45 protein-coding genes and 2 tRNA genes (2 of these 47 cut by a window edge) are annotated in these 57,671 nt (G+C 38.1%); 23 read left to right on the forward strand and 24 right to left on the reverse strand.

What is annotated here, in order from left to right:
• The 3 genes from ACHWSC_RS10910 to ACHWSC_RS10920 all read left to right on the forward strand — a co-directional run.
• Nucleotides 1-1,313, forward strand: partial view of a TonB-dependent receptor gene (locus tag ACHWSC_RS10910; protein WP_394676793.1) — the final stretch only. It extends 2,113 nt beyond the left edge of the window; the window shows 1,313 of its 3,426 coding nt (coding positions 2,114-3,426); its start codon lies beyond the left edge, outside the window; the stop codon is at nt 1,311-1,313.
• Between the two features lie 17 nt (nt 1,314-1,330).
• Complete coding sequence (locus ACHWSC_RS10915) at nt 1,331-3,124, forward strand: RagB/SusD family nutrient uptake outer membrane protein (protein ID WP_394676794.1); 1,794 nt, start codon at nt 1,331-1,333, stop codon at nt 3,122-3,124.
• A 75-nt stretch (nt 3,125-3,199) separates the two neighbouring features.
• Nucleotides 3,200-5,581: a PQQ-binding-like beta-propeller repeat protein gene (locus ACHWSC_RS10920; RefSeq protein WP_394676795.1), complete on the forward strand. Its 2,382-nt coding sequence runs from the start codon at nt 3,200-3,202 to the stop codon at nt 5,579-5,581.
• A gap of 199 nt (nt 5,582-5,780) precedes the next feature.
• On the opposite strand, the gene ACHWSC_RS10925 is transcribed toward ACHWSC_RS10920, so the two are convergent.
• From ACHWSC_RS10925 to ACHWSC_RS10950, 6 genes are all read right to left on the reverse strand, one after another.
• The gene (locus tag ACHWSC_RS10925) at nt 5,781-6,416 is read right to left on the reverse strand and encodes a carbonic anhydrase family protein (RefSeq protein ID WP_120335688.1); all 636 of its coding nucleotides are present in this window, start codon (nt 6,414-6,416) and stop codon (nt 5,781-5,783) included.
• Between the two features lie 82 nt (nt 6,417-6,498).
• Nucleotides 6,499-7,485: a phosphotransferase gene (locus ACHWSC_RS10930; RefSeq protein WP_394676796.1), complete on the reverse strand. Its 987-nt coding sequence runs from the start codon at nt 7,483-7,485 to the stop codon at nt 6,499-6,501.
• A gap of 400 nt (nt 7,486-7,885) precedes the next feature.
• Nucleotides 7,886-9,757: an aminotransferase class I/II-fold pyridoxal phosphate-dependent enzyme gene (locus tag ACHWSC_RS10935; protein WP_394676797.1), complete on the reverse strand. Its 1,872-nt coding sequence runs from the start codon at nt 9,755-9,757 to the stop codon at nt 7,886-7,888.
• A gap of 5 nt (nt 9,758-9,762) precedes the next feature.
• Complete coding sequence (locus ACHWSC_RS10940) at nt 9,763-10,446, reverse strand: phosphorylcholine transferase LicD (RefSeq protein ID WP_394676798.1); 684 nt, start codon at nt 10,444-10,446, stop codon at nt 9,763-9,765.
• 105 nt (nt 10,447-10,551) lie between these two features.
• Entirely contained in the window at nt 10,552-11,526 is a 975-nt protein-coding gene (locus ACHWSC_RS10945; protein ID WP_394676799.1) for a glycosyltransferase, read from the reverse strand.
• Between the two features lie 311 nt (nt 11,527-11,837).
• A complete protein-coding gene (locus ACHWSC_RS10950) occupies nt 11,838-14,039 on the reverse strand; it encodes a peptidase domain-containing ABC transporter (RefSeq protein WP_394676800.1) in 2,202 nt (733 codons plus the stop codon).
• A 208-nt stretch (nt 14,040-14,247) separates the two neighbouring features.
• Between ACHWSC_RS10950 and gwsG the strand changes: the two genes are divergently transcribed.
• The 10 genes from gwsG to ACHWSC_RS11000 all read left to right on the forward strand — a co-directional run bounded on the left by gwsG (nt 14,248) and on the right by ACHWSC_RS11000 (nt 23,449).
• Nucleotides 14,248-15,231, forward strand: a complete 984-nt coding sequence (gene gwsG / locus ACHWSC_RS10955) for a grasp-with-spasm system ATP-grasp peptide maturase (RefSeq protein WP_394676801.1) — start codon at nt 14,248-14,250, stop codon at nt 15,229-15,231.
• 219 nt (nt 15,232-15,450) lie between these two features.
• Nucleotides 15,451-16,524, forward strand: a complete 1,074-nt coding sequence (gene gwsS / locus ACHWSC_RS10960) for a grasp-with-spasm system SPASM domain peptide maturase (protein ID WP_394676802.1) — start codon at nt 15,451-15,453, stop codon at nt 16,522-16,524.
• A 52-nt stretch (nt 16,525-16,576) separates the two neighbouring features.
• Nucleotides 16,577-16,768, forward strand: coding sequence for a TIGR04149 family rSAM-modified RiPP (locus ACHWSC_RS10965; protein WP_394676803.1), 192 nt, complete (start codon nt 16,577-16,579; stop codon nt 16,766-16,768).
• Between the two features lie 164 nt (nt 16,769-16,932).
• Nucleotides 16,933-17,133, forward strand: coding sequence for a TIGR04149 family rSAM-modified RiPP (locus ACHWSC_RS10970; RefSeq protein ID WP_394676804.1), 201 nt, complete (start codon nt 16,933-16,935; stop codon nt 17,131-17,133).
• A 26-nt stretch (nt 17,134-17,159) separates the two neighbouring features.
• On the forward strand, nt 17,160-19,598 hold the full coding sequence (locus ACHWSC_RS10975) for a TonB-dependent receptor domain-containing protein (RefSeq protein ID WP_394676805.1): 2,439 nt from the start codon (nt 17,160-17,162) through the stop codon (nt 19,596-19,598).
• Between the two features lie 12 nt (nt 19,599-19,610).
• Nucleotides 19,611-21,188, forward strand: coding sequence for a hypothetical protein (locus tag ACHWSC_RS10980; protein ID WP_394676806.1), 1,578 nt, complete (start codon nt 19,611-19,613; stop codon nt 21,186-21,188).
• A 2-nt stretch (nt 21,189-21,190) separates the two neighbouring features.
• Nucleotides 21,191-22,225, forward strand: coding sequence for a lanthionine synthetase LanC family protein (locus tag ACHWSC_RS10985; RefSeq protein WP_394676807.1), 1,035 nt, complete (start codon nt 21,191-21,193; stop codon nt 22,223-22,225).
• Nucleotides 22,226-22,566: 341 nt separating this feature from the next.
• Nucleotides 22,567-22,977, forward strand: a complete 411-nt coding sequence (locus tag ACHWSC_RS10990) for a response regulator transcription factor (RefSeq protein WP_394676808.1) — start codon at nt 22,567-22,569, stop codon at nt 22,975-22,977.
• 60 nt (nt 22,978-23,037) lie between these two features.
• The gene (locus tag ACHWSC_RS10995; protein WP_394676809.1) at nt 23,038-23,223 is read left to right on the forward strand and encodes a hypothetical protein; all 186 of its coding nucleotides are present in this window, start codon (nt 23,038-23,040) and stop codon (nt 23,221-23,223) included.
• Complete coding sequence (locus ACHWSC_RS11000) at nt 23,201-23,449, forward strand: hypothetical protein (protein WP_394676810.1); 249 nt, start codon at nt 23,201-23,203, stop codon at nt 23,447-23,449. The genes ACHWSC_RS10995 and ACHWSC_RS11000 overlap by 23 nt, the downstream gene beginning before the upstream one ends.
• Nucleotides 23,450-23,797: 348 nt before the next feature.
• Here the strand turns inward: ACHWSC_RS11000 and ACHWSC_RS11005 are convergent, their stop codons facing one another.
• The 3 genes from ACHWSC_RS11005 to ACHWSC_RS11015 form a co-directional block, all read right to left on the reverse strand.
• Nucleotides 23,798-24,409, reverse strand: a complete 612-nt coding sequence (locus tag ACHWSC_RS11005; protein ID WP_394676811.1) for a tyrosine-type recombinase/integrase — start codon at nt 24,407-24,409, stop codon at nt 23,798-23,800.
• Between the two features lie 108 nt (nt 24,410-24,517).
• Nucleotides 24,518-24,655, reverse strand: coding sequence for a hypothetical protein (locus tag ACHWSC_RS11010; protein ID WP_394676812.1), 138 nt, complete (start codon nt 24,653-24,655; stop codon nt 24,518-24,520).
• 247 nt (nt 24,656-24,902) lie between these two features.
• Nucleotides 24,903-24,974 (reverse strand) — tRNA-Glu (locus tag ACHWSC_RS11015).
• A 140-nt stretch (nt 24,975-25,114) separates the two neighbouring features.
• On the opposite strand from ACHWSC_RS11015, the gene ACHWSC_RS11020 reads away from it, so the two are divergent.
• Nucleotides 25,115-27,631: a family 20 glycosylhydrolase gene (locus ACHWSC_RS11020; protein ID WP_394676813.1), complete on the forward strand. Its 2,517-nt coding sequence runs from the start codon at nt 25,115-25,117 to the stop codon at nt 27,629-27,631.
• A 246-nt stretch (nt 27,632-27,877) separates the two neighbouring features.
• Here the strand turns inward: ACHWSC_RS11020 and nagB are convergent, their stop codons facing one another.
• Complete coding sequence (nagB, locus tag ACHWSC_RS11025; RefSeq protein ID WP_201666900.1) at nt 27,878-29,806, reverse strand: glucosamine-6-phosphate deaminase; 1,929 nt, start codon at nt 29,804-29,806, stop codon at nt 27,878-27,880.
• 141 nt (nt 29,807-29,947) lie between these two features.
• Complete coding sequence (locus tag ACHWSC_RS11030; protein WP_394676814.1) at nt 29,948-31,096, reverse strand: methionine aminotransferase; 1,149 nt, start codon at nt 31,094-31,096, stop codon at nt 29,948-29,950.
• A 72-nt stretch (nt 31,097-31,168) separates the two neighbouring features.
• On the opposite strand from ACHWSC_RS11030, the gene ACHWSC_RS11035 reads away from it, so the two are divergent.
• Nucleotides 31,169-31,852 (forward strand): peroxiredoxin, encoded by a 684-nt coding sequence (locus ACHWSC_RS11035; protein ID WP_159332607.1) that lies wholly within the window; start codon nt 31,169-31,171, stop codon nt 31,850-31,852.
• A 153-nt stretch (nt 31,853-32,005) separates the two neighbouring features.
• On the opposite strand, the gene radA is transcribed toward ACHWSC_RS11035, so the two are convergent.
• The 3 genes from radA to ACHWSC_RS11050 form a co-directional block, all read right to left on the reverse strand.
• A complete protein-coding gene (radA, locus tag ACHWSC_RS11040; RefSeq protein ID WP_075990497.1) occupies nt 32,006-33,391 on the reverse strand; it encodes a DNA repair protein RadA in 1,386 nt (461 codons plus the stop codon).
• 240 nt (nt 33,392-33,631) lie between these two features.
• The gene (locus ACHWSC_RS11045) at nt 33,632-34,792 is read right to left on the reverse strand and encodes a dipeptidase (protein ID WP_394676815.1); all 1,161 of its coding nucleotides are present in this window, start codon (nt 34,790-34,792) and stop codon (nt 33,632-33,634) included.
• Entirely contained in the window at nt 34,789-36,513 is a 1,725-nt protein-coding gene (locus tag ACHWSC_RS11050) for a serine hydrolase domain-containing protein (RefSeq protein WP_394676816.1), read from the reverse strand. The genes ACHWSC_RS11045 and ACHWSC_RS11050 overlap by 4 nt, the downstream gene beginning before the upstream one ends.
• Nucleotides 36,514-36,709: 196 nt before the next feature.
• On the opposite strand from ACHWSC_RS11050, the gene xseA reads away from it, so the two are divergent.
• Nucleotides 36,710-37,996, forward strand: a complete 1,287-nt coding sequence (xseA, locus tag ACHWSC_RS11055; protein ID WP_394676817.1) for an exodeoxyribonuclease VII large subunit — start codon at nt 36,710-36,712, stop codon at nt 37,994-37,996.
• 42 nt (nt 37,997-38,038) lie between these two features.
• Nucleotides 38,039-38,260, forward strand: coding sequence for an exodeoxyribonuclease VII small subunit (gene xseB, locus ACHWSC_RS11060; RefSeq protein WP_075990493.1), 222 nt, complete (start codon nt 38,039-38,041; stop codon nt 38,258-38,260).
• On the opposite strand, the gene ACHWSC_RS11065 is transcribed toward xseB, so the two are convergent.
• The 10 genes from ACHWSC_RS11065 to purD form a co-directional block, all read right to left on the reverse strand.
• On the reverse strand, nt 38,261-38,638 hold the full coding sequence (locus tag ACHWSC_RS11065; RefSeq protein WP_394676818.1) for a hypothetical protein: 378 nt from the start codon (nt 38,636-38,638) through the stop codon (nt 38,261-38,263).
• A 47-nt stretch (nt 38,639-38,685) separates the two neighbouring features.
• Nucleotides 38,686-39,330, reverse strand: a complete 645-nt coding sequence (locus tag ACHWSC_RS11070; protein WP_201666907.1) for an MgtC/SapB family protein — start codon at nt 39,328-39,330, stop codon at nt 38,686-38,688.
• 85 nt (nt 39,331-39,415) lie between these two features.
• On the reverse strand, nt 39,416-40,129 hold the full coding sequence (locus ACHWSC_RS11075; RefSeq protein ID WP_394676819.1) for a pirin family protein: 714 nt from the start codon (nt 40,127-40,129) through the stop codon (nt 39,416-39,418).
• Between the two features lie 98 nt (nt 40,130-40,227).
• Nucleotides 40,228-40,974, reverse strand: a complete 747-nt coding sequence (locus ACHWSC_RS11080) for an aspartate/glutamate racemase family protein (protein WP_394676820.1) — start codon at nt 40,972-40,974, stop codon at nt 40,228-40,230.
• Between the two features lie 56 nt (nt 40,975-41,030).
• On the reverse strand, nt 41,031-42,014 hold the full coding sequence (locus tag ACHWSC_RS11085) for a DUF4973 domain-containing protein (RefSeq protein WP_394676821.1): 984 nt from the start codon (nt 42,012-42,014) through the stop codon (nt 41,031-41,033).
• Between the two features lie 15 nt (nt 42,015-42,029).
• A complete protein-coding gene (locus ACHWSC_RS11090) occupies nt 42,030-44,087 on the reverse strand; it encodes a RagB/SusD family nutrient uptake outer membrane protein (protein ID WP_394676822.1) in 2,058 nt (685 codons plus the stop codon).
• An 11-nt stretch (nt 44,088-44,098) separates the two neighbouring features.
• Nucleotides 44,099-47,182: a SusC/RagA family TonB-linked outer membrane protein gene (locus ACHWSC_RS11095; protein ID WP_394676823.1), complete on the reverse strand. Its 3,084-nt coding sequence runs from the start codon at nt 47,180-47,182 to the stop codon at nt 44,099-44,101.
• 11 nt (nt 47,183-47,193) lie between these two features.
• Nucleotides 47,194-48,645, reverse strand: a complete 1,452-nt coding sequence (locus ACHWSC_RS11100) for an IPT/TIG domain-containing protein (RefSeq protein WP_394676824.1) — start codon at nt 48,643-48,645, stop codon at nt 47,194-47,196.
• A 741-nt stretch (nt 48,646-49,386) separates the two neighbouring features.
• Nucleotides 49,387-49,458, reverse strand: a tRNA-Glu gene (locus tag ACHWSC_RS11105).
• An 88-nt stretch (nt 49,459-49,546) separates the two neighbouring features.
• The gene (gene purD / locus ACHWSC_RS11110) at nt 49,547-50,821 is read right to left on the reverse strand and encodes a phosphoribosylamine--glycine ligase (RefSeq protein ID WP_394676825.1); all 1,275 of its coding nucleotides are present in this window, start codon (nt 50,819-50,821) and stop codon (nt 49,547-49,549) included.
• 123 nt (nt 50,822-50,944) lie between these two features.
• Here purD and ACHWSC_RS11115 point away from each other — a divergent pair, with 123 nt between their 5' ends.
• From ACHWSC_RS11115 to ACHWSC_RS11140, 6 genes are all read left to right on the forward strand, one after another.
• On the forward strand, nt 50,945-53,629 hold the full coding sequence (locus ACHWSC_RS11115) for a TonB-dependent receptor plug domain-containing protein (RefSeq protein ID WP_394676826.1): 2,685 nt from the start codon (nt 50,945-50,947) through the stop codon (nt 53,627-53,629).
• Nucleotides 53,630-53,665: 36 nt separating this feature from the next.
• Nucleotides 53,666-54,430 (forward strand): enoyl-CoA hydratase/isomerase family protein, encoded by a 765-nt coding sequence (locus tag ACHWSC_RS11120; RefSeq protein WP_394676827.1) that lies wholly within the window; start codon nt 53,666-53,668, stop codon nt 54,428-54,430.
• Between the two features lie 17 nt (nt 54,431-54,447).
• On the forward strand, nt 54,448-55,131 hold the full coding sequence (locus ACHWSC_RS11125) for a hypothetical protein (protein WP_394676828.1): 684 nt from the start codon (nt 54,448-54,450) through the stop codon (nt 55,129-55,131).
• Nucleotides 55,132-55,163: 32 nt separating this feature from the next.
• Complete coding sequence (locus ACHWSC_RS11130) at nt 55,164-56,900, forward strand: phospho-sugar mutase (RefSeq protein WP_394676829.1); 1,737 nt, start codon at nt 55,164-55,166, stop codon at nt 56,898-56,900.
• Nucleotides 56,900-57,442: an NUDIX hydrolase gene (locus tag ACHWSC_RS11135; RefSeq protein WP_088159778.1), complete on the forward strand. Its 543-nt coding sequence runs from the start codon at nt 56,900-56,902 to the stop codon at nt 57,440-57,442. The genes ACHWSC_RS11130 and ACHWSC_RS11135 overlap by 1 nt, the downstream gene beginning before the upstream one ends.
• A 79-nt stretch (nt 57,443-57,521) precedes the next feature.
• A protein-coding gene (locus ACHWSC_RS11140) for a nicotinamide mononucleotide adenylyltransferase (protein ID WP_075990474.1) crosses the window boundary here: on the forward strand, nt 57,522-57,671 show its 5' end (the start). It continues 1,164 nt past the right edge of the window; 150 of the gene's 1,314 nt are visible here — the first part of the coding sequence; it begins with the start codon at nt 57,522-57,524; its stop codon lies off the right edge, out of view.

Genomic DNA, 57,671 nt, shown 5'->3' on the forward strand with positions numbered 1-57,671 from the left:
GTTTCTTCGAACCTGTTAAACAGGCACTATCCATGGATTTCTTAAAGATCAGAGGATCTTATGGTTCCCTTGGGAACCAACTATTCTCATATGATAGCGGCAGACCTTACTACGACACGTATCCGTATATCCCAATTATGAATAACAAACAGACGGATTATATTCTGGGAACTGGAAAACCTCAGGCGGTATATAGTCCAAATGCAGTCTCAGACACCTTTACCTGGGAAACTATTCAAACGGTTAATGCTGGGATTGACATGAATTTTTTCAACAGCAAATTAGGCGTAAATTTTGACAAATATACGCGTTATACCAAAGATATGCTGGTACCCGGAAAAGAGCTTCCAGGGCCATTCGGCACGGTGATTCCCGTAGAGAATGCAGGTGACCTGAAAACAAAAGGCTGGGAATTACGTCTAACCTGGCGTGATAGTAAAGAAGTTGGCGGCTCACCATTCTGGTACAACATTGCAGTAACTTTGGCTGATAACCGGTCTTGGATAACACGCTTTGACAACCCGAGCAGATCTTTGGGCGACAATTGGATAAGAAACTATGTGGGTCAAGAAATCGGAGAGATTTGGGGAGGAGATATCGTTGGCTTTTTCAAAAGCGACGCCGATGTTACACAGCATCCAAATCAAACTGCCATGGGAACGGACGATCAATCGTACAAGTTCTATGCAGGCGATCCGATCTTTGCCGACCGTAATGGAGATGGCAAAGTCGACATGGGCAAAAAGACAGTAGACGATCCAGGCGATATGCATATTATTGGCAACAACAGTTCTCGTCTACCTTACAGTGTTGACCTATCAACAGGATGGAAAGGTTTCGACTTCCGGGTATTTCTACAGGGCATCGGAAAACGTGATTGGTATCCAGGTGCTTCTAATATCTATTTCTGGGGGGTGAATGCGCAGCCATGGACAAATCCAACAGTTCAAAATGCTGATCATTGGACACCCGATAATCAAAATGCTTACTTCCCGGCAATACGCGCTTATTCGGCAGAAGACAATTACCAACAACTTGGTATACCAAACAAACGTTATATGCAAAATGGAGCCTATATGCGTGTGAAAAACCTAACTGTGGGCTATACGTTGCCTCAATCGGTATTAAACAGCCTTAAACTACATAAAGTACGTTTCTTCTTTAGTGCAGAAAACGTGTTCGAAATTTCACACCTCAAAGTTAAGTTAGATCCAGAATCTCTGGGCGGTATATATCCATCGTCAGCAAACAGGGTACAGGCAGCGTATCCTTTTCAACGGACATTTACTTTCGGCCTAAACGTGAATCTTTAATTTCTAAAACTAAAAAAATGAAACGTATCAATTATATCGCTTTAGCATCCCTTGTTCTGCTGGGTGCTTCTTGCAAAAAAGACTATCTGGACCGAACATCGGGTTCAGCTATTACCAAGGAGGTCTTTTTTAATACACCTGAAGATCTCGCAACGTATACGAATGGTCTTTATAAACAAATGCGTGCGGAATACACCGACCTTTATTCGGACAATATTGCATTGAGCAACAACGATCAAAATGCTGAAGTGAGGACATTGCTGGCAGGCACATTGTCTCCCGCAACGGTTAAAGGCTGGGATAAAGATGTATGGGCTCCTTTACGCGATGTGAATTATATGCTGGACAATGCCGGAAAAGTTGCTGGCGATCCGGCTGTAATAAATCACTATATCGGAATAGCCCGACTACTTCGTGCAAACTTCTATTATAAGATGGTCAAAAAATATGGTGATGTGCCTTGGTACTCCCATGCATTAGGAACAACCTCCGAAGAACTGTACAAAGCAAAAGATCCGCGGACAGCTGTTGTGGACTCGGTCATGAAAGACCTTGAATTTGCTGTCGCAAATGTGCTACCAGCGCGTACAGATAATTCTTACTTAACAAAATGGAGTGCCTTGACTTTATTGTCGCGAATTTCCCTCCATGAAGGAACATTCCGTAAATATCATACAGAATTGAATCTCCAGAGCACTGCGCAAACATTTTTGGAAAGAGCAGTTTCTGCTTCTCAAGAAATCATGAGCAATGGTGGTTTTTCAATCGCGGGAAGCAGCGTTACAGATTACAGGGCACTTTTTGCTAGCAATAACCTTTCGACCAATAAAGAGATTATTTTTTTACAAAAGAACAGTCGTGATCTAGGGGTTGCAAATAATACTCATACAGTGTTAGATTGGCAATGGGCGTTGAGCGCAAGCTTAGCCAATGAGTTCCTAATGAAAGATGGTACTCCATTTACCTCCAAAACTAATTACGACAAGAAAAATTTTACGGAGATTTTCCAAGATCGCGATCCTCGTCTAGCCGAAACAGTGATGCCTCCAGGATTTAGCAACAACGCTGCGGGAACGCCCTATATAACGCGTCCGGACTTCGGTGGATTACTTCAAATTAAATTTTACCCACGTGATCCCGCACTCCGCGGCGGATGGGAGCTGAATTATACCGATCTCCCAATCATGCGTTATGCCGAAGTATTATTGATTAATGCCGAGGCAAAAGCTGAATTAGGAACTTTAACACAGGCCGATATTGATGCAACAATAAATAAGATCCGTAATCGGGTTGGTATGCCAGCGCTGAATCTTGCGACGGCCAATGCCACGCCAGATAGTTATCTTGCCAAACAATATCCGACTGTAAGCGGAAACAATAAAGGTGTTTTACTAGAAATTCGTCGCGAACGCCGTGTGGAACTCGCCTGTGAAGGATTCCGTTTTGACGATCTTTACCGATGGAAAGCTGGATCACTGCTAGCTCAAGCCCCTTCAGGAATATACATTCCTGCTTTGGGCGGTGTAGACGTTACTGGAGATGGGGTCGCAGATATTGCCATTCTCAAAAAAGGCGATGACTCTCCTATCGCAAATCTCCCTACAGCGGTAAAAGAAAAGATCGCCAAGTTTTATATCAATGAAGGAACTTTTTATCTCTCTAATGAAACTTCCGGAAAGATCATGTTCTTAGATGATAAAGCACCACAGCGTCCACGAAGTTTTGATGAAGCTAAATACTATTATTTCCCGATACCAATTGAACAAATTGTATTAAATCCCAAATTGGAGCAACCAACAGGCTGGAAATAATAATTACAATTTGATCTAGACAATAAAGAGCCAGCTCTCCCCTTGGTACAGCTGGCTCGATTTTATTTAAACAACATGAAATTACTCAAATTACTTGCCTGCTGCCTCCTTCCGATTCCCTCCCTTTTTGCACAACAACGCGTTGGTCGGGTTTTTGAAGATCAGAATGCGAATAACCTGTTCGAAAAGAACGAAAACCTCCTCGGTGGAATCACTGTATCCGATGGTTATGATGTGGTAAAAACCAACAGAGACGGAACATATACTCTGCCCTATAACCCCAATGCCCGCTTTTTGTCTGTCACTGTACCCAGTGGTTACAAGGCTACCAAAACACATTACATTCCATTGCGTGCGGATGCCAAAAATCTAGACTTCGCTTTAGTCAAACATGCGGTCCAACAAAACGATTTTCTACGGTTTATCCAAATCACGGATACAGAAACACCGCTATACGGACCTTGGATTGATAATGTCAGAAACTACGCCAAGCAACAGCGTGCAAGTCTGATCATGCATACCGGAGATATCTGCTATGAACCGGGCATGCTTTTTCATGCCAAGCAAGTTAACAGCGAACTCATGGGCAGACCGACTTACTATACCGTCGGCAATCATGATCTTGTCAAAGGTGAATATGGCGAGAAGCTATTTGAAGATCTTTTTGGACCGACTTATTACTCATTCGACGCCGGGCCGGCTCACTTCGTCGTTACACCAATGCCAAATGGCGATTATAAACCCAGCTACACGGCTGATCAGATCATAGCTTGGCTCAAAAAAGATCTAGCTGCCATGGATAAATCCAAGCCGTTGATCTTTATTAACCATGACTTCTTTGTAGGGCCTGATTTTGTACTTAAAGGAGAAAAAGAACAGATCGATTTAAAGCAATATAACCTTAAGGCCTGGTTCTATGGACACTGGCACAACAATTTCGTCTTCAAACAAAATGGTGTCTATGTCGTTTGTTCCAATGCCCCTAACAAAGGTGGTATTGATAATTCTGCCGCACAATTTGTTGTCGTCGATATTGACAAACAAGGTATCAAGAATATCAAGCCGATCTACACAAACTTACGTGATCACGTCCAGTTGGTACGGCCCGTAGGAAATCAGTCCTTAAATGCTGACCAAACGCTGCCTATACTGGTCAACGCCTACGATAGTGAGCGACAAATACAGGGCGTAGACCTCACAATATCCGCACATGAGACCGGAAATCGCATAAGCTCGATTTCGCTGAAAGCCTCCGGAGATTGGACATGGCAAGCAAATGTTCCTTTCCAAAAACAAAATCACAAAGGACAATACGATGCACTTATCACGATTCGTTACGGGAATGGCAAACAGACCTTAAAGAAAGAAACGTTTAACCTCGCGCCAGCAGAAAATGATAAGATCAAACTACAGTGGTCCACTTCAGTCAATGGAAATATTTGGAAAACAAGCCCTTTGGTTGTTGGCGATAAACTTTTTATAGCCACAATGGATGATGGCATAGGAACCAATCATGCAATCAAAGCCCTGGATAGACGGAGTGGAAAAGTATTATGGTCTCTGCCAACGATAAATTCCATTAAGCATAAATTACGTTTCAGTGATGGTATATTGTTGGCCACCGATGTTGAAACCAATGTCTATGCCATAGATGCAAATACAGGTAAAATCCTGTGGACAAAGAAACCTTCGACTCCAAGTCTCCCGACCTTTGTTTCTGGCGCTGCGCTTGACAACGGGATCTATTATACTGGATTAGGAAAACGAATGTCTGCGATTGATATTCATACAGGCAAACCGTTATGGGAAGGTGTAGAACCATCAGGCGGAGAGGCTACTCCTGCGGAACTATCGGTTGTCGGTCAAGTTCTTTTAGCTGGATACAACTGGAATGCGCTCTGTGCTTATGATATCCATACCGGAAAACTGCTCTGGAAACGTCAGGAAGATGGCTTACGTTTTAGAAGTGGCGGGATAACAGCTCAAAATGATTACATCTATACGACCGGCCTCAATGGCATCTTTAAGATCGATCTAAAAACGGGAGAAATCTCACAGAAGAGCATTAAAACCGACGATTTTAAGGTGATGACTGCACCAAAGGTCAGTGAAAACCTTTTGGTTATGCCAACTTCCACCAACGGAATAAAAGCCTATGATCTACAGACTCTGGAAGAGAAGTGGCATTTTCCCACTGGAGAAGCTCTTGTCTATTCTTCTGCATACAGTAGTCCTGATAACCATAAACTGGTCGGCACAGTTGAATCTGCTGTTATTGAAGTCAAAGACAAGTTAGTTTTTGGTGCTTCAGACGGCTATGTCTACGTCCTTAATAAAGCGGGTAAACTCCTATCAAAATTCAACCTAGGTTCGCCTATATTTTCAGACATCACAGTGGATGGCGATATGATTTATGTGGCTGATTTCGCAGGAAATGTTTCGTGCTTTAAACTCTAGTATTTATACATATAACAAAAAAGGGAGGTGCTAACTCATTTTAGAGTTAGTACCTCCCTTTTTCTTTTATTCTTAAAAAGTGTACACTCCCATTCGACTTATGATCAAAGCGAATCTTGGGATACCTAATCTTACCTAAAGTCAGATACGGTTGTTCATCTTTTATAACCGACAAAAACTATGCGTCAGTTTCTACAACTTACAACCAACTTACGCTACCGGTCTCAACATCATAGTTTGCGCCAACAATCTTAATTTTACCCTCTTCTTCAAGTTTACGGAGCGTTGAACTTTGTCTGCGAATGTCACGGATCGCATGTTTAATGTTCTGTTGATTTAGTTTTTCAAGCAACACGCTATTTTTAGAAGAACGTTCTTCCCCCTGATCGATCACCTCATTAATGATCGGGTCGAAATGATTAATCAAATGATTTAGGTTATCCATTCCCATACCCTCAATCTGTGCCGCATCCAATCCTCCTTTTAATGCTCCACATTTGGTATGCCCTAGAACGACAACAAGTTTAGAACCTGCCACATTGCAACCAAACTCCATCGAACCTAAAATATCCTGGTTGACAAAATTTCCGGCGATCCGGATACTGAAGATATCGCCCAATCCCTGATCAAATATAAGTTCTGCCGAGGTACGGCTATCGATGCAGCTTAGCACCACTGCAAATGGCCATTGTCCCTCACGCGTAGCGTTCACCTGTTCGAGTAGATCGCGGTTAGCTTTCAGATTATTAACAAAGCGCTGGTTTCCCTCCTTCAGGAAATCTAATGCTTTTTCAGGTGTAATCGTCGATTGTGTTTCGTACGTATGTGCCTTCATAAAATTTTATTATTTGGAATATTAAAGGTAAAATTAATACGTTACATTTTAATTACCAATAGGACAAAATACCCGTAATTTCTTATATAGCCCCATTGACTTCGTTCTTTGTGTAATAATCCATCCAAGCTTTAATTCTTCCGACAAACATTTTAAGATAGTTTTCTGTCAAAAATATGTTGGACCAATCAAATCTTTGTGCCTGTACGCCCAGATAAAAAATAAAAATAGAAGCGCCAGCTTTTGGTATTAAGCTGAGCTCTTTTTCAGATAAAAATCTATTGCTCTGGTATCCCCGTAAGAAGCTTTGCATTTTTAATTCATACTGCTCTTTATCTGATTCTATGAAAAACAGTTGTTTGCAGAAATATCCAACATCTAAAATTTGCCATCCATTTCCACAAAAGTCAAAGTCAAAAATCGTAATCTCCTTTTCAGCTGTAACGGCCATATTATCATACCATATATCCATATGTATAATTCCGGTTTTCGTATTATCGAAATCTGAATTTTGAAAATTTCCTCCAAACTCCCTAATGAATTCCATTTCTGGTAACTTGTCCGAAAAGAATTGTTTTAAATACGCATAAGGTAGCTCTATAAGAGACTCCTTATGATAAGATACTCGGTTAATGTTCTTGTTTTCGGTATGGTTGTGAATATTTGCCATTAGAGAACCTATTCGAAAACAAGTTTCGTTGTCCATAAATCGAATTTTCTCACCTTGAGCAAAGGAAAAAAGTACAACATATCTGGTTCCTTCAGGAGCATTTATTTCTTGAATGAATGCTCCGTCTTTATCTTCAATTGAAAAAGAAACACTTAAATTTTCATTCTTCAATGATTTCAGAAGGTCAAGCTCTTCAATAATTTCGGTTTTTGACCTCCAGTTATGACTATAAACTCGCAAAACGTATTTCGTTTCGGTGTTGGAAAGAAAATACGTATGATTCATTCCTGTTCTGAATAGGGTACAATTGTATTTGTCATCTAGACCATATCTATCTTTCACAAAATCTCCTAATTGTTTGGCAGAAAGAGTAGAGGCTATAACAGGAAATGTTGTCATTTTTTTAGTTGCTAAATTTATAGTTTCGTTAATGAAGGATGTTTTTCCATTCAGGGTTATGATCAATATCAGATTATTTTTTATCCCCCTACAACTTTTGTTTATGGCTCACTTTGTTCCCGGAAGTTCATATTGGTTTTGTAGATACTAATAGCAAAAAAAGCTTGCAATATGATTTGCAAGCTTTTTTAAGTTTTACTCTTTCGATCTGTAGCCCGTAGGGGAACCGAACCTTTACTAGATTAATCTATTTATCAACAACTTAAAAACCTTCCATTTCTCTACTCACCGAATAACTCACTGGTTTGACATACGTTTTAGCTGCAAGTGCTAAATAAACTAATATACGAAAAAACATTCATAGATGCCATGTCTCAAAAAATAGAATATTACCCTAGATTTATCTAAGAAGATCAGGTATCTTAATTAACATCAACGACTCTTCCTGCTCATTCTTGTATTTTACTAATATTTCTCTTAGAGCAGTAATTAATTTATCATTAAAATCAGGGCTTTTTAGTCCTATTCTAATAAAATTTAAATGCCATATTCCCTGCTTTGTACCACAATCTTTGATGAGTATATTAAATTCTTTCAAAAGCTGCTCTGCGAGGCCTGTCGATGAAAATGGAGGAAGTACCTCACAAAGAAAAAAGTTTGCTTGCGATGGCAAGACCCTAAGAAATTCAATAGATCGTAATTCATTAAAAAACCTGGATCTTTCTATACGAAGTAGTTGACAAGCTGTAGTATAATCGGATTCAAACCTCCCAATAATCTGCATGAAATACTGTGCATAAGAATTAATATTCCATATAGGAAGTTTCTTTCTGACTATTTCAATGATCTTCCTATTTCCGCTCGCTAATATTCCTAATCGTATTCCAGGGACACCAAAACTTTTAGAAATACTCTTTATAATGATGAGATTTTGGAATTCATTTAGATATCGGTTTTTCAATAATGTGTTTTGAGGATAATAATCCGAAAAATCTATAAACGATTCATCTATAATAACAAAAATATTGTTTTTTTCAGCCCATTTGATAATTTCACGGATTTCTGATTTCTCAATTAGTCTACCTGTTGGAATATCCGGATTTATTAGTAATAGTACTGATAGCTGTTTTCCGTCGAAGTAATCTATTATATCTTTATTAGAAAGTGATGAATCAAGAGGATATGAAAATGAAATGATCCGTTCTGTAGGAAATGTGTTAGGGTATTCCTCAAACGTTGGAAAAATTATCCCAATATTACCCTCGGTAAATAGTGAGGGGATCTCTCTTATGATCTCGGAGGCTCCATTTGCGATACATATATATTCTCTATCAATAGAAAATAGATTGGCCGCCAATTTGTCATTAATCAGCCTGCCAGATGGGTAAGAAACAAGCAGTTCTTCACTGATTACATTAAATTCACGCTTAAATGCACTTGTAGGAAAATATGGGTTAACAAGATAATAAAAATCTAACAATTTGGGAAACCGCCAATACCCTCCATATTCTTGGCTGTAATTTTGCAGTAAGTTTTCTTCTGAGAATAAAATATTCGCGACATGCAAATCCTGCCCATCGTCGATTTCATACCACTTCTCTTCTTTTAGAACATGACAACGTAATACATCTCTATCAATTATTGAGATGATATTCAGTACTTCTTCATAAAATTGATTTTTGCCAAACGCCTCAATGTAAGCTTTCAAGAAAGGTAAATAGCGATTTTTAAGAAATTCCTTACTAAACTTATGGACATTGACTGTTTTGTAGGATTCAAAAATATTATTGTTGTCGACAAAATCTTTTTTAATTATCCTCTTTATATTTTTTTTGTCATCTATTTCCACCATCGTTCCTGACATCCAAGACTCATATTTTGCAACTACTGATAAATTGGGAAAAGGATCTCTCAATAACTTAGACAAAACTCCCTTTTCTAGAATTATATCGGATTCTAATAACAATACATCATTATTCTCTAAATAATCTTTAACTAATGACAGAGAATATATGTTATTGGTAGTTTCGTAAAAGGAATTAATAATAAATTTAATTTTTTCATTTTCATAGCGTGTATTCACATGTGAAATAAGATTCTCCGCTTTGTATCCAGCAACGATAATGATATTTTCAAATTTCAATAAAATTAATTCATCAAGCATATGCTCAATGAGTCGCTTGTTGCCAACTTTGACCATACATTTTGTATGGTTTGAAGTATGATTTTTCAATCTTCTTCCCATACCTGCAGCTAAGATAATTGCTATCATATTTTCTATTTTCTTCTTTCTGTCCAATTTCTTGACTCTGAATGATTAGATGGCAAAAATGGATCTACATTCGGAAATATTTGTTCGGTTGCTTCAGGTAAAATCATGTAATTACCGTAAGCTCTCCTAAGATATTCGTGATAGCCAATGGGGACAGGGAGCTGTATCCCCTCAAATTCATGATCAATTACCTGTTCTATTTCGTTAAATTTAAGATGAATACTTCCTTTAGAGTAAATTAATTCAAAGCCGTTTACAATACAATTATCCCAATTTTCATACAAGTCATATACAAAAATGTCAATTTGAATACCATTTTGCCAACCAAATTCTTCAAATCCTGGGTAATGACTATATCTGTCTCTAATTTTTGCGTCAATTATATCTCCCGATTTATAAAAAGGATCAGTTTCGGACGTTTGGAAGAAAAGATCGTCCGGAAGTATATCTTGTATTATTTGTTTAAACCTTATATAGTCGACTCTCAACATGCCGATATCTGCTTCATGATCCCAAGGAATAAATCCTTTATGTCTGATTGCCCCCAATAGCGTGCCATATTCTAGCCAATAATCAATTTGATGTTTTTTGCAAACCTGATCTATAATTTTTAACATTCTCAAAATAATAAAGTGAACTTGCTTTACTACAGTTGGCTGATTTTCTCTTTCATCAATAGGAAATATCATTTGTATAGGTATTTGGTTAATATTAGATTTGGTGTATATATTATTTATTAAATGCATACTTTGGAGGAAACAAAAAATATTGATTATTCTTAATTCCTAATTTTATTATGTCTTAATATTACTGGGAATTTTCACACTATTTAATTTGCTTTCTTCCAACGCGCAATGTAAAAAACTCAGCTTGTTTTCTATAAAAAGTGTAAACTTATCTTTGTTAAAGCATCCATTTTTTTTATTTTCTGAAATTAGTCCTTCTGCTAGTTTCCTGTACTTGGAAACATCTTTATCCTCCAAAATGGTATTTTTACTAATTAACATTAGAGCTAGATAGTCCATGGTGTTATCGATAATTAATTGTCCAAAGGTTTTAATCGCATAACCTAGCATGATCTGACACGCTGAAGAAGACTGAATTTTTCTTTTCGTCGTACTCACTTGCTCACCATGATGTCGATACTTAATTAGCGGTATGGGAATGCTACCTAGTTTCAACCCAGAAAGTATTGAATCAATCCAAAGTTTATAATCTTCAGCGCAATATGCCCAACGATCGTAATAAAGTTTCTTTGAATTAAGATCATTTTTTCTCATAGTAACGGTAGGATGACATATCACGTTTCGATATAAAAATTCAACTAAAAGGTCTTCATGCTCAACAGAAATGTTTACTCTATTCAACAAAATAGTGTCATCCAAAGCATTCTCATAGAGTATCTCATAATCCGAACCTACTATACTTACATTAGGATTTTCTTCCAAATACGCGAGCTGTAATTCAAATCTATCCCTACGAGAGATATCATCACAATCCATTCTTCCAATATATTGACCCCTCGAAAAGTATAATCCCTTATTTAATGAGCGTGTAATTCCTTCATTTCTATTATTGGATATTAATACAATTCTTTGATCTTGAAAGGACTTTATAATGTCTTCTGTTTTATCTGAAGAACCGTCATCTATAATTATAAATTCAAAATCATGATGTGTTTGATCCAATATACTACGGACCGATGTCTCAAGATATTTTTCGCCATTGTAAACTGGCATTATTATGGACAATATGGGTTGATTTTTCATTATTTATTTGAGATCGTTATTTAAGTATAATACACTTATCATATTCCTAATTATATATAGAACGTTGTATGAATGATTATCTCACTGCACTGGATATGTAACCATACTCCCATAATTTATCTATTTAGTGAGTAACTCGAACCTGTTAAAGTTCAATACAAGAAAATATATTAGTACAAGCGTGCACACAAAAAGAATGACAAAATACCAATAACTTAACTTTTTCGTTATAAAATCGTTAGTCGATTTTGACCTCAATGCTTCCTGCTTATTACTTGAGTTGGGTATGTTGTTTCTTTTATTGCACATGATTATCCTCCTAATTCAAGTTGATTTTTGACTAATTCATAATATAATCCTTTATTCTTTGATAACGAATTGTGTGTTCCAATTTCATGCACGGTTCCCTCATGAAGAACTATTATTTGATCAGCATTTTTCACAGTACTAAGGCGATGGGCGACAATAATTACTGTCTTTCCAACGAAAAATTTCTCTAGATTTTCCACAATTTGTTTTTCATTATTTGCATCTAGGGCATTTGTAGCCTCGTCAAGAAATAAGAATAATGGATTTTTATAGATTGCTCTTGCCATCAGAATACGCTGCTTCTGCCCTTGACTAAGACTCATACCCTCTGATCCCAGTGTTGTATGGAAACCATTAGGTAAGGATTCTATATAAGAAAGAATATTCGCTATTCTACAACTGTCGGTTAGCCGATCGATATCGAATTCGTTGCCAACGGTAATATTTCCAGCAATAGAATCGTTGAATATATACCCATCTTGTAATACTACTCCACATTTACTTCTCCAATAGGAATGGCTAAATTCTTTAAAATCAACACCTCCTACACTAACTTTCCCAAGATACCCATCATAGAACTTTAATAGAAGCCGAAGCAATGTAGTCTTTCCACTTCCACTGACACCTACAATTGCCGTTATTTTACCTTCGGGAATGGAAACGTTGATCTGGGAGAGTACTGGACGATTAATTGAACCAGGATAGTTAAACGAGAGGTTATCAATCCTTAGATCGAGATTTTCAGGAACCTTTTTTAATGAATTCTCGGGTTGTTCTTCATTATCTTTGTCATGTATTTCATTTAGTCTTTCCATACTCAGTTTAGCATCTTGAGCATTTTGAATAAAATTAACGAGTTGTTCGATAGGGCTATTCAATTGGCCGATTATATATTGGATGGCGAGCATTGATCCTAAAGTTAAATCCCCTTTGACTACGAGGTTTGCAACTAAAAAGGTAATAATCGCATCTTTTATTTGATTGATAAACATAGCGCCAGATTCCTGCAATTGACTGTAATTCAATCCTTTAAATTGAAGTTTAAATATCTTTACTTGAATATCCTCCCACTGCCATCTTTTGGAATCTTCCGCATTATTAATTCTAATCTCGCTCATACCTTGTATTAGTTGCAAGGTCGCATTATTTTCTTGTGACGATACATCAAAAACTTGATAATTTATTTTCCTTCTAATTCCAAGAAAAAAATTGATCCAAATAAAATAAAGCACACTTCCAGTAAAGAAAATAAAGAAAATATATTTATTATAATAAATAAGCACGATTGAATATACTAAGAGTGCAAATACAGAAAATAAAGAGTGAATAGCCGATCCAGTCAAGAAATTTTGTACTTTTTTGTTATCATCAAGCCTTTGAAGTATATCGCCAGTTAGATGACTTTCAAAGTATGATAATGGAAGCTTTGTAAGCTTCACCCAAAAATCAGAGAGAATAGATAAATTCAAAATTGATGATATTTCTAGCAGTAATCTCGTTCTTATAAAGTCGACTATAGTTCGACTAAAGATCAACGCTACTTGTGCAATAAGGACTAAAGTAATATAATTGAGATCTTTATTTTTAATACCTATATCTATAATATTTTGAGTGAAAAATGGAAATATAAATTGGAATGTAGATGACAGCAATAATGCCCATAATACAAAGGAAAGCCTAATTTTATGGTCATTCAGATATTGAGTTACTAGACTCCAAGCAAGCTTGGGCGTTATAGAGTCATGTTTTGAATAGAAAGATTCATTTGGTTTCATTAATAGAGCTATTCCTAGCCCATCCTTTTCATCTCTTGCGGGAATCCACTTCTCAGAAAATTCACTTTTACTGTAAGTTAGCATACCTTTTCCCGGGTCAGCTATTCTTACATATTTTTCATTAGAAGAAGATGGAATCAAAACTACGTAGTGGTTCTGCTCCCAATGTAGGATGCAGGGACCTTCATCCAAATAAAGAAGCTGGTCAATGGTTAATTTTACTCCGGAGGTTTCTAAACCTAATTTACTTGCTGCATTTACAATACCTCCCATAGATATACCTATTTTTCCATATCCTGTATATTTTTTTATTGTTTCTGTAGAATAATTTTTACCATAATATTTAGCGATCATCCTTAAACAGGTCGGACCACAATCCATAGCGTTCAATTGCTTGTAATAGACAAAATGGGATTGTTTATTTTTCATTTAAATATAAATCATTGTTTTAATCACCCACAACATTATTTCAAATGTAATATACTATCCTTAAAATAAAAATAAGTAAACATACCTATTGATAAAAATCATTTGTGCTTATAACTTTATTTCAAACATAATACCCAGAGAAGGTCTTTTGGATTTCAAATTAATGTTATTAATTCTTACAATTTTTTTGTGCTAAAAAAGTGATGTTATGATATTATTATTTAGTAGGTTAGATGACGGCAATACCCATTTGGTTATAGAATGGCTACTTCATATGAAAAAGGCATTTATTCGGATAAATGCGGATGATAAAAAAACTAAGATAAAAAGAATTGACGGCAATGAAGAAAGTATAATTGTGGAGCAAAATGGTAAAGAATATGATCTTTTAAAATGTCGATCAGTTTGGTATAGACGCAGAGGAATATCATTGGGCTGCACAGGTGTTAATACTGATGATTTGGATACATCAATATTCTTAGATGCTCCTTTATATCACAATGGTCATCTAGAAAGGGAAACGAGTACATTGGGTTTTTACATGTATTCTCAATTAGAAAATAAAATACCAAATAGTATTGGGAATCCTTATAAAATGAATTTAAACAAGCTGCGTGTGCTTGAAATCGCAAAAGCATCGGGGCTTTTAGTGCCACAAACTTATGTTCTTACTTCAAAAAGAGATTTACAAACACTTTTAGTTGAAAAAAAACTTTCTTTAATCACAAAAGCAATAAGCGATGGTGTTTACCTTTTTACAGATCAAAATGGATATTATTCTTATACTGAAAAAATCGATATTAGTGATTTGAATAAAATACCTGAGACCTTTTATCCTTCTCTTTTTCAAGTTCAGATTAAGAAAAAACTAGAGCTACGTGTGTTTTATATAAAAGAAATTTTTTATGCAATGGCGATTTTTTCACAGAGCGATACGCAGACTGCAGTTGACTTTCGAAAATATAATAATAATCGTCCCAATCGGACAGAACCATATGAATTGCCGGAACACATTAAATCCAAGTTAAAAGAAATGTTAAAAAAATTAGAATTGAACACGGGATCAATAGACATAATTGTTGATGAGAATAATCAATATATATTTCTTGAAATTAATCCTGTAGGTCAAATAACTATGACTTCAAAACCATGCAATTACTATCTAGAAAAGAAAATAGCAGAAATTTTATAAAATGGAAAAACACGAAATAAGAGCGTTTCAGATTGATGAAAAGCAGAGAAAAAATTTACCAATATTCTATAACTATATTACATATAATGCTTTAAGTAATTTGGATGAGTTTTATGTTCCGAGATTTAGTGACAAGTTAACTTGCTATGTTTCAGATTCGAATCCGTCAAAACTGATTTCCAAAATTATTGATTTTTCAAAAACAGAAAATCTCGACTCATGATTCAAGAGAAATATTTATATGTGTACGCCTCAATTTTTCCCGTAAAAGGCTATACGAGGACAATGCTAGTAGATACATTTAGAAGAGCATTGTACTTTGTTGACAACAGTTATCATAGATTATTTGATGAATTTAGAAAACATAAATTGAATGAAATATACAATATGCTGGAGGAAGATTTCGACCGAGGTGAATTCGAGAAATTTATCGAATACCTGATATCGAATGAACTGGCGATCCTTGTGGATGAGATCGAGACATTCCCACCCATGAACATGTATTGGGATGATCCATCCGTGATAAACAACGCTATAATCGATGTGGGTGAAAAGCTTCACAATTTTAAGCAAATATTTGAAGATTTAAATAGTTTAGGATGTAAACATATTCAAATACGAGCCTATCATACTTTAAAACTAAATGATATTTCAAGTATCCTTGAAGAATATGAGCAGAATGATTTTAGATCAATAGAAATTTATTCGAAGTACAAGGAAGGATTTACCACAATCGAGCAATTTGGCATATTACAGAAAAGATACCCTTATCTTTCGCTAATTATCCACGGAGCGACCAAAGATGAGTTAATAATTCATACGCCCTGCCCAGATATTCCTTCCTGGGAATTAGGTCGCTTGTTATTTGTTCGTCAGGAAATTATGTCATGTAGCTCTTGTGGGATTATTAATCAAAAAACTTTTTACCCACCATCTTTGGAGCTATTTATGGAGAACCAAATATATAATGGTTGTTTAAATAGAAAGATATCAATTGATATAGATGGAGAAATTAAGAATTGTCCCTCAATGTCTAATAGTTTTGGAAACATTGAAAATCAGAGCCTGTCTGCAGTGGCAGAGAGACAGGATTTTCAAGTTTTATGGAATATTAACAAATCTCAGATAAAAATCTGTAGTGATTGTGAATATAGAGCTGTATGCACTGACTGCCGAGCATATCTCCAGAGTCCAGATGATATCTTTTCGAAACCTTTAAAATGTAGTTATGATCCGTATAAAGGTGCTTGGGATGAAAATGTAAACCCTATAAAAAAAGAAATTGTACAATAGGCGAATCCTGAAAAGCCTTAATAGAGTAAGGAATAATTTTAAATCAAATATTATGAAAAAGTTAAAATTGAACCAAATGGATATTGCTCCATTATCTGAAAAAGATTTAAACAATGTTTTAGGCGGTTTCTTCGCTGTATCTACTGGTGGTGGATCTGCATCTAGTGGCCCTACTTGTTCTACATCTACCTGTGGAAATGCAGACGTAGATGCTACTAACGACAGTGATAAAGAAAGTGATTAAAATTGGTTAGGCAGAGAAGGTGTAAACACCTTCTCTGTTCTTTATTCTTCGAGAGTTGAAAAGTAACTCGAAAGTTCTTTTGAGGAATTATTCACAATTGTTTTGATATCTGATGAAGTTTTTCTGAATATTGAACGTAATTTGATTTTTATAGAAAATATATTATGAGAAATACCAAAATTAAATTAAAAAAAATGGAGGCAATTCATTTGAGCAATGAAGACTTCAATAATATTTTGGGAGGGTTTTACGCATCCACAACTGGTGGTGCGGCCTCTTCTTCATCTGGGCCATCGGCATCCGCTTCCGCTTGTAATGGCAAAGATGTTGACGTCACAAAAGATTCAGATGCAGAATCAGATTAGTTATTTTGAAGCATCATATGGGCAATATGTTATTTAAAGTTTTTGCTATCCTTCCTTTATTCGTAGGTTTATTTCTAAATGTGTCTGCTCAGTCAGCCCCTGTTTCAATAAAAATGTTAGGCCAAGTATTGGATCAAAACGGCACTTATCTTCCATCAGCTACAGTTATGATTTTGAGCAATGATACATCCTTACTCAAAACTACCTTAGCTGATGAATTAGGTCACTTTAAGTTTGATAACTTATACAATGAGCATTACATTATCAAAGTATCTCTTGTGGGATATATCCAAGATAGTATTTTTCATGTTTATCCTTCCGATACTAGCGCAAATAACTTTAAAAATATTGTGATTAAACTTCGGCAAAATAAAAACATGCTTGAGGAAGTTGTAATTGAGAGAAAGAAACCCCCTATTATCGAAAAAAAAATAGATAAACTTATCTTCAATATTGAAAACAGTGGATTAAATATAGGTAACTCTGCTTACGACATATTGCAACGGTCTCCCGGGGTGAGCATGGATGAAAATGGGACAATATCACTAAATGGACAGCAGGGGGTAACAATTCTCATAAATGATAGGCCCACATATTTAAGTCAATCACAACTTACCGCATATCTCAAAAGCTTGAGGGGAGAGGAACTTTCGAAAATTGAGATAATGGCCAATCCATCTTCAAAATATGATGCAGCAGGGACTGCAATCTTAAATATCAAAACCAAAACCAATAATAGAATGGGATTTAATGGTAATATATATTTGACTCATTCTCAAAGTAAATATGCCTCAAATTATGGAGGTATTAGTATAAATTATAAAAATAACCGCTTTAATGCCTCTGTCGGGTATAATGGAGGGCTAGAAAAGTATTGGAATACTAATGAATCGACGTCTCTATTTTCCTCAACAAACTTAAATTCTATTTTAAAGAATAACTCATCTGGTGACTATAGATCATTTAGGAACAATATCAAAGCAAATCTTACTTACGAACTCAATGAGCGGAATACTTTAGCGTTTTCGACAACAAATCTATTAAATTCTTATAAAACATTGAATTATAAATCGAAGAATGAGTTCTACTCAACAAATGGCATTGATTCAACTTCAATCACTAGTAATACCGGAACATCCAAATTTAATTCTAATCAGTATAATTTGGCCTATAATAGTGAATTGGACACTCTCGGTAGTAAGATTTCTGGCGAGATTGATTATTCCGTTTTCAAAAGTCCATCTAATTTAGACTTCAAAACAGATTTTGTTTCTAATCTTAATGGTTCCCAAAGGGAAAAACTTATTAATAATAATAACCCTATTAATACAAAAATAAAAGCTTTTAAAATAGATTACACTAAGATATTTAGAAATAATGCGCAATTGGAATTAGGAATGAAAGCTAGCCAAGTAAAGCTCCAAAACGAGAATATATTCACTGATATATATGGCTCTGTACATTCTATAGATTCAATAAATTCTAATAGCTTTAAATATAAGGAACGGATTTTGTCTATTTATTTAAATTTTAATATAGCGCTTTCTAAAAAAATTGTTATTCAATCAGGGCTACGTATTGAAAATACCTTTAATGAAGGATTCCAGGTAAAAAGCGACAGTATTTTCACAAATAGATACACAAATTTTTTTCCAAGTTTTGTTATTCAAGATAATTTAAATGAGAATAATACCTTATCGTTATCATACAGTAAAAGGATTAATCGCCCTCAATATGATTATTTAAATCCATTTAAATACATTGTCAATGATTTTTCCTACCAAATCGGGAATCCCTATTTAATGCCCGAATTAACCAACTCGTTTGAATTTTCACATGTCTTTAAAAGCAAATTTGTCACATCGTTTTTTTATAAAACTACTTCAAATATAATTTCCACTATTGTGAATCAGAATGATATAACAAAAGTTACTGTTTCTACATATGATAATATAAGTAAAGCCAAAAACATGGGTTTTTCAATTAATGGATCTTTTTCAATAGGTGAAAGAATATTTTTTCAAAATATGTTTAGCCTGTATAACAACAAATTTAACGGAGAAGTTAATCGACAGTTAATAAACGTTAACGCGACGTCTTTTACGTTATCGCAATATTTCCAGATTTCATTACCAAAGAACTATAAAATTGATTTTAATTGGAATTACCAATCAGGGAAAAGTGTCGGGATTTATGATTTTAAGCCAATATTTACATTCAATACTTCTTTAAAGAAAAGAATAGGAAATAATTTAGACATCGGACTGAATATAAATGATGTTTTTAATACATTAAGAACACGATCTTCAATTCTTCAAAATGGTATTGACGCAACATATGTAAATAAAACCCAATCACAGAAAGTTAGCCTCTCACTAAATTATAGCTTCGGCAATAGTAAGTTAAAAATTAATAAAAAAGAATCTTCAGGGTTTGACACCGAGAAAGACCGTTCTGTAAAATAAAAAAGAGAAACTATGATATTAATTTCAGCCCAACCGGATGACTATTATTTTTTGTGGCAATTAGAACTTCAGCTTCATAATTTTAAGACCTTAAATATTCCTAAAAACTTAATTCATGTGCTTATAGGCTATGATGTAACCAGAGGCCTTTCTTTAGAATTTGATGATTTTATTAAAGGAAATAAATATGGAACTTTTTTTACATATCCTGATACAAGAGAGAATAAAGAATATGTCTCATCAATCAGGCCACATTTAATAAAGCAACATTTAAAAGCAAATCCAGATATTAATGGGACATTTTTCTACCATGATTCTGATATTCTATTTAGGGAAATACCCAATTTTGATTTGCTTTCTAAAACAGAGACTTGGTTTGTATCAGATACGAGAAGCTATTTAGACAGTAAATATATAAAAACGCGGGAGTCAGATGAAATTTTTAATCAAATGTGTAAAATTGTTGGTGTTGACCCAGCATTAATTGTCTTAAATGATATTAATATGGGAGGTGCTCAATATTTGATAAAAAATAGTAGCTGGAATTTTTGGGACAAAGTAGAGTATGATTGTGAACGTTTATATTCATTTTTAAAAAGAAACGCTGTAAAGACAGCAGATATACAAGATAAAAAATTGTCAGAATATTTTGGGATTGATATCTGGTGTGCAGATATGTGGGCGCTTGCCTGGAACGCGATCTATTTAGGCACTCATTTAGAAGTTCATGAAGAACTGGATTTCTGCTGGCCTCATGATTCCAAATCAGAATGGTATAACAAAAAAATCCTTCATTACGCAGGTGTAACAAGAGGAGATTCAGTGCATTTTTATAAGGGTGAGTATATTCATTATTCTCCTTTTTATACAAGCTTAAGCCACATAAGTAATCAATATTGTAGTGATATTATTAAAACTATTATTGAAGAATATAAACTAACACTAACAGAATCAAGGATTAAATTAAAAGATGTTGTGTTTATTTTGCACGCTAATAATAATTCAGTTGAATATTTAGCTATTTTAAAAGCTCATTTATTTTTTATTGAAAGATTTTTTGATACTACAGTAATCTTAGTTGGACATTGGGAGGAGTCTTTGATTAAGAATGATCCTACCTTCTCCAAATACCGGTATATAATGTCAAAATCATTAAAACAGAATCCTAGAGAGGCTCTTTTAGACTTTCTTCGAAATAATTACAGCCATAAAATAATCATTTTACTAGATGCGTCTATTATCATACCACAAAAGCAAATCGTCCAGATTATAAATGCTATTAGACGTCAGAATAATGATATAATTATTCGGTGCAAAGGAGATATCTTTTTAGTTGATAATTTCTTTAAAAATATTTTTTATAAAACTCTAGATCCATTAGTATTAGCACACAATAGAAATAAGTTCGATTTAATAGATAAGACTGACTGGACAGAGCCTTTATTTATGAGATTCAAATTGTTTGAGAAATATTTCTCTATTAATGATAACCCCATCGACTCAAGAAATGATTTATTTACATCTCTAAATATTATTGAGGATATAAGAGATGTTCGAAGGCACTCTTACTCATTATGTAATACTTTCTAATAATGCAGCAGTTTAAAAAATCCATACTTGCACTGGCAGAAAATCTCACATTTGATAATTCTTTTGAACGATTAGGGTTGGACAAGGGAGTAATTGGAATGATTTTTACCGCATTTTCATTGTATGAATACACTTCAGATGAAAAATGGAAGAATCTAGCTCAACAAAGTTTTTCGTTTCTTGAAAAGAAATATGATACGATAAGGGATACTAGCTTTAGAAATGGAGCGATAGGTATTGGGTGGGGGATTGAAAGTCTATCCCATTTGAAATACCTTAATCTAAATACCGATGAGTATTTGGTAGATTTTGACAATCTTGCTTATAAGTTATCACTAGCCTCCAAATCGTTAAATCTATCTCTTGATGATGGCTGTCTAGGTATTTTTAGCTATATAACAAAAAGGTATGATAGTAGGAATTTCAAAACACATAGGTTTAAAAGGATATATTATCAAGATTGTTTAGTTATGCTAAGTAATAGAATTAATAGTTACATAAAGATTATCTTAGCAGATATAGACAATATTGGAATGGACGAACTAAATGACTTGTGTAATGTTTTAACCATTTTTTCGTCATTTTACGATTATCAAATTAATAAGCCAATAGTCGAGGAAATAATTTACTCTACTGTTACACTTTTATATAAGTTTTCGGATTCAAACATATTAATTAACCCTATGGAAAAAGGATCGAAAACTTTGCTTCTCCTTAATATCAATTATTCATTAATTTTTGCTGGAATAAAATTCAATAGCGATAAATGGTTTAACAAAGGGAAAGAAAACTTCGTAAATTATTATCAAAACATCTGTTCCATTGATAATAATTTATTGCTTAAGATCGTTTCCGTTGTTTCCAAGGCGCAGTATTGTCTTACAGGTTATGATTTATTAGACACCAATGTAAACGAAATTGCTAAATTCATACAAAGCGATTGGTCTTTTGCGAATGATAAATGTGCTTTGATTCGATATATGATTTCTTTAGACAAACCTAGCACCCTACCCCTAGCAAATTTATTATATATTTAATCTATATGCGTTGGGTAATTTTAAGGATTTACGCCACACCCTACGCAAAAATTAATAATAAATTAATAGCAAACGATTGATGCAGAATAGAAATCAAAAAAGTGCATTGAAATAATTTAGGACCAATAACTGAAACTGTGATACCATGTTAATTAGTTAAATTTATATAGCGATTTTACGATTTTGCTTTTTTATTAATTATCACAATCAGACGGTCGTTTGATGGTTATTTTTTTCTTTTTTTATCAAACAAATTTTTCATTTGAAAAAAAAATCATAACTTAGAGTAAGCATACAACTAGGCTTCTGGCAAATGCTTTTACTAATATAAACTGTTATGTATGAATATTGCAACCTCACCATGTCTATTAAGGCTTAAAGATTCGTTGTGTGAAATTTTATCTAGCGAGTCAGGCTCATTAGTACTTTCCAAACAATGTGATAATACAATTAATATTGTTGATCTTTTAACGGAGTTACATAACTTATTGGAGCCGAACGATCCGTTAAGATTTATTGAGAAAGAAAGTGGATCCTTTAAAGGTAAGTGCTTTGGAATAACTAATAGAGAGAGAGAAGTTCTTTCTTTAATTTTGGAAGAGTTTACTACTCAGGAAATATCTGAAAAATTATTTATAAGTGTACGTACTGTTGACAACCATAGAGCAAGTTTACTATCTAAATTAGGAGCTAAAAATTCGCTTGGGTTAGCGAAAATAGCTTATAAATATAAATTAATCACTTTCCCTTAAACATTTTATATCCCATGTTGTCTTGTCCTGCCATAGGTTTACGCCTAAATCAGACAAAAGATGGAAGAAAGAAGGTTTAAATCAAAGCAGCGACCGAGCCGTTATTTCAGTGTAAAGCAGAAGCGTGAAATCATCCGTGCTTATCAAGAAGGCAGTAAGTCAAAACAACAGATCTGGCAAGAATTCACTGGGCAACCGGTTGAAAAGGACAATACTGAAATTTATGCGTCAACTTGGTTATATTGATGAAGGAAGTACAAAGAAACCCCTTACATTCTATATGGAAGACAAAAAAGCAAAAAAAGTTTCCACAAGCGACGTTACCGTAGAATCTGATCAAAGAGGTGAAATTGCTCGTCTCAAACGTGAGCTGGAAGAATCTAGGATCAGGGAAGAATATTATTTGACAATGATCGAAAAAGCCGAAAGAGAATTACACATTGACATCAGAAAAAAGTCAAGTACCAAGTAATCCAGGAATTAAAAGGCAGATACAGCAAGGTCGGCCTAGCCCGTATCTGCCGAATACTCGGTACAACAAGACAGGCTTATTATCAATACTGGTGGCAGAGGGAAACCATAACAATTGAACATGAGCTAATCATACGAGAGGCTCTTCAGATAAGAAAAGACCACCGATATATGGGAACTCGCAAACTTTACGAGGTATTTTATCCCTTTCTTTTAGAGCATAATATAAAGATTGGTAGGGATGCATTATTTGAACTATTGGGTGAGCAGAGGCTTCTGGTCAAGCGTTATGAGCGCAGGATCTCCACAACAGATTCTTTCCATTTATACCGAAAATTCCCGAACCTTATTAAAAGTATGGTTCCCTGTACCAGAGTTTTCCGTCTACTCCCTCACCAATGTCTGTCCATTTCAATTTCTTCACGTCTGCATAGGAAAGTCCAGTGTAACAACAGAAGACAAAGATATCACGCACATGTGCTAGCCTTGGTATCTTGAACAACTTTTCCTCTATTCTCCGCAGTTCCGCATCTGTCAGAAACTCCTTCTCTTTAGCTTTCGCCTTGATCTTATAAAATGCGAATGGATCATCGGTGATCCAGCGATGTGCAATACAGATCTTGACTATTTTGCGAAGATGTTTCATGTATTTTGCAGCTGATACGGCTGAACAGCCCATTGTAGCACGCAGAAAGAATTCGTATCCGGTTACAAAACCATGATCAATCTTCCTAGTGTCAATATCTTCGACACTAAATTCCTTCTCTAGGTATACGATAACATGTGAAAGCGAGGTTTTATAACCTTTGAGCGTATTAGGTTTGAATCCATTACCCAAAAGCGCTTTCATCTGCATATTATGCTCCCTGAACACATCTAAGAAATTTTTACATTTAGTATCCTTTCCCTGATACTTAAGTTTGATCGATTCCGCTGTGATTTCCTCTGCGGCAGCCTTCATAGCGGTATGGATCGTACTTATTTTAGTTACGAGGGTATCAAGATAGCTGTTCAGGGTCTTGACAGTTTCGATCGTACCCTTTACCCGGTTGCCTTTTGAATTCCATTTTTATGGTTCACATTCACGTCCCGTGGAGACTTCTTTTGGGATACCATATACGGTAATTCGCATGTAGATTGGCTTGGGGCCACTAACATAATTTTTTGGTTTCTTCAGATAGAAGAGCAAGGAATAATTTGTACTCATGACAACATCATTTAAGTGAAACAAAATTAGCCTTGCAACTAAAACGGATCAAGATGTTTGATTTTTAAAAATCTTGATTATAAGGGTGTTATCATCATTTCAGTGAGTAGGTAAATGAGCGAAAATGACTCACTGATTGACTCACTTTTTTATTGGGAATTCGTGTAAGTTTTGTAGATACTGAAAAACAAAAAAGCCTGCAAACGCTTAATTTGCAGGCTTTTGTACGTTTTGACTTTTAGATCTGTAGCCCGTAGGGGAATCGAACCCCTGTTTCAAGAATGAAAATCTTGCGTCCTAACCCCTAGACGAACGGGCCTTTTTCTGTTTCGGTGTGCAAATATAGAAATATTTATAAAAGTGTCAAAATTTTTATCTTTTTTTTATTCATTTTTTTTGAAATAGATCATAAACCCCTCTAGAATAGCTATATTTAGAGTCATTGAAAAAGTAACCAACATGACTAATTTTAAAAAAATCAAAAAACCGCTACTCTATGCCGGACTAGGCTTGGCTTTATTAAGTCAGGAAGCCTATGCCCAGAAATCGAGTGCTATTGCAGATCAACTGCAACTCACCTGGAAGGTCAAAGACGGACAGAATATCCGTAAAAATCCGGTATCCACCCTAATTTTAAAAAACAAAGGAAAAAGCGCTGTTCAACTCAACGACTGGAGCCTCTGGTTTAATTTTATTCGCTCTATTGATCCCGATAAGGTCGACAAACGTTTTGCGATAGACCACCGAAACGGAGATCTCTTTCAGGTTAGCTTTAAGAAAAATAACTTTTTATTAAATGCGCAAGATACAGTCCACATCGATTTTATCACGACTGGACTGGTCAATTATACGGATGGACCAATTGGTCTATACCTAAAAAATAATAAAACTGGGCTTGCAACAAATATTTCGGATTATGCTGCGGCTAAAATTGCTCCCCAGTCCGACGCTGAAAAAACAGATTACTTTGCTTATAAATACGATCAAAATAAGCTGGTAGAGGGTATAGCAGCACAGCATATCATCCCTTTACCAAGCAATATCAGCATCAATAATAATGAAAAATTCAACCTATCGACAGATACAAAACTGTTTGTTGACCATGAATTTGCTAGCGAAGGAGTCTTTCTGACAGACTTCCTGAACAGCTATTCAGGCGTTAAGCTAGCAGCTTCATCCAGTCCACAAGGCGGCATTGAAATTGTCAAAACAAACAACTTAAAGCCCGAATCCTATCACTTGACGATTGGTGCTAAAGGTATACGAATAGAGGCTTCTGATAAAGCTGGTGCATTTTATGCCATACAATCGTTAAAATCGTTGATCAATCACAGTCAATGGAACAAAGGCATAAAATCGATCACATTACCATTCGGCAACATTGAAGATAGCCCGCGCTATGGTTACCGTGGATTTATGCTGGATGCTGCCCGTAATTTCCATAGCAAAGCCGAGGTTTTAAGAATATTGGATCTCATGGCTTCTTACAAGTTGAACAAGTTCCATTTCCACTTCATTGACGACGAAGGTTGGCGATTGGAAATTCCAACCCTACCCGAATTAACGGCCATCGGAGCCAACCGTTCGGCTAATTTTGAAGATGGAAAGGCTATACAGTCTGCTTATGGTTCTGGAGCGACAGCCAAATCGCATCAATTCTACAGTGTTGCTGACTATATCGAAATTTTAAAATATGCACAGGCAAGACACATCGATGTCATACCCGAGGTCGAAACTCCTGGTCATGCGCGTGCTGCAATCAAAGCAATGCGTGCGCGTTTTGTACATTATTCAAACCTTGGCGATAAACAAAAGGCAGAGGAATTCTTGCTGGACGATGCAGAGGACAAATCCGTTTACAATTCTGCACAAAACTGGAATGACAATGTCATGAACCCCGCCCTACCTTCAACCTATCACTTCCTGAGCAAGGTGATCGATGAAATCAAAGCGATGCATGATCAGGCTGGGGTTCCGTTGAAAATTATCGATTTGGGAGGCGACGAGACGCCAAGTGGTGTTTGGGAAAAATCGCCAAAGGTATTGGCCTTTATGAAGGAAAATAATATCGCCAATGTACTCGACGTATGGCCACTGTATATTACCAAAATTAATACCCTTGTTCAAGAAAAAGGGCTGACGATGTCTGGATGGGAAGAAATGGGTATGCGCAATAAAGGAAAAGGCATGGTTGTAAATGCCGATCTAGGAAAATCCGACATCCATTTGAACGTATGGAACAATCTCCCTGGACAAGGACAGGAAGACCTCGCTTATCGATTGGCAAATGCAGGATATAAAGTTGTTTATACGAGTGCTGCAAACAACTACCTGGATATGTCTTGGGACCGTGATTTTGCTGATCCAGGACACAGTTGGGTTGGTACGGTTAATTTGAATAGAACTTATTCGTTTTCTCCTGAAAATTTCTTCATCAATCTGCGCAAGGATGACACAGGAAAAGATCTTAGGCCTGAGGCATACACCAATAAAGAACAGCTTACAGCGGAAGGGAAGAAAAACCTCCTCGGTATCAAAGGGGCCTTATGGGCAGAAAAGGTATCTACTGACCAACGTCTTGAGGAAATGATATTTCCACGTTTAATAGCGATTGCTGACCGCGCGTGGGCACCCGAACAAACCTGGGAAAAAGGAAATTCTTTTAACGAGGCCATTTACCGTAAATCATATACCTCCTTTATCAAAAAATTAGGTGAGGATGAATTGAGAAAACTGGATAGGGTAAATGGAGGCTATACCTATCGACTTCCTAAAATAGGAATCAAGAAAGAAGGTAGCCAACTCCTTATCAATACCGATTATCCCGGTTTTAAAGTCTACTATAGCGAAAACGGCACTACGCCAACTTTGAAATCTAAACTTGTGAACGGTCCAATACCATTCCAAACTGGAAAGAAATACTTATTTAAGGTATTTGATGCGAGAGGACGATCAGGTGATGTGATTAGCTATTAATATCGGGATTCAAAATGATGGATACTATTGGCGTTAATAATAGCAAAGCACGAAGCTATCTTAAAGTAATTTCGATCACTTTAAGAATTGGCTATTCGAAACGACACTCGGGCTGATCGTGACAAATAGAAAAAAAATAGGGCTGTCCAAGATTGGGCAGCCCTATTTTTATAAGTCCTAATTTTTTTAAGTGGCTCAGGACTTTTTTATGTCGTCAGACAGTTATTTTATAGTCAGACAATTATTCTAGTCAAATTTCCATCTTACGAACGCTTCAATAGCTTCATAATTTGCAAGACCTAATTGGTCATATAAAGCTGCGGTTTCGCTTGTACGGTCTTCAGCACGGACCCAGAATTCACGTGGATCATCTCCAGGGAATACAGGTAAATCTTTTTGAGATTGGTGTTTGAAGATGGCTAAACGTTTGCGATAAACTTCTTGTGGAGATAATGGAACGGCCATTTGGATCTCGTGGATTGGGTATTCATGCCATGCTCCTCTGTATAACCACAACCAACAATCTTTGGTCCACTCATCTGTTTTGCTCAATCTGCTCAATGCTTCAAACAAGATATCGAAACATACTTTATGCGTACCATGTGGGTCAGCAAAGTCACCTGCAGCAAATACCTGATGTGGTTTTACCTGACGCAACAATTCCATTGTTTGTTGAATATCATCTTCAAAAGATACATTTTTTGAAAACTTCTGTCTATCATAGAAGGGTAAATCCTGGAAATGGATATTTTCATCTGGCAAACCAACCAAACGAGCTCCTGCGATCGCCTCACCCTTACGGATCAATGCTTTGATTTTACGGACAAGTTCAGTATCGATCTGATTTGGTTTTTTTGTCGCAAAAATTGCTCTTTCCTCATCATAAATTCGACCGATCTGAGAAGCTTCCGCCTCTGCCCCTATTTGTTTTGCTAAATCTTCAGCAAACTCCAGATAACGTACCACATCATCATCCCAAACAGCTGTATTACCACAAGTTTGATAAGCAACATGGACATTGTGTCCTTGGTCTGCCAGACGAATAAATGTACCCCCCATCGAGATGACATCATCATCCGGGTGTGGAGAAAATACAATCACATTTTTCTTCGCTGGATTGGCACGCTCAGGACGTTGTGAATCGTCAACATTGGGTTTACCTCCCGGCCATCCCGTGATCGTATGTTGAAGTTCGTTGAATATACGGATGTTGATATTATATGCCGGACCGGTTTCTGTAACCAACTTCGCCATTCCGTGTGCATTATAATCCTCGTCGGTAAGTTTCAGGATTGGTTTTTTGATCTCTAAAGCTAACCAAACAACTGCTTTTTTAATTAACGAAGGTGTCCAAGTAACATCTTCAGCTAACCAAGGAAGATCAAAACGTGTCAACAATGAAGCAGCAGCTTCATCAAGAATAAATTCAACGTTATCCGATAATTGTAGATAAGTTGCAGGAATCTCTGAGGAGATTTCACCTTCAACTGCTTTTTTAATGATCTCAGCCTTTGTTTCGGTCCAAGCCATCAAAATAATCTCTCTCGCTTTGAAAATTGTACCTACACCCATGGTAATCGCTTTTGTTGGTACATTTTCTTTTCCACCAAAAGCACGGGAAGCATCGCGACGAGTTAAATCGTCCAACGTTACGACACGTGTACCTGAGTTAGGTGCAGAACCTGGCTCATTGAATCCGATATGGCCTGTACGGCCAATACCTAGTAATTGAATATCTAAACCTCCTGCTGCCGTAATCTTCTGTTCGTACGCCTCACAGAATGCATTTACTTGATCAGAAGCTAAGGTACCATCTGGAATATTTACATTGGCTGCATCAATATCTACGTGGTCGAACAAGTTTTTGTTCATAAAGGTTACATAGCTCTGATCAGCATCAGGTTGCATAGGGTAGTATTCGTCAAGATTGAAGGTAATCACGTTCTTAAAGCTTAAACCTTCTTCTTTATGCAAACGAATCAATTCTTGATAGACTTTTACCGGTGTGGCACCGGTAGCAAGGCCCAGAACAGCTTTCTCACCTTTCTCTTGCTTTGCACGAATAATTTCAGCAATACGATTTGCAACGTTTTTCGAAGCTGAATTTTGATCTGGATAGACGCTCACAGGGACTTTTTCGAAGCGCGTTTCTTCCAATAAATTTAATCTAGCCATTTTATGGGTATGTTGATAAACGTGAATTACAAATTTATAAAATTAGTACCTCAAGTTGAAGTAAAATTTTAATAAAGTGGTTCTTTCTTAGCAATATTTTAAATAAAACCTTTTAGCTATTCTTTTAGGTCAATAATACGATTATACCTTATTCAAAATCTCGACGGCTTTTAATAGCGTTTCATCCTTTTTAGCGAAACAGACCCGCAAAACTTGTTGATTTGTAGCTTCTTTATAGAACGCCGAAAGTGGGATTGTTGCAATTTTGTGTTGCCTGGTTAACAAACAAGCAAACTCAAATTCTTTCTCCTGACTGATAGCACTATAATCTATATTAAGGAAATAAGTTCCTTCGCAAGGAAGAATCTTAAACCGGGATCCCCTTAATCCGTCCTTCAACAAATTCCTTTTCCGCTCAAAAAAATACGATAGGCCTTTGACATAACTTATATCCTCCAGATATGCTGCAATAGCGAATTGCATGGGCGTATTTACGCTAAATACATTGAATTGATGTACCTTTCTAAATTCTTGAGTTAATTGCGGCGGGGCAATGCAATAACCAATCTTCCAACCCGTGGTATGCAACAACTTTCCAAAGGAAGCAATAACAAAACTTCGCTCCCGCAAAGTGGGTATTTCCAGTACCGATTGCGGGGAAGCTCCGTCAAACACAATATGCTCGTATACCTCATCGCTCAGCAACAATGCGTTGGTACCTGATAACAAATCCCCAAGTTTAATCAATTCTTCTCTACCAAGTACTTTGCCTGTTGGATTATTCGGATTATTGATGATTATTAAACGGGTTTTGGAATTAACTAACGTAGCTACGTAATCCCAGTCAATCTGAAAATCAGGAGCCAATAATCGCACGGGAACAACTTTACCGCCGAACAATTCGATAGTCGGCGCATAACAATCGTATGCCGGTTCAAAGATAATAACCTCATCCTGTGGATTAACAACTGTGGCAATAGCTGTAAAAATTGCTTGTGTACCGCCAGATGTCACAGTAAGCTCTGCTGTTGCATCAACCGCCACGTCATAAACTTCACGATATTTTTTAGCGATAGTATCACGTAATGCCTGTGCCCCAATCATTGGCGCATATTGGTTATGCCCCTGTTCCATTGCCTTAGACACGAATTGAACCAACTTCGGATCGGTCTCAAAGTCAGGAAAACCTTGCGACAGATTTAAGGCTTGCTGCTCATTGGCAAGCATCGTCATTTTGGTAAAGATCGTCGTGCCGACATGTGGAAGTTTAGAAGTTAGGTTGAAGTTCATTTTTTGACATTTTATTAATCTACTAAATTAGTGGATTTTCTTATATTTGTAAATATATATAAGAATAATAACATGATAAAATACATCACACTACTTTTTTTAGTTCTGCCATTCTTTGGTTCTGCACAAAAAAAAGAACTTACCAAAGAGGAGTATATTGCACGCGTTAAGGCCGCTCCGGATTCAATCTCGACATTGGTTGACTTGCGTAGAGTCGGCGGTTATGACCCTGTATACCCCGAGCTTCAAGCGCTTTATAATACCTTGAGTAAAAATGTCAAGAATTCAAGTGAAGGAAAAGAGTTCCAAGACTACTTAAATACGTTGGAAACGGTTCAAATTGGAAAAACAGCTCCCGCGTTTACGCAAAATGATACTACTGGTAACCCTGTAAAGCTTTCGGACTTTAAAGGAAAGTATGTTCTCCTTGATTTTTGGGCATCTTGGTGCCCGGATTGCCGTGTCGAAAGCCCAGATCTTGTAAAAACATACCAACAATTTAAAGGTGAAAACTTTGAAATATTGGGTATATCCTTTGATAAGGATCGCAATTCTTGGATTAAAGCCATCCATGCAGATAAATTGCACTGGCGTCATGTTTCGGATCTCAAACGTTGGCAAAATGATGTCGGAACATTATATGGCGTAAAATCTATTCCTCAGAATGTACTGATCGATCCTAATGGGAAAATCGTCGCCAAGAATTTACATGGTGATGCTTTACGCGCGAAATTGAAAGAAGTCTTGAAAAAGTAAACTATAGACGATCCATAAAAAAGACCATGTTTTAGTAAAAGCATGGTCTTTTTATTTTTATTCTTTGAAGAAGGCCATTTTTCTGAAAAAATCTATTTTAAGATGATCCCAGTAAATTAGGATATTAAACGATTGATTACCCCTTTTTCTCGCTTAGCCAAACAAAGCACTGAAGATGTCCTCCAATTTGGCAACCGGACGAATGGCAATATTATATTTTTTAGCATCCAATCCTTTGGTATTGAATTTAGAAATAAAAATACCATCAAAGCCCAACTTCTCGGCCTCCTGTATACGCTGTTCAATGCGATTTACGGCCCTTATCTCACCCGATAAACCAACCTCACCGGCAAAAGTCAGATTGGATCGAATCGCGATATCTTGTTGTGAAGAAATAATTGCAACAACAACAGCCAAATCAATCGCAGGATCTTCAACACGCAACCCACCGGCAATATTCAAAAACACATCCTGTGCACTTAACCTAAAGCCAAAGCGTTTCTCCAAAACAGCCAGCAGCATATTTAATCGCTTCGTATCGTAACCTGTAGAAGAGCGCTGAGCATTTCCAAACGCCGAATTACTCACCAGTGCCTGCACTTCAATCATCATAGGGCGCACTCCTTCGAGCATCGCCGCAATGGAAACGCCACTAACAGGTTCATCGCGCTGGGAAATCATAATCTCCGAAGGATTTGACACTTCCCTCAATCCCGACCCCTGCATTTCATAAATACCGAGTTCTGAAGCAGATCCAAAACGATTCTTTACGGCCCGTAAAATTCGGTATACATGATGACGATCACCCTCAAATTGAAGCACCGTATCCACCATATGTTCTAAAACCTTGGGGCCTGCAATAGATCCGTCCTTGGTAATATGCCCTACAATAAAAACTGGTGTACTGGTTTCCTTTGCAAACCGCAGCAATTCTGCGGTACATTCGCGTACCTGAGAAACCGACCCTGGTGCCGATTCAATTTGTGCGGAATGTAAAGTCTGTATAGAATCTATTACAATGACGTTCGGCTGTACCGTCTCGATCTGCTTGAAAATATTTTGAGTAGATGTCTCGGTAAGGATATAACAATTTGCTTTAGAAGATTGTGACAATCGCTCTGCCCGCATCTTAATTTGCTGTTCGCTTTCCTCCCCAGAAATATAAAGTGTCTTGACTTGTGGAATCGACAAAGCGAGCTGTAACATCAACGTAGACTTCCCAATACCAGGTTCGCCTCCGATAAGTACCAATGAACCCGGAACGATACCACCACCAAGAACCCGGTTAAACTCCTGATCAGGAGTCAATATCCGTAATTCATCCTGATAGACAATCTCGTGAATGATTGCAGCTTTATTCGCTCTTTTCGTGCTTCCGCCTGTGGTAGAACTACGCCATTCGGGCACTTTTGAACTCGTCTTTTCGACGACTTCCTCAACAAAACTATTCCATTGCTTGCAAGAAGGGCATTGTCCCATCCATTTGGGAGATTCGTAGCCACAGTTTTGACAGAAGTATGCTGATTTTGATTTTGCCATGCTACGAAATTACAAATTTATAGCTGTTAAAAGCGTAATATCATGCCCCATACGTATTATATTACCCAGGATATTACGCAAGGACTGATCAGCCTTTCCATAATGCTACTTCTATGGCGGCTTAAGTCAATATACAGTATATTACATTACTAGATACCACATCACTATTTTAACAATAAGTCAACACTGCTGCGTGTATACTGGAACCTTACTGACAAACCTTAAAAAAAACCGAAGTGTTTATTCTTCATTTTCTTTTAAGATCCGCAAGAAATTTTGTCCCATGATCTTCGCAACATCCGTTTTTGTATAACCTCTCTCCAACAGCGCTTTGGTCAGTAGCGGAAATTTAGAAACATCTTCCAGACCTTGGGGTGAGGATTCTATGCCATCGAAGTCCGAGCCTACAGCAACATGATCAATACCCACTTTTTTGACCAAATAGTCGATATGATCCAATAATTTCGACAGTGGAGCATCGGCTTGCCGTTGAAGTTCTTTTGGCAACTTTTCATACATAGACCAAGTACTCAATTTTGTATCCCCGTTATCACCAAATTTACCCACATACAAATCCTTAAGCCTTGTTTCGTAGGATGGATCCAAAAAACCTGAATAAAAATTGACACCAACAACGCCCCCATTTTTTTTCAAAGCTTCCAATTGTGCATCTTTCAAATTGCGGAAATGTGGACATAATTCATAGGCGTTGCTATGGGAAACCAAGATCGGTTTGGTCGTTATCGCCAGCACGTCATAGAAAGTCTGCTCTCCTCCATGGGACAGATCAACCATCATCCCTAATTCGTTCATCTTCCGGATAATTGCTCGACCTTTTGCCGTCAACCCTTTATCCTTGGGATTCATACGACCTGACTCCATTGCAGCACAACTCGCCCAGGACAAATTGTAGTTCCAGGTCAAAGTGAGGTATTTGGCACCACGCTCATAGAGTCGCATTAAATGATCAACACTTCCCTCAATCATATTTCCGCCTTCAACCCCAATCAAAGCGACTATTTTCCCCGTTTTTAAGATCGAATCGATATCACGTGAAGATTTTGCCAAACTTATTTTATCGGTGTTCGCCGCAATCATCTTTTCCAATGCATCTATCTGGTCATTGGCGTGCTTAAATGCCCCGGATTTCCACTTCGCATCATCAGACCACACAGCAAATACCTGCACATCGACACCTCCCTCCCGCAGTCGCGGTAAATCAGTAGCTCCCGAACTTATTCGCTGACCAATATTTTTCCCCTGGAAAATGGATTCGTAAATCACATCATTGTGTCCGTCGACGACCACCAAATCTTGGTGTATCTGTTTATAGTCTTGACTATATCCGACATTGTTGAGTGTCGTCATTGCTAGTCCAAGTAATAGCAGGCCTTTTATCATTTTTGACTTTCATTGATCGTTTCATAAATAGCGTCCTGAATCCTGCTTCTGATATTCAGGTCCAACAGCTTGGTACTCACCTGAGGATGTACGCGATTAGACAAAAAGATATAGATCAGTTGATTCTGCGGATCAATCCAGATACATGTTCCTGTATAGCCAGTATGTCCAAATACAGAGCTATTCGCTAACTTAGATGGATATTCATTTTTTGGGTTTGGATCCCAACGGTCAAAACCTAAGCCCCGACGACTGCTTGTCGATTGCCTGGAGGTAAATAAATCTATTGTTTCAGTTTTAAAGTAGCGCTCCCCCCCGTACTCTCCTCTATTCAATAACAGTTGACCATAGATTGCCAAATCATTTGCGGTAGCAAATAATCCGGCATGCCCGGCAATACCGCCAGCCATTGCTGCACCTTGATCGTGGACATAGCCTTCTAGCAATATTTTCCGAAAGGAGGTATCCTGTTCGGTAGGAACGATTTCATCCTTTGCAAAACGCTCTCGGGGAAGGTAACCCGCACGCGTCATCCCCAATGGCCTGTAAAAGTTCTCCTGCACATAATCTTGCAGAGGTTCGGCGGTCTGATGTTCTGCAACTTCCTTCATCACGTACATACTGATATCACTATAAACATAATTTCCAGTGGGTTTTACAGGTGATTTTAGCATCTCGGGCCACATGAAATCGCGGTAATAATTGTTGAGAATATAGCTATTGTCGGCCATTTTTACTTGATGGTTATCATCGCGGACTGAAACAACGTCTCCAGCTTTCAGATATTTATAGAAGGGAATAAAAGGTGTAAATCCTGCTTCATGCAACATGACGGAACGAAGCTTGATATCCTTTTTATTGGTATACTTTGCCTGCCATAGGTAATGTCCCATGGTACTATCCAAATTAATAATATTCCGCTCGGTAAGCCGCATAATTACAGGAGTAGTACCGGCAATCTTACTGACAGATGCGAGATCAAAAATATCAGTTGTTTTTGTGGGAATATCTTTGGAATATGTGTGAAATCCGTAAGATTTCTCCAAAAGTACTTGCCCGTCTTTCACGATCATGACAACAGCTCCCGGTGTTGCTTGCTTATCAATAGCTTCTTGTGCAATGGCATCAATTTTCTTCGTCAATTTGGTCAGGTTCAGATTAGAACTTGATGCCGCGCCATATTGCAGCCTTGTCTGTGTGGTTTTGGCATGACCCGCAGTGATAGGAATCCCACCAAAAATAGACATTGCCATCTGACGCTGTCCAATCTCTGAAAAAGGAGCAAGTAATTCGATCAAATCAGACTGTGAATGCTCCGATAAACTCTTTTTGCTCTTTTCATTTTCAAAAAAATGACAAAGGATAACTTTTTTATTGTTTAATACGGCCTGCTTCAACTGTGCTAGACAATCTGCATCTAAGTCATCTTCTTTTCCAGCCACAATAATGGTGTTATAATATTTGATGTCCTCATCAAATTTATTAAAATCAAAGATTTTGGTGTTTGCATAGCGGGCCAACTGTTCTGTGAACATCGCATATTTTGCAGCGTTAGGAACGACAACTGCAATACGAAGTTGATCCAGGTTTTCTAAAGGTAGCAACTGATCGAGGTTATTAAACAGTATCGTTTCGTTCTTAATCGTAGACTTATATTGAGCAAACAGGGGGCTAATACAGAACAAACCTGCAAATAAAGCCCCAAAAAATCGTTTTTTCATTCTGCTTTTATCGTTTTTTAGGTTCTATCAAATAAAAATACGAATTAAATAACGAAGGAATATGCTCGCTCGAAAAAAAATCAATTTTGTTACTCGACTTGACTATCGGGATTAATAAATTCTGTCTCCCTTTGGTCATAGCAGATTCAACCATCTCCGGATTGCATCATGAAGGTTTTTTCTGTAAGTTTGACTAATGCCAGAATTGATTCAAGATAAAACAATATTTTCCTTGCTGGAAGTCAGCCGCAGTATCCAAAAGACACTTGCAGAGCGGTATAAGAGTTTGTACTGGATCAAAGCAGAAATGAACAAGCTCAATCATTATACGCATTCTGGCCACTGTTACCCTGAACTGGTTGAAAAACAGGATGGTAAAATTGTCGCTGAAATTCGGTCCATCTTATGGAAAGCTGATTACAATCGTATCAACAACAATTTTCTTAAAGTCGCCCAAGAACCTTTGCGAGAAGGGATCACGATGTTATTTCAGGCAAGTATTTCCTATGATCCCATGTACGGATTAAGTTTGCGCATTGTTGATATTGATCCGACTTTTACCTTAGGTGAACTTGAAAAGGAGAAGTTAGACAGTATCCGAAAGCTGAAAGCAGAGGGCATATATGAGTCCAATAAATTACTGGGCTTTCCGGTGGTTCCCAAAAGATTGGCGATTATTTCAGTAGAAACAAGTAAGGGACTTTCTGATTTTTACAAAATTATTAATCAAAACCCTTGGGGTTACCGCATAGAATGCACGCTCTTTCCGGCATTATTACAAGGAGACAAGTCAGTGCCTTCTATTATCAATCAGCTTGCAGTTATTGCTGAAAAAATCGACAAGTACGATGTCGTCGCCATCATACGTGGAGGGGGTGGTGAGGTTGGGCTTTCCAGTTATAACAACTACTTATTGGCACGTGCTATCGCTATTTTCCCAATCCCTGTATTGACGGGCATTGGACATTCGACGAATTACACGGTTAGCGAAATGGTCGCCTATAAAAACGCCATCACTCCCAGTGAGCTAGCCGATTTTCTGATTCAGAAGTTTCATAACTTTGCTATTCCGGTTGATAAGGCAGCGGAAAGTATACAGCAACTCATTCTTACTCGTTTTAAAGAAGAGCGCAATGTACTATCTCAGCTCGCAACACATATACAATGGATTGGCAAAAGGGAAATTCAGACCTCGAGAGCCGCTGTTCAGCAATTTCAACATGAGCTGAACTCCTTGATAAAATTACGGCTTTACGAGCACAAGACGGCTTTGGCTCATACTGAGCGAATTATTCAACTCTCTGATCCTATTCGGTTATTGAAACAAGGTTTTTCAATTACTAAGGTTAACGGAAAACTACTGCAGTCGGTGACACAGGTATCACCGGGCGATGTGATACAGACGATACTCGAATATGGCGAACTTACCAGTACTGTAACGGATAAATCTCCGAAAGAAGGTTTGGATGCGAACCAGGTTTAAGTTGGCCATCGTTACACAAAATTTTAAAGAAATCATATCATAATGGAACAGAATTATACCTATACAGATGCCTTTAACGAGTTGCAAACAATCGTAAGAGAAATTGAAAATGGCACAACAAATATTGATGAGCTCGCGGGAAAAATCAAAAGGGCTTCCGACCTCATTCAAGTCTGCAAAGCCAAGTTAACAGCAACGGAGGACGAGGTAAACAGTTTATTACAGAAAATATCCCCTGCTCAGGAAACGGATGATGACGAATAGTTAAACCAAACGACAAGGCACATCAAGATCCTCGGTAAAATAATAACTGGCACATAAGCGGTGGTAACCATCTGCTATGATAAGTTTCCCGTTTGCCCGAACCAACAGAATTGGAGATAACTTTTCCTTCTTCTTGATCTTTCTTAGATTTTCCTTGACGTGGCGATTGGTATCAGGAAGCAGCGGAAGTGCACTAGCCCGCAAAATATCCTTGGATTTCTTTTTTATCGTAGTTGCTCCTCTAAGTTTGTCAACAAAGGCCTTACATTCTTCCGGAACAAATAAAAGCTCCAAATAATCGTAAGCTGCGGGGAAGTCATGTTCCTGGGGATCCGTTAACCAAAAAGCCTGTCCTTTTTCAATTTTAACTGTACTCATAATATAGACATCATTTCCTAATACATTTTAGCTCATCCTAAAGCTTGCTAATATTGATAAGCCACGACCTGCCTATCACGGCGCACTGTTTCTACAAACTCCCGATGTTTGGTCACATTTCCCGTCAATCGCCAAATGGTATTCAAACTTTCTTTGTTATAGCGTTGACTTACAATGACAGCCTTAAAACCCATCCGTCTGATTAACTGCTCGGTATGTTCAAAATCTGCCTCAGATGAGGTCTGCAGTTCATAGTCTTTTATCTTGTGATAATTGTCAATATAGGTTTGCAAATAAGTTAGCAGCGCTAAAATCATCAGAACCAAGCCTACACCAATAAACGCTAAAAATATATATCCAGCACCAACACACATGCCCAAAGAAGCTGCAGCCCAAATTGTCGTAGCGGTCGTTATACCACTTACTTTATTGTCTTCTTTGAAAATCACGCCTGCTCCTAGAAAACCAATACCGGTAATAATGTTTGCCGCCAATCGATCTGGATTTGCCAATCCAATTTTTAATGAAAGAATAGTAAAAAGACAAGATCCAAAGCTCACCAATATAAACGTCCTCAAACCCGCGGATTTATTGCGATATTCACGTTCAATCCCAATCAGCAGACCTATTAAGACTGATAACATGATAAGTAAAACGTCACGCGATTCGAAAGGTTGTAATAGGTTATCCATGAGTTTATTTCTTCTTCATCCAATTTAAGAAAAATAGGGAGATCTATCAAATGATCTCCCTATTAAAGAATAGCTTTTCTTCGACCTAATACATTGGTACTTCAATTAGCAGTAATGATGTATCATAGTAAGCTTCAAGCGCTATTTTTTCTGTTTCGTATAAACCAATGGCATCCCTTCTTGATAGCATTTCATTTGCTACGGCGATCTTTCCTTCCAAAACAAAAAGATAAAGCCCATTTTGCTCCGAATGAATAGTATATTCTATCTTTTTACCCGCCTCGATGTCTGCCAAGTTAAAATATGCATCCTGATGTATATGTACAGCATTGTGGTCCATTTTATCCGGCGAAACAATCGTTGCAAATTTATTGTGCCGATCCAACTGAAGGTAGGATTTCTGATCGTATCTGGGCTCCAACCCTATTTCGTTGGGGATTACCCAAATTTGTAGAAATTTAACAAGATTCTTCTGATCGTTATTAAACTCGGCGTGCTGCACCCCAGTACCTGCAGACATAATCTGCACATCTCCTGTTTGGATCGTACGGCCAGTGCCCATACTATCCTGATGTGCCAGTTCCCCCTCCAGTGGTATGCTAACAATTTCCATATTGTCGTGTCCATGCCGATCAAAACCTTGACCACCTTCCACCTGATCATCGTTCAATACCCTCAGTGCACCAAAATTCATCCTTTCGGGATCAAGATACTGTCCAAAACTGAATGAATGCGCACTTTTCAGCCAGCCGAAATCGACGTGACCACGATCGCTTTCCCGATGTATAATCTTTTGCATGTTATCCTCCTTACTGCATAAGCTTCTAACTATCAAGGACAAAACCCATACCAACAGGAATATAAACCCAAAATCTGACAATTTGTCAAAAGAGAGGACTACAGTGGCTTTAATTTATCCGGAGCTAGCGCGTAAACAAGTGCACGCGCGAGAATTCTATTCGGGTCTATGATAGTCATCCCATTGTAATCCCGTTCAGGGATAGCCAAAGGTAACTCTGCACAACCCAAAATAATGACCTGCGCTCCTTTCTTTTTCAGATCATCCATGACCAACAATAGATCTTCCCTTGCTTTATTCGCAATCGGTACGGGTTGGGCCTTTATTCCATAATCCTCATCATAGATTGCATTATTTACCTTCTCTTGCTGCGATCCTTCCGGCTCGACAACAACGAAACCTTTTCGAATAAATGCTTCCCGATATAAACTGCAGATCTGTTCTCCTGCGGTAGACAAAATCCCGACTGTCGTGTCGGGATAGTTTTCGTCTACAAATCGGACAGTTTCATAGACGATATGCAATAGCTTCAATGTGCTCCCCATACGAGCCATCTCATCTTGAACAACAGAAAAAATTGGTTCTGCATGTGCCGTATTGGACGGAATCGCCGCAATGGTCGCTCCGGCCATTTCAAGTTGTCTTAAAATTGCAGCGATAGCCTTACCGGGATTAACATTGGATTTATCCAATAAATACGCCGTTCGGTCAGAGATTAAATTTGGACATGAGAATAACAAGAGCGGCAAGTGTTCCTGATCGGATCTTGCCGCCGTCTCATCTATAATTTTCTTCGTAATATCCAAGCCGCCATAAGGGCCTAGTCCACCTACTATTCCAATCATAAAACTATTTTTATATCATAGATATAACCAATAGTCTTACAAATGGTTTGTAGAAATTACCATTCTATGGACTGATCTTCGTCAGGAATCTGCGTATTCAATTGCCGTTCCAAGATCAATGAGCCCGAAACCTTGAACTTAATAGCTGTCGTAGAAACCAAGGTATAATCCGTAAATTCATAATCCACATTATTTACCGTAATATAACGATGCAATAGGTAAGGACGTACAGCATCCATCTGTTCCGAAACAGTATAACTTGCATCTTTTTTAACAGTAAATTTCATATTTGGATTTTCAGCCCGAAATGTAACCCCACCAGTTTCATTGAACGTTGCAAAGACCTTATAATTCTTCCTGTCTTTACGATCTTCATCAATGTTCCCTGCATAAAAGAAAACTGTATTTTCATCAACTACATAGCTTCTAATTTGGCTCTTGACAATCGGAGTCTCACTTTCATGCCCATCCATCACCACTTTTAAGGCTGTGCCACTGTAAGTTCCTGAATAATTATTGAAAGGATTTATACGCAGTAATGCTTTCTTATAATATTTTCGAGGGTTTATTTTGTATTTAGCAGCGGGATCCTCCAAAATCGTCAATGGAAGCACCCATTTTTCGGCCATATCAATTCCTTTTAACGAAAAATCGATAGCCATTAACGCGGTGTTCTCCCCCGACTTTATATTTACGGTCTCAGGGATAGAAAAATACGTATTATTCAACTGCTTGTAATAGAAATCTTCTCTGGTCTGAAAACGTTCATAATTCAATATGCCCAATGTATCGGGATCCACCGCAACACGTACTGAAAGATCCGTATTATTTGTGGTCGATCCACTCACTTCCAACGGCTGTAGAAATGTAGTTTTTTGCCCCTCTTTATACCGGACATAAATATTTGCGACACCCTCATTTTCCAGAGGGGCTTTAAATGAAACGTAATGTTCAAATTGTTCCTCTTTCCATTCATCGTTGCATGCATAGCATACACATAATACCATCAGGAACAAAAGCTGTATAGATGACTTTTTCATAAATTGCATAGTTGATTAATCGTTATAGGTCCAACCAGGGTTTTGTGTTAAATTCTTGTTGCGTTTAAGCTCCGTATGGCTAATCGGCCAGAACCACATTTTATCCGCAAAGGTCGTTTTCAATGTCCAAATCGCGACTGGTTGGTAGAAAAGATCACGTTCTTTTTCATTCATCAAGACATTACACCCATAAACCGGCAAAGCTTCTTCAACCGGAGCATCCATCCAACGACGCAAATCATAGTAGCGTTGTCCCTCACCCATAAGCTCTATAAACCGTTCACGCTTTATAGACTTACGTAATTCATTCTTACTTCCGTATACACTCGCGGAATAATCGGGAACTCCACCCCGGATGCGAACAGGCTGAATACCCTTTTTAATTTCAGCGATGTCGCGGTTTATCGTATAACTTCCACCTCGCCAGGACGGAATCGTAAAAGAACTACTTAGTTCATTTAATGCTTCGGCATATATCAGTAGTATATCGGCATAACGGATCGCGGGTTCTGCTTTGGGGACGACACGCGATCCCACACCCCCCTCATAAGTATCACTTGGGTGAACAAATTTTTTAACCCCAAATCCTGTGCGTAACCAATATCCATTGGCCGAGTTAAAGCCATTGCCTTTTGGATCTGCACTATAATAAAAAATTTGTTTGTTGCGATTTTCTTCCTTGGTTTCATTGAGCAAAGTCCAAAAACTACCACTATACGAAACAGATGCATAAAACCTAGGCTCACGATTTGCGTATTGCAAAGAAACACCTGGACGCAATGGTCTATATTTTTTTGCATTATAATCGTCTTGGGTAACATATCCTGTACTTCTATTGGAGCCATTTCCACGTCCTATTTCTTTATCCTTACCCGGGACATCTGTTCCATCATTCATATAATAGGCATCGACAAGTTTCTGTGTAAGACCATGTGTATTCCATCCTGTTGCAGAACGAGGTAGTTGATGGATTACCATCTGATCAATTCCTTCATTGGGTTGATTTTTGCCACGTGTAAAGATTAATTCTGGATTGCCCGATGCCGATAATGTGCCATCAAATACTTGAGCATATGATTTCGTGGGATCAATATTTGCCCACCCTTCCGGCCAGCTTTTGTCTGAAAAATTATGATCCTCAGGCGGTTTAACTGTCGCATCATCTCCCGTTTCCTGAAAGGGCGCTGTATAAAGTTTGTATAGCCCCAATTCGATCACATCTCGTGCAGCTGCTGCAGCTTTTGCCCATTTTTCTTCCTTAAATTCTGCGGAAAGCAATCGTTTACCTTGTTTATCCACCAATAGTGCCGCATAGCCGGAATTATTACCATTCGCCAATGGACTTGCGGCATAGAGTAACACTTTAGCACGTGCAGCCAAAGCCGCGCCAACAGTTGGCCTTGCCGAACCGTCCTGCCCACGTTTCATCCCTAAGGATTCCATTTCTTTAGCAGCCTGCAACAATTCATCGCTGATATAGGTTGCACATTCCTCATACGTACTTCGCGGAATAGCCAGATCATCATAGCTATCGGTATAATCCAAACCTTCGTCCGGTAATATTGGCACCGGACCATATTTGCGGAGCAATAACCAGTAAAGATAAGCCCTTGCAAAACGTGCCTGCCCCCTATAATCGGAGATCTCAGCTGCAGACATTTCGTTATTCATATAAATATTCTGAATAAAGGTCGAAGCATTGCGAATCCCGCGATAAGATTGTGTCCAGGTTCCTTGCTTATCATTTTCGGTGTACTGCCCCATTTTAAACATGTTGTAGGACAATTCATTTTTCGAAGGGTCATAATCGCGATCCCGGTCACCATAATACATATCATCCGCGAAACAATGTGGAGTATTTCCCTTACTCGCAACATCGGCATTTTCGCCCCTGAATTCTTCAAATACATGTGCAAGCCATTCTTCAGAATAGAGTTTACTTTTAAACGTTTTCTCTATGTTGAGTCGATCCTTAAAATATTGATCGGACTTTAAATAATCCTTTTTGCATGACGAGACAACACTTGCGCTAAATACGAGCATCATCGCAATATATAGATTCTTTCTTTGCATCTTTTTTAAATTTATAGATTGACATTGATGCCAAATGTAAACGATTTAGGTAATGGGTAATCCTCTCCTCTTGGTGTCGCTAACTCGGGATCCCAAAGCTTGAATTTTGACCAGGTCAATAAATTCGAGCCCGTAAAAAAAACACGAATGCTATTAGTCTTAATTCGATTGGTCAGTGCTTTTGGCAAGGTATAACCAATATCGAGCGTTTTCAAGCGAACATATTGACCATTTTTTAACCAAAAAGTTGACTCTCTAAAATTATTGGGATTCGCACCATAACTCAACCTTGGATAAGAGGCATTGGGATTTTCTGTCGATGGGTCGCCAGATAGGTCTGCCGATATCCAACGGTTATCGCCCATCACACCTTTCAGCACCTGCCCCCATTCTCCCTCACTAAATGCATATACAGTTTTTCCATAGGTGAAAAAAGTTGATTTCCCCGCTCCTTGAAAATGGACGCTAAAATCTAAACTTTTCCAACTCGCTGACAATCCTACGCCATAAATCAAATTGGGACGTCTCGTTGCGCCAATCGCAACACGATCGCCATCATCTATAATACCGTCACCGTTGACATCTTTATATTTGATATCTCCTGGCTGGTAAGTTCCGAATACCTGTTTTGGGCTATTTCGTATATCATCATAGTCCTTAAATAAGCCTAACGCAATAAGTCCTTTTGCTTGGTCAACGCGGTATCCCTTTTGATTTTGATAGCCATACACATTATTTTCTTCATCAATCTCAGTGATTTCGTTCTTACTATACGTAATATTACTTCTGGCAGTTAAATTTACTTCCCCCAACTTTTGTTTGTATTCTAAACGACCATCAAAACCATTGGATTTCACCGCTCCCACGTTAGCACTTGGTACGGATTCTAGTCCAACCATCGCAGGTAGAAAATTACGGGCCATATAAATCCCGGTACGTTGCTCATTGAAGAAATCCAAGTTGGCAATAATCTTATCTTTAAAGAGCGCCAAATCAAATCCCAAATTCCTTTTTGTAGCCATTTCCCAAGTCACATTAGGGGATGCCACCTGACTATATTTCATGGCTAGATACGGGCGTTCAAATCCATAATCAGCCCAGTCATAACCTCCATTTACTTGCGAGATGGTCGATAAATAAGGGAAGCGCACACCGCCAGCCAATTGATCATTACCTACTCTTCCCCAAGAATAACGCACCTTAAACATATTCATCCAGGAGATATTTTCCTTTACAAAAGGCTCCTCGCCGATATTCCATGCTGCTGAAACAGCCGGAAAAAAGCCATATTGTTTACCTGGAGCAAAGTTTTCTGACCCGTTATACCCAAAATTAAAATCAGCAATATAGCGTGATTTCCAATTATAAGTCAGACGTCCAGCTAACCCTTGATTCCTTTTTGCGATTCCATTTTTAATATCATCACCAAGATCAACTGTACGAACAAGCGCATCACGCGTGAAACGAGCAACTGCACCAATGTTATGATCACCAATACTACGGTCATAATTGAACATCATATCATAAAACTCGCGACGCTCACCACTAGCACTACTTGCCTGATACAGTTCGTGCGGATCAGAAATATGTGTAAATATCAAATTGCCATTTTCATCTCGTGCACGTTCGGCCCGCCACTGTTCCGGCCATTTGCGCCGTTGAATATTATTGTCATTATTTGTATCGTAGCCCAAAATTCCTCTAAACCGTAATCCCTTGGTAATAAAGTCAAAATTTTGCTCAATAGAAATGTTTGTCTGTATCTTATTTTGCCAGGTTTCATTGTACCCAGTCTGTGTAGCAACTACCCAAGGATTGGTTTGGTTTCCAGCTCCAATAGCAGGCACGTAGCCATTCGAATACAATACAGGCGTACGAATTGGCGAATAACCAAAGAGCACACCCCAAAAGTCATCGTCTCCTAAGCCGGGGCTATTTCTTTTATTGAGGGAGCCCGCAACGCCAATTTTCAACACAGTGCTTTTGGTTACGTTAATATCGGTGTTTAAGCGGTAGTTATATCTTTTGTAATTTGCATTTGTACTGTAATCGTTGCGCAAAGTTTCATCCGTTTTATACATCCCCCCTTCATTAATGTAGCTTCCGGACAAAAAATAACGGGCAGTTGCCCCACCACCAGTCATATTTAGATTGGCACGATAAGTCATCGCTCCATCTTTTAGCAATAGATCTTTCCAGTTGACATTTGGATATAAATCGGGATCCAAGCCCAAGCGTAGGATTTCAAGCTCCTCTGGCTGATAAATAGGCTCAAAATTCCGTGTAATACGCGCTTCATTTAGGAGATTTGCGTAGGTAATACCATCTTCAAACTCAGGTGTAATAGTCCGGGTATTGTAGATATTTTCATCTTTAAAATTGATACTGATCTTACCATCTTTACCCCTCTTTGTGGTGATTAATATAACACCGTTTGCTCCTTTTGAACCGTAGATCGCAGTTACAGCTGCATCTTTAAGAATATTGATCGTCTCAATATCTTCAATATTGATATCGTTTATGTCACGCTCAATATTATCGACCAGAATAAGAGCCGACGCTCCGCCACCGAAGGTAGAAATACCTCTGATCCAGAACTCTGTAATATTTCTTCCAGGCTGCCCCGACTGCATCATCCCCAGCACACCAGGAGCATTCCCGATCAAGGCATTACTTATACTTGAAGTTGGATTCTTTGTCATCGTGTTTAGATCCACACTACTCGTTGCAGCGGTCGATGTCAACTTCTTCTGTGTACCCGTACCAGTAACCACGACTTCCTCGAGCACACTAGTCTCAGATTCTTTCAATGTCACATTAACAGCATGCGTATCCTTGATTAGTACTTCTTGTTTCTGATACCCCACAGATGAGAATACAAGCGTCTTATAACGCTCAACTTTAATTTTATAATTTCCTTTATTATCGGTCGTAGTTCCCAACCCAGGCACATCCTTAACTGAGATGCTGACACCAACTATGGGTGCTTTCTGTCCATCAACAACTACACCCGTTACTTCAAGAATATCCTGCGCCAACACACCAAAGGTCACACAGAGAAGCAACATACATGTTAACAATATTTTATTTATCATTTTATCACAGGTTAATTTTGGTTACTTTCATCCATTTCTTCCAACGCTATCTTGCGAATCCGGCGATTTTCTCGGTCTCCTATATAAAAGGCCCCTTCTTGCTCATTATATGCTATACCTGATGGACGATCAAAACGAGCATCATCACGCAAATCACCATTCACATATCCATACGGATTACTATTGAGACTTGAGCTTCCGCGACCAGCGAAGGTGGTTACAGCCCCTTCAGGCGTAAGCACACGAATCGCATGATTATTAAGATCTGTGAAATAAAAATCATACGGATCCGGCTTGCCTGCTTCCACATAGGCTTGATTTTTAACAAAAACGCCTTGATAAGGTTGATTGACACGAGCAGAGGAACCCACACCATCTTTGTATCCCGATTCCCTAACTTTTCCACAAACAAGATAAGGCTGATTAAAACGTTTCTTTTCCCAATTGTAATCGGCACGCATAATATAGCCTTGGTTAATAACTAAAATATAAGCGTAATTTCCACTTGGATGAATCAATGCGCGGTACTCCCATTCCGGATCCTGAATGACATATAGAAACTCTGCTTTAGTCGTTTTATCTTTGAAATATTGATTCAGGTCGAAACGGTAAAACTCTCCTTTCGCATAGCTATTAAAGTACATTTCGCCATTGACCGGATGAACAGACGCTCCATTACATTGCTTACTTCTTGTCAATACCTCTTTGTCCAAAAAATTCCTGGCACGCGAAAAAAGCAGGGTAGATTCATCATTTTCTCCCCCACGATCCTGAGCCACAATCATATAATTGCCATCCATAGAAAAGTCGACACTACGTGGACGATCAAAATCCGAACGTTTTTTTGTTATGGTACTATCCTCAAAATTGATAAGATATAGACCATTATTGTTATCGAAGGTCATCCAAAGATGCTTTGGATTTAGGGGATCAAACTTCATAAAAGAAGAAAGCCAAAAGCCGCTTGCCATCTGATTCTGATCTGCATCTTTAAACTTCCCGTCTTTCCAAGGTTCATCACCACGTGCGTTTCGATACCCCGCTAGAGTCGATACAACAAGTTTACGCTGATAGTCAAAATTTGCGGATGCCTTTCCGACGACAGGCTTTTCCTCTCCTCCGACGCGCACTTCAATGTCACCTTTGAAAGCCTGCTTTGGTACGAGACAATAGAGTGATTCACCCAAAGCGTTAATGACTACAGCTTTCTTCCCGCCAATAAAAACATTTACATTTTTTGGATCGTTTCCAAAGTTTTTTCCATAGATCACAAGTCGTTGCCCCATACCTCCTGATTTGGGAGCGAAGTCCGAAACAACAACAGGTTGCGAAGGATCAAAGGGCACACCTTCTGAAATACTGCCAAGATTGTCATTTTTGCAGCTTCCAAAGCCGAAAATAAGCACCATAATGGGCCAAATCATCCGATTTAGAAACCAACTATTAGTCGCTATTTGTTTCATTCTCATAAGGTTTTTTTAATTAGTTAGAATTTATTCTATAAACATTACTATATCGCCGCCAATGAATCCCAGATTCATTGATTATGTGATATATTCCTTAAAATTTCATTAACATCACTGCTATTTATAGGATAGTTTTAGGACGAACGGATTGAGGCTCGCCTCATCACCGAGCGAACGCTTAGTTTTAATTTCCACATAATTGGTTACTTTTATATAAAGCTAAATGGTATTAGCTATCTTAAGCTAAAAAAAGACTTTCTGACAATCGCTTCAAAGTCTTTCGGTTTTTAAAATTACTTTTCTACTTATTTTTCTATTTTAAACTCACAATAGCTATCGACCTTAACGGTTCCCATTCCCCGTGCTCTACACTATTTTTTCTTCACGAAGAAAATGGACGAATGATTTCTGATTTGACTTTCTAAATGCTTCTCTAAGGTTTTCTTTCTATAATTGATTACTCAAATTTAGGGATTGTAAAGATTCTGATACTATAGAATTATCTCAATAAACTGCTTATTTGTATCACAGCAAATAAAGATGACCACATATTTGCGTACACGCCACTTCTTGGATATTATTTTGAAAAAAGGTTGGCATGTGAAAAGCATTTTGCTTTGGCTGACTGGAGAATTAGTCCGCTATTCGGAGATCTTATGGATCAAGCCATATCATTTGCTGCTCGCTTGGGTTCAAACAAAAAAAACCTGCAAAAATATTTGCAGGTTTTATCTTTTGTAGCCCGTAGGGGAATCGAACCCCTGTTTCAAGAATGAAAATCTTGCGTCCTAACCCCTAGACGAACGGGCCCTTTTATGCAACTCCAATAACATTGTTGTTTTTGGAGTTGCAAATATAGATCTTAAAATCAGTATTCCAAAAAAAAACTAAATATTTTTTAAATAAGGTCGAAACCGATATCTCTTCTGAAGTATTTCCCTTCAAAATATATCCTTCCAGCATCTGCAGTTGCCTGTTGAAGGGCTTCAAACAATGTATCTTGCAATGTGGTAACAGCAATTACACGTCCTCCTGCAGTAACGATCTTGCCATCCAGCTCTCTCGTACCTGCTTGAAATACGATGGATTCTTTCACGTTTTCAATATTGGCGATCTCTTTTCCAGATTCATAATCTCCGGGATAACCTCCGGCAACCAACATCACCGTCACGGCTGTTTTAGGAGATACTGTATAGGAACGTTGATCCAAATTCCCTTGTGCAACACCTTCCAGTAAATCCAACAGATCCGATTCAATACGCGGCAATACGGATTCAGTCTCCGGATCCCCCATACGAACATTATACTCGATGACGTAAGGTTCCCCTTCTACATTCATCAAACCGATAAAAATAAATCCCTTATAAGGAATACCATCTTTTTTAAGTCCTTCAACTGTCGGTCTGATAATACGCTCTTCTACTTTATTTAAAAATGTCTCATCTGCAAAAGGAACCGGAGATATCGATCCCATACCACCCGTATTTAGGCCTGTATCACCTTCTCCAATACGTTTATAATCTTTTGCAGAAGGAAGCACTTTATATGAATTACCATCTGTCAAAACAAAAACAGACAATTCAATTCCTTTTAAGAATTCTTCAACAACCACAACTCGGCTAGCTTCACCAAACTTTGAATCTGCGATCATCGCTTTTAGCTCAGCTTTAGCATCTTCCAGCGTCTCGCAGATCAACACTCCTTTGCCTGCAGCTAAACCATCAGCCTTAAGCACAATCGGCAATTTTTGCGTTTCAAGGTAAGCCAATCCATCTTCCAATGATGTTGCATCAAACGATCTTGAAGCAGCCGTAGGTACGCCATGGCGATCCATAAATTGCTTTGAAAAATCTTTTGAGCCCTCCAATTGAGCGCCCTCCTGTTGTGGCCCTATTACCGGGATATCTTTTAAATCTTCCCGATTTAAAAAATAATCATGAATACCTTTTACCAAAGGTTCTTCGGGACCGACGAGCACCATTTGCACGTTATTCTCCAAAACGAAGGAAGCAATAGCAGCAAAGTCAGTAACTTTAATATTTACATTCTGACCATACGCACCTGTTCCAGCATTTCCTGGAGCAATAAACAACTGATCTAAACGTGGACTTTTCGACAACTTATAGGCGAAGGCGGATTCACGACCTCCTGAACCGATTATTAGGATATTCATAACACAAAGATATTTTTTTTATGCTAATTTTAAGGTATCAGATCGTTTAAAATGAGACTAATATTTTGATTTATAAATTGAATAAAGGAAAATATTTTCTAATTTTCATAAAACATTAGTCATATGTATGCTAAATTACTGCTGTTAGTAAATTGCCTCCTATTCGCTTTTTTGGCGTCGGCCCAGATCGATCAGACGTTGCAGAAACTGGATACTTACCATAGCCAGCACATCAAAGAAAAAATCTATCTCCATTTGGACAAAAATGATTATTCGGCTGGAGAAACCATCTGGTTTAAATTATACTGCACCACCGCCCCTTTTAATTATTTGAGCAACATTAGTAAAATTGCTAACGTAGAATTGATTTCTCCAACCAATAAGATCATTAAAAGTATCAAAATTCCAATTACAATCGGTCTAAGTATAGGCGACTTCAATCTGCCGGACACCTTGGAAGAAGGTTCCTACCGCGTTAGATCATTTACCAAATGGATGCAAAATGACTCTGTAGCCAATTTCTATGAACGCGTTATTCCGATCACAAATGGCCGATCCGATAATATCATGACGAGAAGTGAACTCGTTAAAAACGGAACAGAAAACATGTTCCAGATTAATCTCAAAACCATTCAGGGAGCCCCACTGATTAATAACAGCATCAGTTATACCCTACAACCGAACAACAATAAAGAAAAATCCGGCCGATTAAAATCGAATGATAATGGAACAATAGCTTTGGAATTGAAAGATGACTTTAAAGGCGGAACACTGTCTCTACAATTTCTTTCTTTGGATAAAAGACGTATCCTAAAAAGTTTTGTTATCCCGGATCCAAACAGCCAAAATAGCATTCAAATTTTCCCCGAAAGTGGCGAACTGGTCAGCAACATATTATGCAAGACAGGATTCAAAATCCTTACTCCTGCTGGATTGGGAAAAAAAGCCAAAATAACCGTGGTGGAAGAAAATCAAACGACTGTTGCAGATTTTGAAACAAATTCACTGGGGATGGGAAGTATCCCGCTCGTCCTAGAGGCAGGAAAAAAATACGTCGCTACAGCCCTTTTCGAAGATGGGTCTTCAACAAGCACAGCCTTACCGCCAGTGCTGAATTCCGGATATGTTCTTACGGTAAATTCGGGACTAAAGGATAAGATTGCAGCACAACTATCCGCGACAGCGGATCTGGTCAACGGCAAAGATATATATCTGGTAGCCCAATACAATGGCCTTGTCTTCCATGCCGCAAAGCAGAAATTGAATGGCGCGGACATCTTATTCAATATCCCCAAAAAGAACCTGCCTTCTGGAGTTTTACAATTATCCATCTTAACAGATCAAATGGTTCCTATAGCAGAAAGATTAGTGTTTAATTACAATACGACATCGACCTTACTTCCTGTCGCCGTAGAACTCAACAAATCCAGCTTCACAACACGCGATAAAGTGATTGCTAATCTTTCCGTTAAATATGATGATAGTGACACCACTAGGTTTGCTGCGCTCTCCGCATCAGTGGTAAACCTCAGCAAGGTTGATTCCACGACAGACCGTTATTATTCATCTATTATCTCGGAGCTCCTATTGAAATCTGATCTTCGCGGCTTTATTGAACGTCCCAATTATTACTTTGAGGATTTAACAAACATTAAACTGACAGAACTGGACAATCTGATGTTGATCCAAGGTTGGCGCAAGTTGGACTGGAAGAATTACACCAGTACGTCAACAACTTCGTTCCTTCCTGAAAAAGGACTTACGATCGCTGGGACCATCAAGAAAACGGCCCGAAAGGCTGTGGTTCCAAATGCCAAAGTAACGCTAATACCAACGAGCAATATGTTGCTGAGCGTAGATACGCTGACAGACAATAATGGCAGATTCTCATTTGACGAACTTTTATTTGCAGACAGTGTCAAGTTTATTGTGACAGGTGATGGCCCTAAAGAGAAAAAAAGAGTTGATATTGTTATAGACAACCCGCTCACCCCCCTTCCAAATACGAGTAAAGATCAACCCTTGCTGGTTAACGACATCAATACCACGCTGCTTACACAACTGAAAAATAGCCAACAATTCCTTGGCGAATTGGAAGCTGCGGGCATAATCCAAAAGAGCATTCGGTTGGAAGAGGTACAGGTCAATCGAGTACGAACAAATAAAGCTGACAAAAACTCCAGAAACCTCAACGGCCCAGGAAATGCCGATCAAGTGATTTCGGCCGAGGACCTTTCCACCTGTACGACACTGGAGCAGTGTCTTGCGGGTCGATTAGTTGGTGTCATGTTTCGAAATGGTGTCCCTTACAGCACGAGATCCATGGGGTTAAATGGCGGAAGTCCCATGCAAATTGTTCTTGATGGGATGTATATTGAAGCAGATCAAATAAGCATGATCAATGTAGCGGATATTTCTAGTATCGAGGTTCTTCGTAGTGCGGGAAATACGGCCATATACGGCAGCTACGGAGGCAACGGTGTTATCGTTATTACCAGTAAATCGGGAGATGCCATCTCCTCATCTTATACCCCTACAGGAATTCTAACGATCACGCCAAAAGGACTATATGTACCCCGAACCTTTTTCAAGCCTCAATATGATGCAACAATCCAACATAAGCTTACACGCGATCTACGGACAACAATCGCATGGGAACCAAATCTGATTACGCAGAAAGAAGGAAAAACACATTTCGATTTCTTTACTTCTGACGAACCTGGGACTTACAAACTAACTGTTGAGGGAATAAGCATGGATGGAAAAATTGCTCATCTTGAGTATTTAATAGAGGTAAAACCACAATAGCAGTGCAAACAAATCGTTAAATTTAAAGACAAGGTTATGGAACATATTAAAACCAAAATAGAAGATCATATTTTAAGTATTTTCCTCGACAGGGGAAAGTCAAATGCCATCGACACACAGCTATTGAAGGAACTGATAGACACTTTAGAATCTTCCCAGAAAAATGAAGCCATTTATGGTGCAATATTGATTGGCAAGGAAAACTTCTTTAGCGCAGGACTCGATCTAATTACCTTATTCCAATACGATGAAGAACAGATTCGGGAATTCTGGAATTTATTCTTAGAAGCGACATCGTTACTCGCCGCTTTTCCAAAACCAATAGTTGCCGCAATATCTGGCCATAGTCCCGCTGGAGGCTGCGTACTGGCGCTCTGCTGCGATTATCGCATTATGGTCGAAGGGAATTTTGTGATTGGCCTTAATGAAATTCCAGTCGGACTCATCGTCCCTGAAAGTATATTTCAGCTTTATGCATTTTGGATCGGAAAACGGAATGCCTATCAGAATTTGCTCGAAGGTAAATTGCTTTCTCCTGTAGATGCAAAAATACAGGGGCTTATCGACGATATTGTTCCCGCTAATATACTCTTCAATACCGCAACAAAAAAGATAAAACAGATTACGCAGTTCAACCAAAAGACCTGGCAGACATCCAAATTGAACTTCCGAAAGGAAATAATCCTTAAATTGCGCGAGAATAGAGAAGAGACAATCCAGCGCATCCTCGAACAATGGTGGCTTCCGTCAACGCGCTCTATTCTAAATTCAATCATTGAAAACTTGACTTCAAAGAAGTAATATTAAAAAAAATCATCATGAGAAATCTCTTTTTCTTTATTCTTATTTGTCTCACTGCAAGCACAATCTCCTGCAGAAATAGTAAAAAAGAAGATAAGGCTGTAAAAATCGTACAGGATTCAATTCCTGTGGATACCCTACAAAAACGTGACACGACTGAAAAGGAAGTAAAGAAAGAGAACTCCGAAACTCTGGAGGAGGTACTGGAGAAACTTGCCAAGGCATATTCAGAACAGGACAGTAAAACAATCAATTCCTATATACATCCCAAATTGGGAATTTATATTATTTATCGTCCAGGCGCGCTAGACTCTTATGTACACCAAAACAGTTTTAATTTTTCTAAACCTGTGCCAGAGTACCATTCTTATGAAAAGTTAACATACAAGGGACCATTAAAGGCCGGAAAACTACCTATTTTTGATTGTGGTACGATGAAGTGGGATAAAGCCGGATTCTATTGCGATAGAAAATCCCGCCCCAATGAATTATCTCAAACAGCAAAGTTCATGAATGAAATTCTTGACGCCAAAATTAATAACACTGAATTACAGCGACTAAGAAATATAGAATCCAAAAGTTATAGAGCCATTATGACCTCCAATGAACATGAAGAACCCTTTGTTTTTCATGTGACAAAAGAGGGAGAAAAATGGTATATTACAGTCATAGACCGCGCTTATGCCGGATGTGATGCATAATATGTTGTACATTTTAGCCAAACTTAACGATAATGAAAAATTTAGATAAGGACATACAAAGGAAAATCGAAGATTGGTTAACGCCAAGTTATGATGAAGGAACTCGGAAAGCAGTTCAGGATTTAATCGACAATAATGAGGAGACAGAACTTACGGATTCTTTTTACAAGGATCTTGAGTTTGGAACCGGTGGTTTAAGGGGCATTATGGGTGTGGGCTCCAATCGTATGAATAAGTATACGATCGGCAAAGCCACGCAAGGATTAGCCAACTATTTAAAGAAACAATTCGCAGATCAGGAGATTAAAGTAGCGGTATCTTATGATAGCCGCAACAATTCGCAGGCATTTGGCCAACTGGTTGCCAACGTGTTTGCCGCCAACGGCATAAAGGTACATCTGTTCACCGCATTGCGCCCGACCCCAATGTTGTCGTTTGCCATTCGTCATTTCGGCTGTCAGAGCGGCGTTATGTTAACGGCTTCACACAACCCAAAGGAGTACAATGGTTATAAAGCTTACTGGAACGATGGCTGCCAGCTGACTGCACCTCATGATGAAAATGTAATCGACGAAGTAAACGCAATCAGTTCAGTGAGCGATATTAAATTTGAGGGGAATACGCAAAACATCATTCCTGTTGGGGAAGAAATCGATCAGCTCTATATCAATGCCAATAAAACATTAAGTATTCATCCGGAAGCGGTACTGGCTCAAAAAAACCTGAAAATTGTTTTTTCGCCGATACATGGTACCGGAATTACCATTGTTCCTAAAATGCTAGAAGCCTGGGGATTTGAAAATGTTTCAGTCGTTGCTGAACAGGCCACGCCCGATGGCAACTTTCCAACAGTAATCTATCCAAACCCCGAAGAGGAAGATGCAATGGCCTTAGCAAAGAAAAAAGGGGAAGAAATTGATGCTGACCTTGTATTGGCAACAGATCCCGATGCCGATCGTGTAGGGATTGCCGTAAAAAATAATAAGGGACAATTTCAACTGCTCAATGGTAATCAGATCGGCAGTTTATTGATTTACTATGTCCTCAGTGCAAAAAGTGAACTAAAACAACTCGGATCGAATCCATATATTGTAAAAACTATCGTAACCAGCAATTTACAAGCCGATATTGCAGATCACTATGGTGTAAAACATTATGAAACACTTACAGGCTTCAAATATATTGGTGAATTGATTACTAATCTAGGCGATTCAGCACAATATCTTGTGGGCGGAGAGGAAAGTTATGGTTTCTTGGTCGGCGACTTGGTGCGTGACAAGGACGCTCCAAACGCTTGTGCTTTCCTAGCCGAAATGACCGCCTATTTCAAAACAAAAGGAAAAACAGTTTACGAAGTTCTATTAGATATCTACAAAGAATTTGGCTGTTATCAAGAAAAGCTCATTTCCCTAACTAAAAAAGGAAAGGCTGGTGCCGAAGAAATTCAAGCCATGATGAATGGCTTACGTCATAATCTACCAACCGCACTCGGAGGAATAAAAGTCAAAGAAATCAGGGACTATCAGCTTTCCCAAATCACAGATATGAGTACAGGGGAGCGAAGAGCGATCGCATTGCCTAAATCTGATGTATTGCAATTTATAACAGTAGATGGCGATGTGATTTCTGCCAGACCATCGGGAACTGAACCCAAGATTAAATTTTACTGTTCTGTAAAAGAAAGCTTGAAAGATACTGCTGATTATTTCGATGTACAAACTATTTTGGAAGAGAAGGTTGACCGTATGATGAAAGATATTGTAAGCTAATGGAAAAGTGGAAACTATTATCTTCTGAATATATCTGTAAAGAGCCTTGGGCTACACTACGCAGAGATACCTGTGAGCTTCCGGATGGACGGATCAATGACCATTATTACGTACTGGAGTATCCAGATTGGGTAAATATGATCGGAATTACTGAGCAGAACGAACTTCTGGTCATTAAGCAATACCGCCATGGAGCAGGCATTATTTCATTGGAGATTCCCGCAGGGACAACAGAAGCAGGAGAAGATCCTAAACATGCTGCTGTGCGTGAAATGCTTGAAGAAACAGGCTATCAATTTGATCAGATTGAAGAAATCGCCACGCTTTATGCCAACCCGGCGACAAGTGGTAATATTACCTATACCTACCTGATGACGGGGGGCAAAAAAGTTCAGGAACAGGCATTAGATGAACATGAAGAAATCGATGTTTATCGTATACCGCTTGAAGAAGCAAAAAGCATGTTGCTAGACAACAAATTCAGTCAGGCACTACATGCTAGTGCGCTATTCTATGCTTTCAACAAATTAGGCTTGTTATAAAACAAGCCTAATTTTATTCTGTTTTTTTCATTCATACTTTTAATTTTCACTAGCTTGCTGATTTTTGTACCTTTGCATCATGGCAAGAGAAATTTTTGAAACCAAGCGAAAGGCCCTGAAAATAAATCTAAACCCAGAGATTTATGGAACCTTTGCAGAGATCGGTGCTGGACAGGAAGTCGCACGTAACTTTTTCAACGCAGGAGCAGCATCAGGCACAATTGCTAAA

Source organism: uncultured Sphingobacterium sp. (genome assembly GCF_964277905.1).
GTDB classification, from domain to species: domain Bacteria; phylum Bacteroidota; class Bacteroidia; order Sphingobacteriales; family Sphingobacteriaceae; genus Sphingobacterium; species Sphingobacterium siyangense.

Bases quoted from the DNA above. Each gene is read 5' to 3' on its own strand.
- ACHWSC_RS10925 (WP_120335688.1), bottom strand. From the start codon at position 6,416: ATGAAGGCACATACGTACGAAACACAATCGACGATTACACCTGAAAAA.
- ACHWSC_RS10920 (WP_394676795.1), top strand. From the start codon at position 3,200: ATGAAATTACTCAAATTACTTGCCTGCTGCCTCCTTCCGATTCCCTCC.
- ACHWSC_RS10935 (WP_394676797.1), bottom strand. From the start codon at position 9,757: ATGATAGCAATTATCTTAGCTGCAGGTATGGGAAGAAGATTGAAAAAT.
- ACHWSC_RS11010 (WP_394676812.1), bottom strand. From the start codon at position 24,655: ATGAGTACAAATTATTCCTTGCTCTTCTATCTGAAGAAACCAAAAAAT.
- ACHWSC_RS11005 (WP_394676811.1), bottom strand. From the start codon at position 24,409: ATGAAGGCTGCCGCAGAGGAAATCACAGCGGAATCGATCAAACTTAAG.
- ACHWSC_RS11095 (WP_394676823.1), bottom strand. From the start codon at position 47,182: ATGATAAATAAAATATTGTTAACATGTATGTTGCTTCTCTGTGTGACC.
- ACHWSC_RS10915 (WP_394676794.1), top strand. From the start codon at position 1,331: ATGAAACGTATCAATTATATCGCTTTAGCATCCCTTGTTCTGCTGGGT.
- ACHWSC_RS11070 (WP_201666907.1), bottom strand. From the start codon at position 39,330: ATGGATAACCTATTACAACCTTTCGAATCGCGTGACGTTTTACTTATC.
- ACHWSC_RS11135 (WP_088159778.1), top strand. From the start codon at position 56,900: ATGGAAAAGTGGAAACTATTATCTTCTGAATATATCTGTAAAGAGCCT.
- ACHWSC_RS11125 (WP_394676828.1), top strand. From the start codon at position 54,448: ATGAGAAATCTCTTTTTCTTTATTCTTATTTGTCTCACTGCAAGCACA.
- ACHWSC_RS11020 (WP_394676813.1), top strand. From the start codon at position 25,115: ATGACTAATTTTAAAAAAATCAAAAAACCGCTACTCTATGCCGGACTA.
- ACHWSC_RS11130 (WP_394676829.1), top strand. From the start codon at position 55,164: ATGAAAAATTTAGATAAGGACATACAAAGGAAAATCGAAGATTGGTTA.
- ACHWSC_RS11090 (WP_394676822.1), bottom strand. From the start codon at position 44,087: ATGCAAAGAAAGAATCTATATATTGCGATGATGCTCGTATTTAGCGCA.
- ACHWSC_RS11045 (WP_394676815.1), bottom strand. From the start codon at position 34,792: ATGATAAAAGGCCTGCTATTACTTGGACTAGCAATGACGACACTCAAC.
- gwsS (WP_394676802.1), top strand. From the start codon at position 15,451: ATGATTCAAGAGAAATATTTATATGTGTACGCCTCAATTTTTCCCGTA.
- ACHWSC_RS11120 (WP_394676827.1), top strand. From the start codon at position 53,666: ATGGAACATATTAAAACCAAAATAGAAGATCATATTTTAAGTATTTTC.
- ACHWSC_RS11035 (WP_159332607.1), top strand. From the start codon at position 31,169: ATGATAAAATACATCACACTACTTTTTTTAGTTCTGCCATTCTTTGGT.
- ACHWSC_RS10995 (WP_394676809.1), top strand. From the start codon at position 23,038: ATGGAAGAAAGAAGGTTTAAATCAAAGCAGCGACCGAGCCGTTATTTC.
- ACHWSC_RS11030 (WP_394676814.1), bottom strand. From the start codon at position 31,096: ATGAACTTCAACCTAACTTCTAAACTTCCACATGTCGGCACGACGATC.
- ACHWSC_RS11115 (WP_394676826.1), top strand. From the start codon at position 50,945: ATGTATGCTAAATTACTGCTGTTAGTAAATTGCCTCCTATTCGCTTTT.
- ACHWSC_RS10970 (WP_394676804.1), top strand. From the start codon at position 16,933: ATGAGAAATACCAAAATTAAATTAAAAAAAATGGAGGCAATTCATTTG.
- ACHWSC_RS10965 (WP_394676803.1), top strand. From the start codon at position 16,577: ATGAAAAAGTTAAAATTGAACCAAATGGATATTGCTCCATTATCTGAA.
- ACHWSC_RS11100 (WP_394676824.1), bottom strand. From the start codon at position 48,645: ATGAAACAAATAGCGACTAATAGTTGGTTTCTAAATCGGATGATTTGG.
- xseA (WP_394676817.1), top strand. From the start codon at position 36,710: ATGCCAGAATTGATTCAAGATAAAACAATATTTTCCTTGCTGGAAGTC.
- ACHWSC_RS11050 (WP_394676816.1), bottom strand. From the start codon at position 36,513: ATGAAAAAACGATTTTTTGGGGCTTTATTTGCAGGTTTGTTCTGTATT.
- gwsG (WP_394676801.1), top strand. From the start codon at position 14,248: ATGATATTATTATTTAGTAGGTTAGATGACGGCAATACCCATTTGGTT.
- ACHWSC_RS10990 (WP_394676808.1), top strand. From the start codon at position 22,567: ATGAATATTGCAACCTCACCATGTCTATTAAGGCTTAAAGATTCGTTG.
- ACHWSC_RS11080 (WP_394676820.1), bottom strand. From the start codon at position 40,974: ATGATTGGAATAGTAGGTGGACTAGGCCCTTATGGCGGCTTGGATATT.
- ACHWSC_RS10975 (WP_394676805.1), top strand. From the start codon at position 17,160: ATGTTATTTAAAGTTTTTGCTATCCTTCCTTTATTCGTAGGTTTATTT.
- ACHWSC_RS10930 (WP_394676796.1), bottom strand. From the start codon at position 7,485: ATGACAACATTTCCTGTTATAGCCTCTACTCTTTCTGCCAAACAATTA.
- ACHWSC_RS11075 (WP_394676819.1), bottom strand. From the start codon at position 40,129: ATGCAAAAGATTATACATCGGGAAAGCGATCGTGGTCACGTCGATTTC.
- ACHWSC_RS11085 (WP_394676821.1), bottom strand. From the start codon at position 42,014: ATGAAAAAGTCATCTATACAGCTTTTGTTCCTGATGGTATTATGTGTA.
- nagB (WP_201666900.1), bottom strand. From the start codon at position 29,806: ATGGCTAGATTAAATTTATTGGAAGAAACGCGCTTCGAAAAAGTCCCT.
- purD (WP_394676825.1), bottom strand. From the start codon at position 50,821: ATGAATATCCTAATAATCGGTTCAGGAGGTCGTGAATCCGCCTTCGCC.
- ACHWSC_RS10985 (WP_394676807.1), top strand. From the start codon at position 21,191: ATGCAGCAGTTTAAAAAATCCATACTTGCACTGGCAGAAAATCTCACA.
- ACHWSC_RS10945 (WP_394676799.1), bottom strand. From the start codon at position 11,526: ATGAAAAATCAACCCATATTGTCCATAATAATGCCAGTTTACAATGGC.
- ACHWSC_RS10950 (WP_394676800.1), bottom strand. From the start codon at position 14,039: ATGAAAAATAAACAATCCCATTTTGTCTATTACAAGCAATTGAACGCT.
- ACHWSC_RS11065 (WP_394676818.1), bottom strand. From the start codon at position 38,638: ATGAGTACAGTTAAAATTGAAAAAGGACAGGCTTTTTGGTTAACGGAT.
- ACHWSC_RS10940 (WP_394676798.1), bottom strand. From the start codon at position 10,446: ATGATATTTCCTATTGATGAAAGAGAAAATCAGCCAACTGTAGTAAAG.
- xseB (WP_075990493.1), top strand. From the start codon at position 38,039: ATGGAACAGAATTATACCTATACAGATGCCTTTAACGAGTTGCAAACA.
- radA (WP_075990497.1), bottom strand. From the start codon at position 33,391: ATGGCAAAATCAAAATCAGCATACTTCTGTCAAAACTGTGGCTACGAA.
- ACHWSC_RS11000 (WP_394676810.1), top strand. From the start codon at position 23,201: ATGCGTCAACTTGGTTATATTGATGAAGGAAGTACAAAGAAACCCCTT.
- ACHWSC_RS10980 (WP_394676806.1), top strand. From the start codon at position 19,611: ATGATATTAATTTCAGCCCAACCGGATGACTATTATTTTTTGTGGCAA.